Annotated in this window: 61 protein-coding genes and 3 pseudogenes (1 of these 64 only partly in view); 51 read left to right on the forward strand and 13 right to left on the reverse strand. The window is 60.1% G+C overall.

What is annotated here, in order from left to right:
- The 9 genes and pseudogenes from istB to P3T16_RS17345 all read left to right on the forward strand — a co-directional run.
- A partial coding sequence (gene istB / locus P3T16_RS17305; RefSeq protein ID WP_429343194.1) for an IS21-like element helper ATPase IstB occupies positions 1-789 on the forward strand: 789 nt, incomplete at its 5' end.
- 99 nt (positions 790-888) lie between these two features.
- A pseudogene (locus tag P3T16_RS17310) lies at positions 889-1,125 on the forward strand (nuclear transport factor 2 family protein); the annotation flags it as partial.
- Between the two features lie 360 nt (positions 1,126-1,485).
- Complete coding sequence (locus P3T16_RS17315; protein ID WP_429343350.1) at positions 1,486-2,328, forward strand: dioxygenase; 843 nt, start codon at positions 1,486-1,488, stop codon at positions 2,326-2,328.
- Between the two features lie 14 nt (positions 2,329-2,342).
- Positions 2,343-3,092, forward strand: a complete 750-nt coding sequence (locus P3T16_RS17320) for an SDR family NAD(P)-dependent oxidoreductase (protein WP_429256612.1) — start codon at positions 2,343-2,345, stop codon at positions 3,090-3,092.
- Positions 3,093-3,109: 17 nt separating this feature from the next.
- Complete coding sequence (locus tag P3T16_RS17325; protein ID WP_429343195.1) at positions 3,110-3,991, forward strand: 3-keto-5-aminohexanoate cleavage protein; 882 nt, start codon at positions 3,110-3,112, stop codon at positions 3,989-3,991.
- Positions 3,988-4,527 carry a gamma carbonic anhydrase family protein gene (locus P3T16_RS17330; RefSeq protein WP_429343196.1) on the forward strand — a complete coding sequence of 180 codons (540 nt, stop codon included), beginning with the start codon at positions 3,988-3,990 and terminating at the stop codon, positions 4,525-4,527. The genes P3T16_RS17325 and P3T16_RS17330 overlap by 4 nt, the downstream gene beginning before the upstream one ends.
- A 10-nt stretch (positions 4,528-4,537) precedes the next feature.
- Positions 4,538-5,515 carry a quinone oxidoreductase family protein gene (locus P3T16_RS17335; protein WP_429256609.1) on the forward strand — a complete coding sequence of 326 codons (978 nt, stop codon included), beginning with the start codon at positions 4,538-4,540 and terminating at the stop codon, positions 5,513-5,515.
- The gene (locus tag P3T16_RS17340) at positions 5,512-5,865 is read left to right on the forward strand and encodes a cupin domain-containing protein (RefSeq protein ID WP_429256608.1); all 354 of its coding nucleotides are present in this window, start codon (positions 5,512-5,514) and stop codon (positions 5,863-5,865) included. The genes P3T16_RS17335 and P3T16_RS17340 overlap by 4 nt, the downstream gene beginning before the upstream one ends.
- Before the next feature lie 537 nt (positions 5,866-6,402).
- A complete protein-coding gene (locus P3T16_RS17345; protein ID WP_429343351.1) occupies positions 6,403-6,690 on the forward strand; it encodes a helix-turn-helix domain-containing protein in 288 nt (95 codons plus the stop codon).
- Positions 6,691-6,708: 18 nt separating this feature from the next.
- Here P3T16_RS17345 and P3T16_RS17350 read toward each other — a convergent pair whose 3' ends face one another.
- A complete protein-coding gene (locus tag P3T16_RS17350; protein WP_429343197.1) occupies positions 6,709-7,995 on the reverse strand; it encodes a LacI family DNA-binding transcriptional regulator in 1,287 nt (428 codons plus the stop codon).
- A gap of 125 nt (positions 7,996-8,120) precedes the next feature.
- Here P3T16_RS17350 and P3T16_RS17355 point away from each other — a divergent pair, with 125 nt between their 5' ends.
- The 11 genes from P3T16_RS17355 (at position 8,121) to P3T16_RS17405 (ending at position 20,533) form a co-directional block, all read left to right on the forward strand.
- The gene (locus tag P3T16_RS17355) at positions 8,121-9,119 is read left to right on the forward strand and encodes a sugar ABC transporter substrate-binding protein (protein ID WP_429343198.1); all 999 of its coding nucleotides are present in this window, start codon (positions 8,121-8,123) and stop codon (positions 9,117-9,119) included.
- 95 nt (positions 9,120-9,214) lie between these two features.
- A complete protein-coding gene (locus P3T16_RS17360; RefSeq protein WP_429343199.1) occupies positions 9,215-10,726 on the forward strand; it encodes a sugar ABC transporter ATP-binding protein in 1,512 nt (503 codons plus the stop codon).
- 96 nt (positions 10,727-10,822) lie between these two features.
- Positions 10,823-11,701 carry an ABC transporter permease gene (locus P3T16_RS17365; RefSeq protein ID WP_429343352.1) on the forward strand — a complete coding sequence of 293 codons (879 nt, stop codon included), beginning with the start codon at positions 10,823-10,825 and terminating at the stop codon, positions 11,699-11,701.
- The gene (locus tag P3T16_RS17370) at positions 11,698-12,705 is read left to right on the forward strand and encodes an ABC transporter permease (RefSeq protein ID WP_429343200.1); all 1,008 of its coding nucleotides are present in this window, start codon (positions 11,698-11,700) and stop codon (positions 12,703-12,705) included. The genes P3T16_RS17365 and P3T16_RS17370 overlap by 4 nt, the downstream gene beginning before the upstream one ends.
- Before the next feature lie 510 nt (positions 12,706-13,215).
- Positions 13,216-14,334 (forward strand): porin, encoded by a 1,119-nt coding sequence (locus P3T16_RS17375; RefSeq protein WP_429343201.1) that lies wholly within the window; start codon positions 13,216-13,218, stop codon positions 14,332-14,334.
- Between the two features lie 111 nt (positions 14,335-14,445).
- On the forward strand, positions 14,446-15,576 hold the full coding sequence (locus P3T16_RS17380) for a YncE family protein (RefSeq protein WP_429343202.1): 1,131 nt from the start codon (positions 14,446-14,448) through the stop codon (positions 15,574-15,576).
- A 140-nt stretch (positions 15,577-15,716) separates the two neighbouring features.
- On the forward strand, positions 15,717-16,046 hold the full coding sequence (locus P3T16_RS17385) for a hypothetical protein (protein WP_429343203.1): 330 nt from the start codon (positions 15,717-15,719) through the stop codon (positions 16,044-16,046).
- Between the two features lie 173 nt (positions 16,047-16,219).
- Positions 16,220-16,783 (forward strand): GlcG/HbpS family heme-binding protein, encoded by a 564-nt coding sequence (locus P3T16_RS17390; protein WP_429343204.1) that lies wholly within the window; start codon positions 16,220-16,222, stop codon positions 16,781-16,783.
- A 39-nt stretch (positions 16,784-16,822) separates the two neighbouring features.
- Positions 16,823-18,025 carry an acetamidase/formamidase family protein gene (locus tag P3T16_RS17395; protein WP_429343205.1) on the forward strand — a complete coding sequence of 401 codons (1,203 nt, stop codon included), beginning with the start codon at positions 16,823-16,825 and terminating at the stop codon, positions 18,023-18,025.
- 107 nt (positions 18,026-18,132) lie between these two features.
- Positions 18,133-19,422 (forward strand): MFS transporter, encoded by a 1,290-nt coding sequence (locus P3T16_RS17400; RefSeq protein WP_429343206.1) that lies wholly within the window; start codon positions 18,133-18,135, stop codon positions 19,420-19,422.
- 151 nt (positions 19,423-19,573) lie between these two features.
- Positions 19,574-20,533 carry a fumarylacetoacetate hydrolase family protein gene (locus tag P3T16_RS17405; RefSeq protein ID WP_429343207.1) on the forward strand — a complete coding sequence of 320 codons (960 nt, stop codon included), beginning with the start codon at positions 19,574-19,576 and terminating at the stop codon, positions 20,531-20,533.
- Between the two features lie 64 nt (positions 20,534-20,597).
- On the opposite strand, the gene P3T16_RS17410 is transcribed toward P3T16_RS17405, so the two are convergent.
- Positions 20,598-21,473, reverse strand: a complete 876-nt coding sequence (locus P3T16_RS17410) for a helix-turn-helix domain-containing protein (RefSeq protein ID WP_429343208.1) — start codon at positions 21,471-21,473, stop codon at positions 20,598-20,600.
- 242 nt (positions 21,474-21,715) lie between these two features.
- On the opposite strand from P3T16_RS17410, the gene P3T16_RS17415 reads away from it, so the two are divergent.
- Positions 21,716-22,666: an alpha/beta fold hydrolase gene (locus P3T16_RS17415; RefSeq protein WP_429343209.1), complete on the forward strand. Its 951-nt coding sequence runs from the start codon at positions 21,716-21,718 to the stop codon at positions 22,664-22,666.
- 23 nt (positions 22,667-22,689) lie between these two features.
- Here the strand turns inward: P3T16_RS17415 and P3T16_RS17420 are convergent, their stop codons facing one another.
- Positions 22,690-22,878 (reverse strand): hypothetical protein, encoded by a 189-nt coding sequence (locus tag P3T16_RS17420; protein ID WP_429343210.1) that lies wholly within the window; start codon positions 22,876-22,878, stop codon positions 22,690-22,692.
- Between the two features lie 709 nt (positions 22,879-23,587).
- On the opposite strand from P3T16_RS17420, the gene P3T16_RS17425 reads away from it, so the two are divergent.
- The 3 genes from P3T16_RS17425 (at position 23,588) to P3T16_RS17435 (ending at position 24,501) form a co-directional block, all read left to right on the forward strand.
- A complete protein-coding gene (locus P3T16_RS17425) occupies positions 23,588-23,782 on the forward strand; it encodes a hypothetical protein (RefSeq protein ID WP_429256592.1) in 195 nt (64 codons plus the stop codon).
- Positions 23,783-23,871: 89 nt separating this feature from the next.
- On the forward strand, positions 23,872-24,150 hold the full coding sequence (locus P3T16_RS17430) for a YciI family protein (protein WP_429256591.1): 279 nt from the start codon (positions 23,872-23,874) through the stop codon (positions 24,148-24,150).
- A gap of 126 nt (positions 24,151-24,276) precedes the next feature.
- Positions 24,277-24,501, forward strand: a complete 225-nt coding sequence (locus P3T16_RS17435; protein WP_429343353.1) for a superinfection immunity protein — start codon at positions 24,277-24,279, stop codon at positions 24,499-24,501.
- A gap of 185 nt (positions 24,502-24,686) precedes the next feature.
- Here P3T16_RS17435 and P3T16_RS17440 read toward each other — a convergent pair whose 3' ends face one another.
- On the reverse strand, positions 24,687-25,589 hold the full coding sequence (locus tag P3T16_RS17440; RefSeq protein ID WP_429256637.1) for a LysR family transcriptional regulator: 903 nt from the start codon (positions 25,587-25,589) through the stop codon (positions 24,687-24,689).
- Positions 25,590-25,788: 199 nt separating this feature from the next.
- On the opposite strand from P3T16_RS17440, the gene P3T16_RS17445 reads away from it, so the two are divergent.
- The gene (locus P3T16_RS17445; RefSeq protein ID WP_429256588.1) at positions 25,789-26,325 is read left to right on the forward strand and encodes a carboxymuconolactone decarboxylase family protein; all 537 of its coding nucleotides are present in this window, start codon (positions 25,789-25,791) and stop codon (positions 26,323-26,325) included.
- Between the two features lie 60 nt (positions 26,326-26,385).
- Here the strand turns inward: P3T16_RS17445 and P3T16_RS17450 are convergent, their stop codons facing one another.
- Complete coding sequence (locus P3T16_RS17450) at positions 26,386-28,152, reverse strand: FAD-dependent oxidoreductase (protein ID WP_429343211.1); 1,767 nt, start codon at positions 28,150-28,152, stop codon at positions 26,386-26,388.
- Positions 28,153-28,198: 46 nt separating this feature from the next.
- Positions 28,199-28,579, reverse strand: coding sequence for an NAD(P)-dependent oxidoreductase (locus P3T16_RS17455; protein ID WP_429343212.1), 381 nt, complete (start codon positions 28,577-28,579; stop codon positions 28,199-28,201).
- A gap of 297 nt (positions 28,580-28,876) precedes the next feature.
- Here P3T16_RS17455 and P3T16_RS17460 point away from each other — a divergent pair, with 297 nt between their 5' ends.
- Complete coding sequence (locus tag P3T16_RS17460) at positions 28,877-29,647, forward strand: TauD/TfdA dioxygenase family protein (RefSeq protein WP_429256584.1); 771 nt, start codon at positions 28,877-28,879, stop codon at positions 29,645-29,647.
- On the opposite strand, the gene P3T16_RS17465 is transcribed toward P3T16_RS17460, so the two are convergent.
- From P3T16_RS17465 to P3T16_RS17480, 4 genes and pseudogenes are all read right to left on the reverse strand, one after another.
- Positions 29,638-29,925 (reverse strand): hypothetical protein, encoded by a 288-nt coding sequence (locus tag P3T16_RS17465; RefSeq protein ID WP_429343213.1) that lies wholly within the window; start codon positions 29,923-29,925, stop codon positions 29,638-29,640. The genes P3T16_RS17460 and P3T16_RS17465 overlap by 10 nt on opposite strands.
- A 164-nt stretch (positions 29,926-30,089) precedes the next feature.
- Complete coding sequence (locus P3T16_RS17470) at positions 30,090-31,292, reverse strand: MFS transporter (RefSeq protein ID WP_429343214.1); 1,203 nt, start codon at positions 31,290-31,292, stop codon at positions 30,090-30,092.
- A 266-nt stretch (positions 31,293-31,558) separates the two neighbouring features.
- A complete protein-coding gene (locus P3T16_RS17475; RefSeq protein WP_429343354.1) occupies positions 31,559-31,918 on the reverse strand; it encodes an AEC family transporter in 360 nt (119 codons plus the stop codon).
- Between the two features lie 10 nt (positions 31,919-31,928).
- A pseudogene (locus tag P3T16_RS17480) lies at positions 31,929-32,066 on the reverse strand (helix-turn-helix domain-containing protein); the annotation flags it as partial.
- 230 nt (positions 32,067-32,296) lie between these two features.
- Between P3T16_RS17480 and P3T16_RS17485 the strand changes: the two are divergent.
- From P3T16_RS17485 to P3T16_RS17495, 3 genes are all read left to right on the forward strand, one after another.
- Positions 32,297-32,863, forward strand: coding sequence for a carboxymuconolactone decarboxylase family protein (locus tag P3T16_RS17485; RefSeq protein ID WP_429343215.1), 567 nt, complete (start codon positions 32,297-32,299; stop codon positions 32,861-32,863).
- Between the two features lie 43 nt (positions 32,864-32,906).
- On the forward strand, positions 32,907-33,449 hold the full coding sequence (locus P3T16_RS17490) for a 2,4'-dihydroxyacetophenone dioxygenase family protein (RefSeq protein ID WP_429343216.1): 543 nt from the start codon (positions 32,907-32,909) through the stop codon (positions 33,447-33,449).
- A gap of 123 nt (positions 33,450-33,572) precedes the next feature.
- Entirely contained in the window at positions 33,573-34,388 is an 816-nt protein-coding gene (locus tag P3T16_RS17495; RefSeq protein WP_429343217.1) for an alpha/beta fold hydrolase, read from the forward strand.
- A 723-nt stretch (positions 34,389-35,111) separates the two neighbouring features.
- On the opposite strand, the gene P3T16_RS17500 is transcribed toward P3T16_RS17495, so the two are convergent.
- Positions 35,112-35,561, reverse strand: coding sequence for an ester cyclase (locus P3T16_RS17500; protein ID WP_154563947.1), 450 nt, complete (start codon positions 35,559-35,561; stop codon positions 35,112-35,114).
- Positions 35,562-36,717: 1,156 nt separating this feature from the next.
- Here P3T16_RS17500 and P3T16_RS17505 point away from each other — a divergent pair.
- Complete coding sequence (locus tag P3T16_RS17505; protein WP_429343218.1) at positions 36,718-37,539, forward strand: type IV toxin-antitoxin system AbiEi family antitoxin domain-containing protein; 822 nt, start codon at positions 36,718-36,720, stop codon at positions 37,537-37,539.
- Positions 37,523-38,098: pseudogene (locus P3T16_RS17510) on the forward strand (nucleotidyl transferase AbiEii/AbiGii toxin family protein); the annotation flags it as partial. The gene P3T16_RS17505 and the pseudogene P3T16_RS17510, both read left to right, overlap by 17 nt.
- On the opposite strand, the gene P3T16_RS17515 reads toward P3T16_RS17510, so the two are convergent.
- Positions 38,098-38,997 (reverse strand): LysR family transcriptional regulator, encoded by a 900-nt coding sequence (locus P3T16_RS17515; RefSeq protein WP_429343355.1) that lies wholly within the window; start codon positions 38,995-38,997, stop codon positions 38,098-38,100. The pseudogene P3T16_RS17510 and the gene P3T16_RS17515 sit on opposite strands and share 1 nt — an antisense overlap.
- Positions 38,998-39,152: 155 nt before the next feature.
- Here P3T16_RS17515 and P3T16_RS17520 point away from each other — a divergent pair, with 155 nt between their 5' ends.
- The 14 genes from P3T16_RS17520 to P3T16_RS17585 all read left to right on the forward strand — a co-directional run bounded on the left by P3T16_RS17520 (position 39,153) and on the right by P3T16_RS17585 (position 51,494).
- Positions 39,153-39,899, forward strand: coding sequence for an SDR family NAD(P)-dependent oxidoreductase (locus tag P3T16_RS17520; protein WP_429343219.1), 747 nt, complete (start codon positions 39,153-39,155; stop codon positions 39,897-39,899).
- 36 nt (positions 39,900-39,935) lie between these two features.
- Complete coding sequence (locus tag P3T16_RS17525) at positions 39,936-40,682, forward strand: SDR family NAD(P)-dependent oxidoreductase (RefSeq protein ID WP_429343220.1); 747 nt, start codon at positions 39,936-39,938, stop codon at positions 40,680-40,682.
- A gap of 32 nt (positions 40,683-40,714) precedes the next feature.
- Positions 40,715-41,062: a glutathione S-transferase N-terminal domain-containing protein gene (locus P3T16_RS17530; protein WP_429343221.1), complete on the forward strand. Its 348-nt coding sequence runs from the start codon at positions 40,715-40,717 to the stop codon at positions 41,060-41,062.
- 163 nt (positions 41,063-41,225) lie between these two features.
- Complete coding sequence (locus P3T16_RS17535; protein WP_429343222.1) at positions 41,226-41,963, forward strand: GntR family transcriptional regulator; 738 nt, start codon at positions 41,226-41,228, stop codon at positions 41,961-41,963.
- 181 nt (positions 41,964-42,144) lie between these two features.
- Complete coding sequence (locus tag P3T16_RS17540) at positions 42,145-43,128, forward strand: ABC transporter substrate-binding protein (RefSeq protein ID WP_429343223.1); 984 nt, start codon at positions 42,145-42,147, stop codon at positions 43,126-43,128.
- 38 nt (positions 43,129-43,166) lie between these two features.
- The gene (locus P3T16_RS17545) at positions 43,167-44,165 is read left to right on the forward strand and encodes a tripartite tricarboxylate transporter substrate binding protein (RefSeq protein ID WP_429343224.1); all 999 of its coding nucleotides are present in this window, start codon (positions 43,167-43,169) and stop codon (positions 44,163-44,165) included.
- Between the two features lie 45 nt (positions 44,166-44,210).
- Positions 44,211-44,591: a VOC family protein gene (locus tag P3T16_RS17550; RefSeq protein ID WP_429343225.1), complete on the forward strand. Its 381-nt coding sequence runs from the start codon at positions 44,211-44,213 to the stop codon at positions 44,589-44,591.
- Positions 44,592-44,735: 144 nt separating this feature from the next.
- The gene (locus P3T16_RS17555) at positions 44,736-45,269 is read left to right on the forward strand and encodes a tripartite tricarboxylate transporter TctB family protein (protein ID WP_429343226.1); all 534 of its coding nucleotides are present in this window, start codon (positions 44,736-44,738) and stop codon (positions 45,267-45,269) included.
- A 12-nt stretch (positions 45,270-45,281) separates the two neighbouring features.
- Entirely contained in the window at positions 45,282-46,826 is a 1,545-nt protein-coding gene (locus P3T16_RS17560; RefSeq protein ID WP_429343227.1) for a tripartite tricarboxylate transporter permease, read from the forward strand.
- Positions 46,827-46,879: 53 nt separating this feature from the next.
- Entirely contained in the window at positions 46,880-47,440 is a 561-nt protein-coding gene (locus P3T16_RS17565) for a chromate transporter (RefSeq protein WP_429343228.1), read from the forward strand.
- Position 47,441: 1 nt separating this feature from the next.
- Positions 47,442-47,978 (forward strand): chromate transporter, encoded by a 537-nt coding sequence (locus tag P3T16_RS17570; RefSeq protein ID WP_429343229.1) that lies wholly within the window; start codon positions 47,442-47,444, stop codon positions 47,976-47,978.
- 7 nt (positions 47,979-47,985) lie between these two features.
- Positions 47,986-48,633, forward strand: coding sequence for a glutathione S-transferase family protein (locus P3T16_RS17575; RefSeq protein WP_429343230.1), 648 nt, complete (start codon positions 47,986-47,988; stop codon positions 48,631-48,633).
- Positions 48,634-49,224: 591 nt separating this feature from the next.
- The gene (locus tag P3T16_RS17580; protein WP_429343231.1) at positions 49,225-50,211 is read left to right on the forward strand and encodes a YncE family protein; all 987 of its coding nucleotides are present in this window, start codon (positions 49,225-49,227) and stop codon (positions 50,209-50,211) included.
- A gap of 137 nt (positions 50,212-50,348) precedes the next feature.
- The gene (locus tag P3T16_RS17585) at positions 50,349-51,494 is read left to right on the forward strand and encodes a porin (protein WP_429343232.1); all 1,146 of its coding nucleotides are present in this window, start codon (positions 50,349-50,351) and stop codon (positions 51,492-51,494) included.
- A gap of 750 nt (positions 51,495-52,244) precedes the next feature.
- On the opposite strand, the gene P3T16_RS17590 is transcribed toward P3T16_RS17585, so the two are convergent.
- Positions 52,245-52,403 (reverse strand): hypothetical protein, encoded by a 159-nt coding sequence (locus P3T16_RS17590; protein ID WP_429259457.1) that lies wholly within the window; start codon positions 52,401-52,403, stop codon positions 52,245-52,247.
- 272 nt (positions 52,404-52,675) lie between these two features.
- Here P3T16_RS17590 and P3T16_RS17595 point away from each other — a divergent pair, with 272 nt between their 5' ends.
- The 6 genes from P3T16_RS17595 to ldcA all read left to right on the forward strand — a co-directional run.
- A complete protein-coding gene (locus tag P3T16_RS17595) occupies positions 52,676-52,870 on the forward strand; it encodes a hypothetical protein (protein ID WP_429343233.1) in 195 nt (64 codons plus the stop codon).
- A 137-nt stretch (positions 52,871-53,007) separates the two neighbouring features.
- Positions 53,008-53,697, forward strand: a complete 690-nt coding sequence (locus tag P3T16_RS17600; RefSeq protein WP_429343234.1) for a 2'-5' RNA ligase family protein — start codon at positions 53,008-53,010, stop codon at positions 53,695-53,697.
- Positions 53,698-53,805: 108 nt separating this feature from the next.
- Positions 53,806-54,174 (forward strand): lysozyme inhibitor LprI family protein, encoded by a 369-nt coding sequence (locus P3T16_RS17605; protein WP_429343235.1) that lies wholly within the window; start codon positions 53,806-53,808, stop codon positions 54,172-54,174.
- Positions 54,175-54,348: 174 nt separating this feature from the next.
- Positions 54,349-54,750, forward strand: a complete 402-nt coding sequence (locus tag P3T16_RS17610; protein ID WP_429343356.1) for a DnaJ family domain-containing protein — start codon at positions 54,349-54,351, stop codon at positions 54,748-54,750.
- The gene (gene tadA, locus P3T16_RS17615) at positions 54,747-55,307 is read left to right on the forward strand and encodes a tRNA adenosine(34) deaminase TadA (RefSeq protein WP_429343236.1); all 561 of its coding nucleotides are present in this window, start codon (positions 54,747-54,749) and stop codon (positions 55,305-55,307) included. The genes P3T16_RS17610 and tadA overlap by 4 nt, the downstream gene beginning before the upstream one ends.
- 39 nt (positions 55,308-55,346) lie before the next feature.
- On the forward strand, positions 55,347-55,692 hold the start of the coding sequence (gene ldcA / locus P3T16_RS17620; protein WP_429343237.1) for a muramoyltetrapeptide carboxypeptidase. Its footprint extends 581 nt past the window's final position; only the first 346 of its 927 coding nucleotides appear in the window; its start codon is at positions 55,347-55,349; its stop codon lies off the right edge, out of view.

Consider the following 55,692-nt stretch of genomic DNA (forward strand, 5'->3'; position numbering starts at 1 on the left):
ATCGCACTTATGCTCAACGAACTGCGCCTGCCAACGATCGGCCGGTTGTGGCCGGACTTCGCTGAACGCTCGGACAAGGAAAGCTGGCAGGCGTCGCGACTACTCGGTGCATTGCTCGAACATGAACTTGCCGAGCGCGCCAAACGAAGAATCGAACGTCATCGTGCCGAGTCACATCTGGATCCGACCAAGACGCTCACCACCTTCGACTTCGGTGTTGTGCCTATGGTCTCAAAGGCGCATGTGATGGCGCTGGCCACCGGCGATTCGTGGCTTGAGAAAGGCGCCACGATTCTCCTGTTCGGGCCGCCTGGAGGCGGGAAAAGTCATCTTGGAAGCGCAATCGGACATGCCCTGATCGATGCCGGCTATCGTGTGTTGTTCACCCGAACCGGCGAAATCGTGCAGAAGCTCCAGGTCGCACGTCAAAGTTTGCAACTGCCTTCGGCGCTCGCCAAACTCGACCGGTTCGACCTGATCATCCTGGACGATCTGTCGTATGTGAGGAAGGACCAGGCCGAAACCAGCGTGCTGTTCGAGCTGATCGCCGAAAGATACGAGCGGAAAAGTCTTCTGATAACCGCCAACCAGCCATTCTCCGGCTGGAATGACGTCTTCCCGGACCCCGGCATGACGGTGGCCGCCATCGACCGGCTCGTCCATCACTCGACGATCTTCGAGCTGAATGTCGAAAGCTATCGGCGCCGCACAGCCAGCGACAAACAGAAAGAGCGCCGCCGTCAATTACCCACTGACAACCCGAACGGAGCGACAACCATGACCCCCTGACGCAGCGACAATCACCTCGGCCGACCGGCCAAGATGTTTGTCGGTAAACCGGACTTCCTGCTTGACGCTATCCACACCGTGCGTTCACAAGAATTCAAACACGATCTTGCCTACCTGAACGTGATCCAGCAAGGGGACACCGTGGTGGTCGAAGGTACCAGTCACGGAACGAGCAAAGGCGGCGCCGATTGGCGCGCGGGCGTCACGCACGCAGGCCGCTGGAGTGACGTGTTCGAAATTCGCGATTTCAAAATCCAGCGCTGCTTTATCTGCCTCGACCCGGCTTACGAAGACGCCGGTACGGGACGGTATCCCTGGCTCGCGGACGGGCGATAGACGCAAACTTGCCGTGGCGCAGCCGCAGCCATCCTCCTGACGGGGCGCCGCGCCCATACCCGCACCACGGCTACCTGCATTGCGGCGCGGCGCACATGTCGCATAGAGGCGGTCGGAGCCGTCAAGGTGCAATCGGTTGCGCGACTCGTGTCTTTTGGCGTCGTCCGGCACACCAGAGGCAGGGTTAACTGGCGCACCAGAGGCAGGGTTAACTATGAGATCTTTAGGTTTTGACATCGGCGTTTTTGCAAATTAATATGCAAACGATTGCATTGATGGAGAAGACCTGTGGAAGATTCAAACCATCTGAAGAACATCGTCGACGACGCCGCTTCGATAACCGCGGTTGTCAAAGCAGCCATGAGCCAGACCGACAATCCTCGGCTCAAGGAACTGCTCGACGCGCTAGTGGAGCATGGCCACGCATTCCTTAAGCAGGTGAAGCTGACTGACGAGGAATTCGAGAAGGGCCTTGATTTCGTGAGGGCCGTCGGCCTCGCTTGCAACGACAGGCACAACGAGGTCGTTCTGCTCGCCGACGTGCTGGGTCTATCGACCCTGGTTACGTTGCTGAACAACTCGGACGCAAGCGGTCGCACGCCGGGCGCCCTGTTGGGGCCGTTCTACCGGGGTGACTCGCCGCAATATGCGAATGGCGAATGCATCGCATGTGAGAACTCACCCGGCTCCCCGCTCTTCGTGAACGGACGCGTGCTCAACACCAAAGGCGAGCCTGTTGCCAACGCCAAAATCGACGTCTGGCAGGCCTCGCCAGTCGGCTTGTACGAGAACCAGGACTCGAGCCAGCCCGACAAGAACCTGCGCGGTCACTTTTACACCGACAGCGAGGGGCGGTTTACCTGCAAGAGCGTGCGCCCTGCCGGCTACCCTGTGCCCACTGACGGACCGGTAGGCGTGCTGCTTGAAAAGCAGAATCGCCACCCGTTCCGGCCAGCGCATCTGCACTTCGTCATCATCGCGGAAGGCTACGCGACCCTGGTCTCGCAAGTGTTCGCCGATGACTCGGAGCACCTGAATTCCGATGTCGTGTTCGGTGTCAACCGCCGTCTCGTCGGCACGTTCCAGCGCCACGATGCCGGCACGGGGCCGAAGCGAGACGTAGACAGGCTCTACTACACGCTCGACTACGACTTCGTTCTCGCCGAAGGAGCGCCGACCTATCCGACACCCCCCATCAAGTAAAGAAGAGGTCTCACGTGTCCAACACACTTTCAGGGAAGGTCGCGGTCATCCTGGGCGGAACCGGAGGGATCGGCGCTGCTGCCGCCCGCCGTCTTGGGCAAGCAGGCGCCCGTGTCGTCGTCGTCGGTCAGCATGACCTGGCCCGGGCGCAGCGCGTGGCCGACGACCTGCCAGGCGAGGGCCACAGCGCGGCGCTTGCATCCATTACGGCGAGCGAGAGTCTGAACGCGCTGGCGGGGCTGGCGCGCGACCGGTATGGCCGCGCGGACATTCTCGTGAACACGGCGGGCTTCACCCAGCCCGTCAAGCATTCCGACCTGAATGCACTCACCGACGAATTGATCGATGAGATTCTGAAGGTCAACTGGCGCGGGCAATTCGCGGCCATCCGCGCTTTCCGCGAATTGCTCGATGCGTCGGGGGACGGCCTCGTCGTCAACGTTTCATCGATTTCGGGCACGACGGGCGTTGGCAGCAACATCGCCTACTGCGCGGCCAAAGCCGGGCTTGACGTGATGGCGGCGTCGCTCGGCCGCGCACTTGCACCTCGCATTCGTGTCCTGAACGTGTCTCCGGGCGTGGTCGACACGTCGTTCGTTCCCGGTCGTGGCGAGGACTTCAACGATAAGGTCGCAGCCACCACGCCGCTAGGCCGCATCGGGACGCCCGACGATATCGCGGCGGCCATCGAGGCCTGCGCCACTCATCTGACATTCAGCACTGGGGTGACCATCGTCGTCGACGGTGGCCGTCGCCTGAACTAGTTGCAGCGAGGCCTGACATGCATTTCCGCAAGACCATTATCACCTGCGCTGTAACAGGCAATATCACCAGACCTGAGCAACATCCGGGGCTGCCGATCACACCCGAGCAGATCGCGACCGCTTCACTTGAGGCCGCACGCGCCGGCGCGGCCGCCGTTCACATCCATGTGCGTGATCCCGAGACGGGGCGACCCTCGATGGATGTGGCGCTTTACCGCGAAGTCATCGAACGCATCCGCGCGGTGAACGTCGATCTCATCATCAATCTGACCACCGGCCCGGGCGGCCGCTTTATTCCGGGCGACGACGACCCCAGAGTCGCGGCGCCAGGCACGACCTTGCTGCCGCCGGAAAGGCGCGTCGAGCACATTCTCGAACTCAAGCCGGACATCTGCAGTCTCGACCTGAACACGATGAACTCCGGCGGCGACGTTGTCATCAATACACCTAAGAATGTCACGCGCATGGCTAACGTCATCCGCGAGGCGGGTGTCAAGCCAGAACTTGAGATTTTCGACTCAGGTGACTTGCACCTTGCGTTGGACCTGATAAAGGAGGGCGTTCTTGATGGGCCGGGGTTTTGGACCCTGGTGATGGGCGTCAAATACGGCTTCTCGGCCAGTCCGGAAACGCTTCTCTACGCGCGTAACCTGCTACCCCGTCAGGCCGTCTGGTCGGCCTTCGGTGTCGGCCGTTTCGAGTTCCCGATCGTCGCGCAGTCATGGTTGGCGGGCGGCCATGTCCGGGTCGGACTTGAAGACAACATTTACATCGCCAGGGGCGTGCTTGCCAACAGCAACGCGGAGCTGGTCACGCGTGCGCGCGACATCGTGCACTCGCTGGGCGGTGAACTGGCGACTAGCCAGGAGGCTCGCGAGCTTCTGGGGCTGAACCGATGAGCGCGGATCAGGACGCGTCGGTATTCAGTGCGCCAAAGGTGGATCCAGGCGTCTACATCGCCCATGGCACGACGCTTGTCGGCGACGTGACAATAGGTCGTCAGTCGTCCGTCTGGTTCAACTGCGTGCTGCGTGGCGACGTCCGGGAAATTGTGATTGGCATGCGCACGAACATCCAGGACGGCACGGTCATCCACGGCACGACCAACGGCCTGCCCGTGATCATCGGGGATGACGTGACCGTTGGCCATGGCGCGATTTTGCACGCCTGCACCGTAGAAGACGCGGGGTTTGTCGGGTTCGGTGCGCGCGTACTCGATGGGGCTGTCGTCAGGTCAGGCGGCATGCTGGCTGCAGGGGCGGTCCTCACACCGCGCAAGGTGGTGGGTGCCGGGGAGTTGTGGGCCGGAAACCCGGCGCGTCTGTTGCGCATGCTGAATGACGAAGAATTCGAGGGCATGGCAGCGTCAGCTGTCCGCTACGTGGCACTTGCCGTGCGTTACAGAACCGCTCCACCTGGCATCTTGACCTTTTAGGAAATAAAAAATGAAAACAGTTCGTGTCATGGAAAAGAGCGCCGATATCGACTCGCTCGATCTGCACATCGGCGCGCAAGATGCGCCGGACGTCGACTTTGCCGAGTGTCTCGTGCGCGTGGTGAGCGCTGCAGTGAATCCGAGCGACGTGAAGGCTGTGCTGGGCTTCATGCCGCATGCGGTGTGGCCGCGCACGCCGGGTCGGGATTACGCCGGCATCGTTGTCGAGGGGCCGCAGGAGATGCTAGGCAAGGAAGTGTGGGGCAGCGGCGGCGAGCTGGGTATCCGGCGCGATGGCACGCATGCCGGCTATCTCGCCGTGCCCGTGGGCAGTGTGCGCGCCAAGCCTGGAAATCTGACCATGGAGGAGGCGGGCGCAATCGGCGTCCCCTTCGTTACCGCCTTCGAAGGACTGCAACGGGCCGGGGGCGTGGAAGAAGGCGACGTCGTCCTCGTGCTGGGGGCAAACGGGAAGGTGGGGCAGGCAGCGATACAGCTTGCGACCCAGGTTGGGGCAAAGGTGTTGGGTGTCGAACGCACGAATGAACCGTACATCGGCCATGCGAACGCCGACGTCACCATGATCGACGCCTCGTCGCAAAACCTCGACGAGATGGTTCGCCAATTGACAGATGGCCATGGCGCGGACATCGTGTACAACACGGTCGGCAGTCCATACTTCGAAAAGGCCAACAAGGCCATGGCGGTGCGAGGGACGCAGATTTTTATCTCTACCATCGAACGTCCGGTGCCATTTGACATCTTTACGTTCTATCGGGGGCAGCACACCTATGTTGGCATCGATACGCTCGCACTCGACAGCACGGAAGGCGCGCGCATTCTCGACGCGTTGCTGCCGGCTTTCGAACGTGGCACGTTAAAGCCGTTTCCTGTCGTTGAGGATTTTGTCTTCGATCTCTCCGACGCGGCGCTCGCGTATCAAGCCGTTTTCCGCGGCGCGGCGAACCGGGTTCTGCTCAAGCCATGAACATAACCCGTTTCGAAGAGGCGCCGGAATATTTTCCGCCCAACCACTTTTCGATGCGCTGCGTCCGGCTTCAAGGCCATGAAGCCGGACCGGCAGAGTCGCTGTGGCTAGGCGTTTCGGCGATCGAGCCGGGCGGCTACACCACCTCGGATGCGTCGCCCGTTGAAAAACATTATGTGGTGCTGGAAGGTGAAGTCGTCGTCATGACCGATGCAGGCGAGGCTATTCTCGCGGCCTTCGATTCGTGCCGTATCGCGCCGGGAGAACGGCGCGCATTGCACAACCGTTCCCGCAGCCCGGCGAAGATTCTGCTGGCGATGCCGTTTGTGCGGCCTGAGCATTGCGGATGAGGCGACGGCAGTGGTAACCGCCCGCGTGCTTTCCATGGCGACCCGCAAAAGTTGCGCATGATGCATTCCGCCTGTGTTGTGACGGATACGCGGCTTGGCGCGGGTGAACGGCGGCATGCCCAATCCGCCGCGGTCGGCTGCTTTCTCTATGTTCGGCAAGGTGGCGTGTGGATAACGGCGGGGCGGCGCGCGTACTGTGTGACACAAGGCAATGGCATCTGGCTTCCGCCGGCCGTCGCACATAGCGTCTCTGCGGTGTACGAAGCTGATATCTGCGCGCTTCGAATCGATACCGGCCTGAGCGCCGATTTCGTACCGGCGGCGCGCGTTCTACATTGCTCCGACGTATTGATCGCGATCTTCTCGGCCACGCAACGATCGACGATCGAACGCTCATGTGCAGCGGTTGTGGCTCTGTTGTCCGACGAACTACTTGCGGCGCCCGAAATCGCCGGGAATTTTGCTGTCCGCATGCCGTCATCGGGAAGCCGTGTCGCGGCGCTATGCGAGGCGATGCTTATGCATCCAACCAGGGATATGGCGCTCGGGGACGCAGCAAGCCAGGCGGGAGTCAGCTGCCGTACGTTGAGCCGGATTTTTACCAGGGAACTGGGCGCCAGCGTTGGCCGATGGCGCCGGGAGGTGCAGGTGGGGGCGGCGATGTGCGCACTTGTTCACGGGATTTCCGTGGCAGAGACGGCCCGTGTTCTTGGGTTCACGTCGAGCGCGTTTTCGACGCTCTTTAAATCGCGGATCGGTAACGCACCGCGCGAATGGCTCGCGCGTCAACGCATCAGGCCGCCTGAACGAAGCGCTTCAGGTTGAACCTTAGCGCTTCTGTGCTCACTCGGCAGAAGCAGGCGCGGTTTTCGGTGCTCTCGCTCGCAGCGGCGTGTTGCGTGGCGTTGCGGTCGAGCCGCGCACCATCAGTTCGGGCGGGAGCGTAATGCGGTGTGGAGCCGCGCCCGGTGTCGCGATCATCCCGAGAAGCAGTCTTGCGGCCTGCCGGCCCATTTCCCGGTGCTGGATGCGCAGCGTGGTTAATGGCGGATGGAGCATGTCGAGAAGCGGCATGTCGTTGTGACCGATGAGCGAAATATCTTTCGGGCACACCAGACGCTGTTCCGCGAAAACGTCATAGCACCCCAGCGCGATCAGGTCATTCGCGGCGATGATCGCGGTCACGCTTTTGTGCTCTTTCAACAGCTGGTCGCAGGCCACCCGGCCCGCTTCACGCGTGAATTCGGCGGCCTCGAGGATAACCGTTCCGGCCAGGCGATGCTGCTGCGTGGCCATCTGGAAGCCCTGGATTCGCGAGAGCCCGGTTGCGAGGCGCTCAGGGCCGGCGAGGTGCGCAATCCGCTTGTGCCCCAGCTCCACCAGGTGATCGACCGCAAGCTTCATGGAGAGGAAGTCGTCGTTGATCACTTCCGGCACCTGTCCGCCTTCCTCCGCGCGATTCACCAGCACGACGGGTATGCCATCGAGAATGCAGCGTCGTACTAACGGGTCGTGACGGGCGGCGGTTGCGAGAACCAGACCGTCGACCTGGCGCTCGAGCATCTGCTCAAGCATGCGTTCCTGGTCTTTCAACGTGCCAACGGTGTTGGCGATCAGGACGCCATAGCCCTCGGCCGCGAGTTCTTCCTCGATGCCACAGACAATCGGCGGAAATACCGGGTTCTCGATATCGGGCAAGCACACCCCGATCACCCTTGACTGCCCTCCGCGAAGCGCGGACGCGAGCTTGTTCTGACGGTAACCGAGCGATTTCGCGGACGCCAACACTCTGCGGACAACTTCGTCCCCAATCAGGTGACGGGTTGCAGGATTGAGGGCGCGCGAGACCGTCGACGCGTTGACAGACGCATGCAGCGCGACTTCGCGAATGGTGACGCGGCTCGTTGCCCGGGATTCTGATGTTTTGGCCATGGAAGTCATTGTATAGGTGCAAAGGGTTGCTCTCAATGTTGCAAGTAAAAACCCTATGCTCCGAGCGTCATAAATGAATTGACAAAGGTATCTGTCGGGATAGTATGTGCATACGTTTGCATAAAGATTGTTTCCTGAAAAACAGGAATGGCAGGCGCGATGCAGTAAAGACTTAATAATTGATTTGCCTTTAAGCAAACGATTGCATGGATTGTGCGCAAGATTGGAGGTGCTTCCCGCGATGCATTCCCGCAACCGGGCTGGCGTACCGGATTCAGGCACTCGCTTGAGGCCCGCAAAAAAACAGTTAAACGGAGACGACCTTGAAACTGACGACGGAACTGACGAGCCGACTGGCGAAAAAACGCATTCTCATCACCTGTGCGTTCGCACTGGGCATTGCCGCAGCGCCAAACGCATTTGCGACTGGCGAGAGCGTTGCGGCCTTCTACAAGAATCAGGTCGACCCGCATTTCGCGCTCGTCCACGCCGGCGTCGACGCGGCAGCAAACGATCTCGGCGTTTCAGTGACCCATTACGCACCGACGCGGCCCAATGATCTTGGCGAGCAGCTCAGCGAGCTCGAGGACGTCAGTGTCAAGAAACCCAGCGTTGTGCTGTTCATGGGCGTCAACCCTCATGGCGTCGTTCCGGAGATCGAGAAGGTCAACGCGATCGGTATCCCGATCATCAACTACAACGACCGGGTTGCAGGCGGCAAATTCGCCTCCGTCGTCGTTGCCGATGACTTCAATCTTGGGCTGGACGTCGGCCGCTATCTGCTGAAGAGCATGGGCGGGAAAGGCAATGTCGTCATTCTTGAAGGGGTGAAGGGTTCCACCACGAGTGACGAGCGGGTACGCGGTTTCCACAAGGCGCTGGAGGAGTTCCCGAACGTCAGGCTTCTCGCCTCCCAGCCTGCGAACTATCAGCGTTTGCAGGCACTTCAGGTGATGGAAAACCTGATTCAGTCGAATCCAAAGATCGACGGTGTTCTCGCGGCAGCAGACGTGATGGCGATGGGGGCCATTGAGGCATTGGAGGCGGCCGGGCAGAAGCAGGTCAAGGTGGTGGGTATCGGGGGCGTGCCGGAGTCGGTCAAAGCCATCAAGGACGGTCGACTGCTGGCGACCGCCGAATTCAACGGCTACAAGATGGGCTGCATTGCCACGATGGCGGCCGTGAAAACGGTGCGTAAGGAGTCCGTTCCGCCGACCATTCTGATCAAGGGCATCGTCATCGACAAGACGAACTATGCGCCATTCGAAGTGCCGGGCGACAAACGGCAGTGTCCGAAATGGGGCGACGTCGTGAGTAACTAACGAGCCAGGAGTTCGCGTTGTCGCGATGCCGGATATCGCTCAAACGATACGCCGGCACCGCCAGTGACTGCTCAAGCCACAAAATGAAGGCAAACATGGAAAGAACGATTCCGACCGGTGGCGTGCCTCTTCTGGAGTTGCGCAAGATCTGCAAGAGCTTTCCAGGTGTGCGCGCCCTGACTGACGTCGACCTTCAGCTGTATGCCGGTGAAGTGCATATGCTTCTCGGGGAGAACGGCGCGGGGAAGTCGTCCTTGATGAAAGTCCTGTTCGGCGCGTACAGAGCCGACTCCGGCGAGTTCTTCAGCGACGGCCGCCCGATAACAATCGAGTCGCCTGCTGACGCCAAACGCCTCGGCATTGCGGTGATCTTCCAGGAGTTCTCCCTCGTACCGCATTTGAACATCGCGCAGAACATCTACCTTGGGCGCGAACCGCGCAATCGCTTTGGCCTGATCGATCATCGCAAGATGCATCTCGACGCCAGGGCCGCTCTCGAAGAACTTGGCCTTGCCTACGATACCCATGCTTATGCAGCCGACCTTGGTGTCGCGCAGCAGCAGATGGTGGAGATCGCGAAGGCGCTCTCGCACAATGCCCGCGTGGTGGTCATGGATGAGCCGACGGCAGCGATTTCCGATCGTGAGGCCGAGGCGCTGTTCAGTGTCGTCAGGAAGCTGCGCGAGTCCGGTGCCGCGATTGTCTATATCTCCCATCGCATGAAGGAGGTGTTCGACCTCGGCGATCGCGTCACGGTATTGCGTGACGGCCGTCTGGTGCAATCGATGCTGGCCACCGCGGCGACACCCGACGAACTGATCGCATTGATGGTTGGCCGGTCAGTCGGGACGGTGTACAAGCGCCAATATTTCGGCGAGCCGGGCAAGGTCGCGCTCGACGTGCGCCAGCTGACCACCGCAACCGGCGTTCGAGGTGTGGATCTGCAGGTTCGGTGCGGCGAGATCGTCGGACTCTCGGGACTTGTCGGCGCCGGGCGCACGGAGGTCGTGCGGGCGGTCTTCGGCGCAGACCCGATTGAAACCGGCCAGGTCACCGTCTTTGGGGAGGCTGTGACCGGAGGTCCTCACAAAGTCGCGGCGATGGGCGTGGGTCTGATTCCTGAGAACCGGAAGCAGGAAGGGCTGGCGCTAAAGCGCTCCGTGCACGAAAACCTGCTCACTGCCAGCCTGTGGAAACTGTTTCCGAGAGGGTGGTATCAAGCGGAGAAAGCAAGGAGTGCGACTAAAGCGCTCATCGATTCCTTGCGGATCGCGCCTGGTGACCCCGGTAAGAGCGCCCGTGTCCTCAGCGGCGGCAATCAGCAGAAGATCGTGATCGGCAAATGGCTCAGTGCCGGCTGCCGGCTGTTCATATTTGATGAACCGACGCGGGGCATTGATATAGGCGCAAAGACGGAAATTTTCAATCTGATCGAGAAACTGATCAAAGACGGTGCCGCCGTTCTGCTCATCAGTTCTGAATTGTCGGAGATTGTTCACGTTTGCGATCGCGCATACGTCATGCGCGAAGGCGTGGTCTCGGGTGAATTGCCCAGAGAAAGCTTGAGCGAAAAGAACATTCTTCGCATGGCGATGCACGGGAGTTAAATCGTGGAAGCAAGCGTTGAAAGAATCAGTGTGATACGAAAGCGACGGCCTGTGCCGTCGATTGTCGCTGCGAGCGGCGTCCTTGCAGTGGTGGCGATGCTCGGTGTGCCCGGGTTTGCATCGAGCGGCAACATCACCAACATCGGACTGCAGGTCTCGATCCTGCTCATGATTGCCATGCCGATGACACTAGTCATCCTGAGCGAGGGGCTCGACCTCTCCGTGGGCGCGCTCCTCAGTCTCTGCGCGGTCGTTTTCGCTCAGACGCTCGGGTTGGGGTGGGGCATCGCGCCGGCGTTATGTGCTTCAGTGGCGCTGGGGATGCTGACGGGTCTCTTCAACGGCGCACTCATCGCGAAGCTGGGGCTTCCTCCCTTTGTTGTCACACTCGGTACGCTCGGCATTGCCCACGGTATTGCGCTAGTGCTGACGGACGGCAACGCGGTTGTCGTCGGGAACCCCAGCGTGGCCCAGCTCTACGCGTGGACCCTTTTCGGCATTCCGTTTCCGGTGATCTTTGCGCTCCTCGCGTATGCGCTTACCCATCTCCTGTTGTATCACACCCGGTTTGGCACCTATGTGTTCGCCATCGGCGGTAATGGGGATGCGCTGCTTCTCGCCGGTATCAAGGTCAAAGCCTTTCACATTGCGATCTATGTCTTCGGTGGGTTGATGGTCGGCCTGGCGGCGTTGGTGCTGGTCGGTCGAATGAATTCTGCAGAGCCCAACTCGGCAATCGGCATGGAGTTCGATGCCATTGCGGCCGTGGTTCTCGGTGGTACGTCTTTCGAGCGTGGCGAAGGATGGTTGTTCGGCACGGTGATGGGCGTCGTGACGATCGGCGTTTTGCGCAATGCCTTGAATCTCCTCGGCATTGAGTCGTCTCTTCAGGTTGTTTCCGTCGGGATGCTGGTGCTCTTCGTCGTTGTTATCGATAGTGTGCGCAAGTCCAGAGTCAATGGAGCGAAAGCATGAGTATTCTGAACAACTCCCGCTTCGTATGGTCCCGCGTCAGCCAGCTGGATGTGCGTCATCATGTCCGCGAGGAAACGGTCGCGCTGATCTATCGCGCCGTACTCATCGTTTTGATTGCGATGGCGCTGGCTTTCACGACATCGGCGTTCTCTACAGCCCCCAATCTGCTCAACGTTCTGCGTCAGGCGAGCCTGATGTTCCTGCTCGCCTCCGGGCTCACGCTGGTGATCCTGTCCGGCGGCTTTGATCTCTCGATCGCGGCCAATCTTACGCTGTCGGCCTGTCTGGCGGCGGGTGTCATGAAGACAGGCGGGTCGCCGATTCTGGGGGCCGCCACCGCGCTTTCATGCAGCACGCTGATCGGCCTGCTCAATGGTCTCGCTGTAACGTTGTTGCGGCTTCCACCGTTTCTCGCCACCTATGGGATGCTTTGGGTCGTTCAGGGGCTCGCGTTCCATTACATGGGCGGTAACGAAATCTACGGCTTTCCGACGGGGTTCAGAACACTGGGCACAGGATTCCTCGGCGGCATACCGTTGCCCGTCTACATGATGGTATTCGTGCTGATTGGCGCGACGATCGTCACGGGAGGACTCAACTTAGGTCGGGAGATCTACGCGATCGGTGCCAATAGCGAGGTTGCGAGGCTCTCAGGCATACCGGTGCGTCGGCGCAAAATTGCCGTTTATACAATAAGCGGCTTGATGTCCGGGATTGCCGCGCTTATCTATCTCGCGCGGGTCAATGCAGCAGATTCAGCCATGGGCGAGCCGCTTCTGCTTCCCGTTATCGCGGCCATATTGATCGGTGGCACCTCCCTGTTCGGTGGCGCAGGGAGCTTGCTCGGCACGTTGTCCGGGTGCCTCATTCTTGCGCTCGTGATCGACGGGATGAACCTCCTGAACCTCAACTCAAACTGGCAGCCATTGATCGTTGGCGCCGTTCTGCTCATTGCGGTGCTCGCGGACGTGCTCGGAAGGGGCAGAAAGGAGCGGATCGGCTGACTCTGCCAGGCGATACATGACCTCAGGGTTGTTTGTCGCTCATTGTGTTGTTAGTCCTGCATGCCCTTTGCCGTCGTTGTCGCTATTTCCGGCTAACGTTAGTCACGAAAACGGACGCTTTGATAAGCGGCGAGACTTCGAGGTCAAGGACTTTAACCCGATGTTCCGTACTATCCGGATAACGATCCGGCCGACAAAAACGTTGTCGGTAGCGAGATCGGTCGAGCACGCACCGGAAGAATAGGGCGGTCAACGGATTTTCAGTGTTGATCATGGGGCAGTCGATTGCACCAGTATTGCAGAAGTAGAGCTTAAGGAAGGATTTGGCGTGGGTCGGAAGGTCGGCCAAGGCGACGACCGAGGCAATCTGGCTGTCTTGCAGGTGCGTCGTGTGTTTCTTTTAGCTTGTCTTTTCTTCCCAAATGATTCGTACAACGAACATATAAATGCGAGCTGTGAAGTCGGAAGCGGCTGGCAGTGAGTCCATTACCAAGAGCGAGTGAGGAAGACATGAAACGAAGGCTGATTGCCGCGGTCATTGGTGCGGGGCTGTGCAGCGCTGGTTTGAGCTGTGCGAGCTTTGCGCAGAGCAGCATCACGATGGCGGGCAAACTGGACGACGGTATCACGTTCGTCGACAACGAAGGCGGTCACCACAATTACAAGGCCGATAGCGGCGTGCTCTTTCCAAATCTATGGATATTGACGGGCACCGAGGATATGGGCGGCGGCATCAAGACCGTGTTCAAGTTGTCGTCGCTGTTTAACCTGAACAACGGTCAGCTCAATCAGCCGAACACCTTATTTGGCCAGCAGGCATGGGTGGGTCTGCAGACCGACTACGGCACGCTGACAATGGGCAGGCAGTTCGACTTCAGCGCGGATTTCTTTGGGCAGTTCAACGTGGGCGCCTCCGGCAGTGGTTACGCGATCCATCAGGGCGACTTCGACCACACCAACAATGACCGCTTGAACAACTCCATCAAGTACACGAGTCCCGTATGGGGCGGCTTCACGTTTGGCGCGATGTACGGCTTTAGCAATACGCCGGGAAGTTTTCATGACGGAAGCGGTTGGAGTGCCGGTGTGCAATACACCAATGGACCTCTGATTGTGGGGGCAGCGTACACGTACGAGGCCAAGCCCACGCTGGACCCTTATGCGCAAATTGGTGTCCACACGTTCTTCAATGTGCCTGTCGCCTCTGTGTCGGGCAATACCGCGACCGATCTGATGCCCGAGTTCCAGATCAGCTCTCTGGGAACGTTCGGGATCGGCGCATCGTACGCGATTGGAGACTTCACGCTCTACGGCGACTTCAGCGACACCGCCCTGAAGTACCAGGCCCAGACCTCGGTCATGCATGTCTATGAAACCGGGGCGACGTATCAGGTGACGCCGGCCACGCAACTGGTTCTGGGTTATCAGCACACCGGCTTCGAAGGCCACACGTGGAATCAGGTGACTGCAGCGGCGCTTTATTCGCTGTCGAAACGGACTCAGGTTTATATCTCCTCGGATTACCTGAAGGCGTCATCCGGCGTGGACCCCGTCATCGGCGGGAGTTTCGCGCCCTCGCTGGCAGGTCAGCAGGCTGACGTGCGAATCGGCATGTATCACGCTTTCTAAGAACCCTTATTTTTTCGCAGGTTTGTCTGCGCTGCGATAACCGAATTGGGGAAGTGCTCCCCGTCCCAGCTGCGACTGGAAATTTTAACGATTGATTGGAGGAGTCAACACATGAAACGTACATACCTTGGCCTGGCTTTAGCCGGTACTTTCGCGGTCGGCGCTTATACGTGGGCGAGCAACGCGGCGGAGACCGCGCCCAAATGGGTTGCGAATATTCCGGTGACGAGCGCCAAGCCGTTCGGCTTCGACATCAGCGCGTCGGCAGACGGCAAGTACTACCTGGCTGACGGGGCGAACGCCACGCTGGACGTGTTCGACGCAAAAACGGCCACGCTGCTCGACCAGATTTCGGCGAACTTCGCCGGCATCGGACCCAGCCATGACAAATCGGGACCGTCGGGGGTCACGCCGGTGCCGGGCACGTCGCTGGTGTACGTCGGCGACGTCAACTCGGTCAAGGTGATCGACGTCGCAACCAAAAAGCTGGTTAAGACCATTACCGTCAGCGCGTCTGGTATTCGCGCCGACGAGAGCTGCCTGGACCCTGAACATCATGTCGTGATGTTCTCGAGCGGCGCAGAGCAACCGCCTTTTGCCACCTTCATCAATACCGAGCGCCAGGAAGTGATCGGAAAACTCTCGTTGAAGGACTCGACCGGTCTTGAAGCGTGCGCGTATGACCCGAAGGGCAAGAACTTCGTGTTGAACAACGATGGTACGAAAACCAATCCGAAAGGGGAGGTCGATGTAATTCCGGTCGCGTCGGTTCTCGAAGGCAAGCCTGTCGTTGCGACCGTTTTCTCGCTGAAGGGGTGTGAAGGCCCGACCGGCCTCGCGATGGGTCCGGGCAACGATGCACTGATCGGATGCGATCCGGACGAGGGTGGCAAGCAGACTACGGTGATCATCGATCGTACGAACGGCAAAACCGTCGCCGAGTTGCCGTTCGGCGGCGCGGACGAAGTCGTGTACGACCCGGTGTCCAATCGTTACTTCCTCGCCGCCGGTCACCATTCGGCCGACAACGTCTCCCAGGTTGGCAGCAAGACGGCGAAGTTCGACCCGGCACTCGGCATTATCGACGCCGCTACGCGCAGCATCGTCGCGATTGTTCCAACCACGATGGGCGCGCACTCAGTGGCGGTGGACGGTGAGTCTCATCGCGTCTTCGTGCCGCACGGACCGGGTCATTCAGAGCAGTTTGCAGGTGCGGGCGTAGCGGTATTCGCAACCGAGTAAGCGCCCCGGTAGTTGTTTGCCGCGTGTGACTCGCAGTTGGACCGTTGCCATTTCCCCCAGGACTTCGTCGAGTGGTCCTGGGGCGCCTTGCAGCACTGTCCCGCCGCCCTCAGTAATTCAACTTTCAAAGAGACTCAATCATGGTCCAGTTTCGTGCAGTTTCAGCTGCACTCGTCGTATCGCTTGGTTTGGTGCTTATCGAGGCGCCTGTGGCGACGGCTCAACCGGCTAGTGGCGAGCAGGCGTCCTCTTTCATGGGCGCATCAACGCCAAAGCAGGTCGCCAGGGCCCAACGGAAGGCTGCTAGCAAGGCCAGGCGGGAACAGAAGAACGCCGAGTTGAAGGCCCTCGAGAAGAACGGCTATCGCGAGTCAGGCAATCAGGATAACTATCCGCAGAATCTCATGGACGCGGAGCGTAAGGCCGCTGCATCGAAACCCGCTACACCGGCGTCCGCATCGGGCCAATAAGACGTTCAACTTTAAGAGTGGCGCTGGGGGCTACGTTCTCAGCGATAAGGTGGGTCGAAGATTATTGGACTTGTTGGTAAGCGCGCAATCTTTCTGGTTATAGGGACGCGCGCTCTCCGGCATAAGCTTCATCTATCGAGCGGTGCTCGAGGTGTCATGAAGAGGAGACTAGCTTGAGATTCCGTCGTTCAGCTCCGTCAAACAAGGCTGTATTAGCCACATTGCTGGGTTCGGCGTGCTTCGTTCTTCTGAACAACGTTTGCGTCGCCGAGACGACTCAAGCGCAGCAGGCAGCGGCCCCGCTTGCAAGCTATTCGCTGAGTATCAAGCAGGCAATGAAGCTTGTTGAGATCGCATCGGCAACTGCGCAGAGCCGCCATCTCGCGATGAGTTTCGCCGTGCTCGACCCGGGGGGGCACCTCATTATGGCTTTACGCATGGACGGCGCGCCCTTTGCCAGCGTTGATTTCGCCCGTGGCAAAGCCTTTGCCTCCGTTGCGCTCGGCGGCCAGTCCGGCGCAACGCTGGAGCAGCGCTTCAAGGACGATCCTTCGGAGTACAGCAATGTTTCCAGTGCGGGTTATTTCGCTCCGTTCCTGCCGGCGCGGGGTGTGTTTCCCGTCTTTATCGATGGGCATCTGTTAGGCGCCGTTGGCGCGAGCGGTGCACCCTCGGAGATCGACGATCAGGTCGTCAAGGGTGCAATTGAAGCAATCGGTGCAACGACTGTGCGATGACACGTCGTGTCCTATTGAAACGATATCAGGAAGATTTTCATGAAACACGAAACAGAACAACGCGATGCAGTGGGTGTAACAGGCGCCACGGACGACAGGTATGCCGCGACATGTGACGCCACGGACGCTTGCCGCCGATCGATTTTGAAGCTTGGATTCGGTGCGTTTGCGGCGGGCGCTTTAGGTTTGTCCGGCGCGGTTCGCGCGCAGAGCAGCACGTCGCAAGGGGCGGCCGTCGCGGCAGCCTCGCGCGAAGGTCAGACCATCAAACTGGTGCCGTCGCTGGACACGGTTAAGGTCGGGCAGATCGAGCCCAGCGCGCCGACGGCGGTCACGATCAAGTCGGGCGATACCGTATGGTATGACGGCACGTGGACCAATTGGGGCAATGAGGCAAAGTATGGGCTGACCTTCAAGGAGCGCGAGCCGATCCGCAAGAAGTACCCCAACGGTCCCTTCTCGCTGATTGGGCCCGTTTCGATCATCGGTGCCGAAGCGGGCGATCTGATCGAATGCCGTATGTTGAAGATGCGGCCGATCGACTGGGGCTGGAATTCCGCGCCTCCCGGCGTCGGCGCATTGCCACACGATTTCAAGCCTTACCTGCGCTATCTGAAATTCGACAAGGACAGGACCGCCGCCGCGTATGTGCCCGGCGTCAATATTCCGCTGAAGCCATTTCAGGCGTATATCGCTGCGCAGCCGGCCGACGAGAAGCCCATTAGCGCGAATCTGGCCGGCAATTATGGCGGCAATCTCGACTGTGCCGTGCTGGGTGTGGATACGTCGATCTTCCTGCCTGTACAGGTGAGCGGTGCGCGGGTGTGGACGGGCGGCTCCATGGGGGCCTCGGGTGAAGGCAACGTCGATCAGACCTCGATTGAGACGGCCTTCGAAGAGATGCGTATCCAGTACATCCTGCACAAGGGTGCTGCACTGAATGTGCCGATGGCGGAAACGCCTGACCACTGGATCGGCTTCGGGTTTTCCGACTCCCTCGAGAATTCGCTGGTGGCCTGCCTGCGCCAGATGATCAGCTGGCTGTCTGCCGCCAGCGGCATTGCACCGGAAGATTGCTACGGGATCTATAGCGTGGCCGGTAGCTTCCGTGTGACGCAATACGCCAATCAGACCGGAACGGTCTACTCGACTATCCCGCCAAAGGGTATTCACTGCATGCTTCCCAAGCGCATTTTTTCCCCTGCGCTACAAGAGCGCATTGCAACGTCTATCCGGGCCTAAACCCGTGATGGTGCGTCAGTTCAACAGGCGTGTGCTAACGCCTGGTTACAGCATTGCGAGCGGGCCGTGTGCCCGCGCATATGCCAGCGTTGTAAGGAGATGATTCGATGAATGCGAAAGACCCGAAACCGTCGATAGAAGGCGGCTTGGCCAAAACGCGCCGCGCAGGACCGATACTGGCCCTGTTGGTGTGCTTCCTGGTGATCGTCCTGGACGGATTCAACACTACGTCGATCTCCTTTGTCGTGCCAAAGCTCGCTCATGAATGGCACCTGGCGCCCGCGGTTTTCACCACCGTTTTTGTGGCGACGAACATTGGCGCGGCGATCGGTTTCATGGTTTCCGGTCCTCTCGCTCAACGTTTCGGACACCGTTCCATTGGCGTCGCCAGCGTTGTGCTGTTCGCCGGGAGCACGCTGCTGACCTCGTATGCGAGCAGTATCGCCAGCTTGTCCGCCATGCGCCTCGCGGCGGCCATCGGTTTAGGTGCGGCGTTGCCGATCGCCATTACGGCGGCGGCCGGCATCATGGGCGCGAAGCACAAGGTGGCGGCGTCCCTGCTCATTACGACCGGCATGTCCGTGGGCGCGGTCACGGGCGGCGTGGCCGGGGGCCCTCTGATGAGTCACTTCGGCTGGCAATCTATCTTTGTGACCGGCGGCGTCCTTCCTTTTCTGCTCGTTCCCGCGTTCTTTCGCATCCTCCCGGCGCGCAGCCCGGCAATAGCCGATGCCGCCGCCGTGCGGGTGTCGAACCCGCTCAAGGCGCTGTTTGAAAATGGTCTGGGCGCCTACACGTGCCTGCTGTGGCTGTTTTCATTCCTGATCTTCATGGACGTCTATGCACTGCTGTTCTGGGTGCCGACGCTGCTGGTGGATTTCGGCTTCTCAGCGGACCATGCGTCAGTTGGCATGGCGGCCTTCAGTATCGGTGGTCTGAGCGGCAACATCCTGATGACCGGGGCTGTCGCGATCATGACGCTTGCCGGCCGGCTCAGAGTGAAGTCGGCGCTGGTTCTGGGATTGTTGCTGGTGATTATCAGCATTGCCGGACTTAGTCAGGTGGCGGTGACGCCGGGCATCGTGCTGCTGCTCATCGGCGTGATCGGCGCCGGTCTGGTCAACGGCATCATGGGTCAGACCGCGCTCGCAGTCGCTTTCTATCCGCCGGAGATACGCGCGACCGGAGTCGGCTGGGGGCATGCAATCGGGCGGGTCGGTTCCTTCGTTGGGCCGGCGATTGGAGGCGGCTTGCTGTCGCTCGGCTGGCCGGTACGCGATATCGTCCTCACCTCCGTTGCGCCCGCCGGCGCTGCGATCCTCGCGCTCGCTGCCTTGTCGTTGATCGGTCGTAGAGCGGTTCAAAAGGTTCCCGATAGCGCGGTGGTGGAGAACTGAGACTCGCCACGTCATGCTCCGTTCACTGACAAGGCGTCGACTGGACTCGCAACCGCCAACGCGCTGCCGGCGCCATCGACGCATGGGGCACTGCGCCGCCATTCAGACTGCAAACCCTGCTATTTAACCCAACGCAAAGACACGCTCGATCATGAAGATTATTGCTTACTCCGACGGTAGCCGCATCGCACTTGGAATCGTCACCAGCCCGACCCATTTCGTTGCTGTCTCCGACATCGCCCCGGACCTTCCAGCCAGCCTCGTTTCAATCCTGGAGCAGGAGGATGGGCTAACGCCGCTGCGGCTGGCGGCAGAAGGACGGCAGGGCGATCGGGCGCTCGCCGACGTCACACTCAAGCCCTTCCTGGACCGTCCGAACGCGATGTGGGCACTGGCGTTGAACTTCAAGAGCCATATCGCGGAAACGGGACTTCAAACGTCGATGGAATTTCCCCACCTTTTCATGCGCACGGCTGCGTCCTATGTCGGCGCCGGCGAGCCGATTCTGGCGCCGCCGGAATCCGTTGCACGCGCGTTCGACTACGAGGGCGAACTCGGTGTCGTCATCGGCACGCCTGGTCGTTATATTCCGGTGGAGCGAGCGCTGGAACATGTGGCGGGTTACACCTGCCTCAACGAAGGATCGGTTCGCGAGTTCCAGATGCACAATCGTCAATTCGGCCTCGGCAAGAATTTCGAAGCATCCGGGTCCTATGGGCCGTGGTTGATGACCCGTGACGAGTTTGGCGATCCTGCCACGCACACTATCAAGACCCGCATCAACGGTGTCGTTCGTCAGAGCGCACCGCTCGACGATATGTTGCTGGGCGTTGCGCAAGTGATCAGCTATCTCAGTCAGGGCTATCGTTTGCGGCCCGGCGACCTGATTGCAATGGGAACGCCCGGCGCGTTGAAACCTCAGCCGGATGATGTCGAGGGCCACGATCTCTCGCGTCAGTACGGTCCCTTTCCGACACCGGGACTGGTGCATATGCGGCCGGGAGACTGGGTCGAGGTCGAGATCGATGGACTAGGCGTTCTCGGCAATCCGGTAGTCGCCGACACGTCCAACAGTGAAAGTAGTTACGTAGTAGAGAAGTCCGCAGCCTGATTCCGGTGACAACAATCGTCGCTTTCGGAGGGTGTGGGGATCGTTCGGGGCCCCACACCCCCGTTCAGCCGTGCTGATTGTCCAGCGTCACCGAATGCCTGCGAAACTCACTGGGTGGCACGCCCATGTGTTGTGCAAAGAAACGGGTGAAGTGGCTGTGTTCTTCGAACCCTAACTCTTCGGCTACATCGGAAAGCGGTTTATCGCTAGCGCCAAGCAACTGGATCGCATGCGACATGCGGACCCAATCGATATAGTGCTGCGGTGAAATGCCCATGCACAGTCGGAATTGCTGGAAGAATCTCGACCTGGACAGGCCAACTTGAGCCGCCACCTGGGCAACGGTGGGATTCGTCACTGACGCGTGCTTGATGAAATCCACCGCTTTGCGGATGCGAAAATCGATCGGCCTGCCTGACGGGATGATGCCGGCCGTCAACGCGGGTTCGGCAAAATCCCGACCGAGTGCGGTCACCAGATCAGCAAGAATGGGCATGCAACTGTCGTCGTGGGCGACCAGGTGGTTGGTGATCGCCGCAGCGATACGATCCACGTGATGCCGCACGTCCGGCGTGACGACGACCTCGGCTTTCGGGAAAATGCTCGCGGTACCGTTTTCAGCGAGTTTCAATTGCTGGCGCAGCCAGGGTGCTTCGATCACGAGCGAAAGGATCAGGGAAGGCTCGCCGTCGCTGCTGCTTTTCGAGTGCTCGACCCAGGGATTCAGACAGATGGCCCGCTCCGCGGTAAGCGCGCATTCGTCTGCGCCGATGCGGAAATTGCAATTGCTTCCGCCAAGCTTGAAAAGGAACTGGTATTGGGAGTGAGCGTGAGCGACAAGCGGACGGCTAATGAAGTTCACCGTTGCTCGCCCGAAACTTCCTTGCAGAATCCAGACGGGCTTGTCTCCATCAATTGGTACTGTCGTCATACCCAACATTTCTCCACGTGGAACGAGGCAGTGCATTACGCTTTGCCGGATTCCATGAATAAAAAAAGACGCTTTGGTCAGCGGCAAGATCTTGCGGCAAGCCAGTCGATTGAAAACTCTCGTAGACGTCACTTAATCAAAAGTAAGGAGTGCGGTCAATGGGTAGAAACGTGTGTTCTGACATGCGATGTATCCGATCGCCTTGACGCATGGGGCCGTGATGAGATGCGTATGAACTGGCTGTTGCGTGTGTGCCCGTTCAACGCGGAGGTCTCGGTCGTCTATGCCTGAATAGCCTGATCTGCGCGAAGAATTCAGGACGATTTGACAAGCAATCGGCTCTTACGGTCAGGTGTTCCAGCGGAGGTCAGCTTATATTGAATCCACCGTGTTATTCGAAAGTAGGGATCGGTATGCCGTTTTTTGAACGAGAAGGGATACGCTTCGCATACGATGAGTTCGGCCTTTCCGGGGCGCCTGTCGTTGTCTTCAGTCATGGCTTCCTCATGGACGGTGACATGTTCCAGCCGAACATTGCGGAACTAACGAATGAATTCCGTTGCGTCGTTTGGGACCAGCGAGGTTTCGGTGCAACCGGAGCCGCGACCCAGGCGTTCAGCTACTGGGACTCCGCGAGGGATCTCATTGCCTTGCTCGATCACCTGGAGGTTGCCTCGGCATCGCTTGTCGGCATGTCTCAAGGCGGATTTATATCGATGCGTGCAGCGTTGCTGGAGCCGGATCGATTTCGGGCAATCGCCCTGATATCGACAAGAAGCGATGTCGACTCCGAAGCGGTTCGGCAGTCTTTTGAAGAGCTGAAAGCGGAGTGGGTACGTAACGGCGCGAAAAATGTCGCGCAGAATCTGTCAGCGTTTCTGTTCGGTCCCGGGTACGCGGCATCGGCATGGATCCGGAAATGGATGAACGCTAGCGCGGATCACTTCGAACATCCGGTTAATGCCCTTGTCTCCAGGGACGACATCACGTCGCGCCTTGCGGAGATTACGCATACGTCGATCGTGTTCCATGGACGCGACGACGCCGCCATCAGCCCTGACTGCGCAGAGGCGCTCGCCGCCCGGTTGCCGAACTGCAAAGATCTTGTTCTGGTCGACCGAGCGGGACATACACCGAATTTGACGCATGCCGATATTGTGAATCCGCCGTTACGCGATTTCCTGCTTCGCTATGCGCGCTAAGACGAGGCACGCGTTCCTCGAGCTTACTTGCTGTTCGGAACGGTCTGATTGTTGTCCCGTGGTGCCTGAGCCGATGTATTTTGATCCGCGCTGGGCGGTTGATAGCGGGTGTGTTCGTGATCGTGATTCACATGCATATGCTCACTGGCAAAGGCCGGCGTAAAAAGGGAAATGCTCAAAACCACGACCGCGAAAAACGCAGTGACATTCATGATGATCCTCTCCGCTTGATCTGAATCGCGTCGGTTTAACGCCGTTTACATTCTATGCACGACGAGGGTCGGCGGAAACCCGTGAGTGGCTCGATCTAAACGATCGCATTTAATTCATTCGTTTTATGGACAACAAGTTGGTCGTGTCATCGATATAGGCGATGATTTCGTACTCGATTGGATTGGCCGAAGCCCTCGCGGCGAGTTGCGCTGAGGTTTTACGTTTGATCCAGTGAGTCATGCCATTGGACGCGCTGTGCGGCAAGCCGTTCATCGAATACGACAACCCCTACGACGTTGGCATAACCGGGTTGATCGGCTCTAGCTCCGGTTGTCACGCGATGATGTCGTGCGATCCGCTCCTCCTGCTAGGCTGCGATTTCCCGTATCGCCCGTTCTCTCCGCTGCCAGATCTCGTCGTTTTTCAGCGGCATCGAGCGGGCCCCAGCAAAATCGGATCATTCGGTAAGCCATAGGACATGCAGCGCATCCAGTTACGTCGCAAGAGATTGATACTGCATGAGTTTTCCGGGCGTGGAGGTCGTTCTGTGTCCACGTTATTCGAGAGATCTGGCCATGGTTCAGTTCGGCATTGCGTCCCGGAAGGTCATCGCAACCCTCTGCCTCAGTTTTGCGCTGCTTAACGCGGCCGCTGCTTTCGCGCAGGGCGTCCGATGCGCTCATCGCGTCGGCCTCCAACGCGTCTGGTGTGTCCACGCAGAGGCAGATTCGCAAGGCACAGCGAAAGGCCGCCCGTGCCAGGAAGAAGGCTGAGCTCAAAACGCTCGAGAAGAATGGCTATCAGTCGGGCGGCGACCTGACCGGCTATCCACAGAATGTGCAGAACGCAGAGCGCAATGCGGCGCCCAAGCCGGCCAGCACATTGCCCGCTTCAGCACACTGAAGCGATTAACCAATTAACCGGACGGGATTCTTTGTGCTGCTCAGCAGGTGCATATCAATCCCGTCCGACTTTGATAGGAACTCAAAATCATGCATTGGATTGTTTTCTGTACCGATAAGCCTGGTGCCTTGGCCCTTCGCGAAGCCAACACCCCGAAGCATCGCGCCTATCTGGAGAGCGGGCCGATCACGCTTGTCACATCCGGGCCATTGGTAGACGACGCTGGCGAAAACAAGATCGGTAGCTTCTTTCTTGTGGAAGCGCAAACACGCGGCGAAGTCGAGGCATTCAATCGTAATGACCCGCTCTTCGCCGCTGGGATCTGGGACGAAGTCAGAATTCATCGTGTTCATCGCAGGGTGGGCTGACGCAGTAAGATTGGCGCATTCAGTCCTCGAGTAACGGAAAGAAAATGACCGCGTGACCGTGGAGTCCTTCGCCACTCGCTCCGATGCCCGAGGCCAGATAAATCGTCCCGTCTAGACGCGCTGACCATCTTCCTGATCAATCTCGCTCTGGGCTGGACCGTGGTCGGCTGGTTTGCCGCTCTCGTGCTCGCGCGCCGCCGCGTCGGCGAAATGCGCCTGTCGCGTATCGCCAGGCGCAGCCGTCAAAAGGCAGCGCGTTCGACTATCGACAGAATTATGATTCACGCCCATGATTGCCCGATTTTCGAGCATGGTGCGGCGAAAGCCCGTTGCGTGATGTTGGGTTCCTGAGCCTCACAGGAGGCCGTTGCCCATGCCCGAGTGCGGGCGGCATGGCCGTGTCACCGCATGAGCATGAGGCAAACGCGGTGCCCGGCTACGCGATAGCAGCGCACCTCGCGCACGAAACGCTCGGCGGCGCCAATCGCAATTCCATCCAGACCGTTCTGGATCCACTCGCGCCCGAGCGTTCTAGTCTAGTTCAGAGGACCAGCGCCGAAGCCCAAGGTATCTACGAGAAAGTTGAGGAACGCGCGTGTTTTGGCGTTGACCATTCGGCCCGCGGAGAATACGGCCCAAAGCTCAACGGGGGGCAGACGCCAGTCGTTCAGCACTGAGCAGACCTCACCGCTCTTCAGTTCGGGAGAAAACATCCATTCGGATACGACGGCCAGGCCGAGATTGGCGAGAACCGCCGCGCGCAGGCCTTCAGCCGCCGTGATGGCCACGCGCCCCGATACCACGACGGCCAATTCCGAACTGCCGCGCCGAAACGTCCACGTGGTGCCGCCACCGCGCTGGCTATAGACAATTGCCTGATGCGAAGGGAGGTCCGCTGGAGAAGCGGGAATTCCCGCGTGTTCGAAGTATGCCCGCGTGCCGACAACCAGACGCGGGGCCTCGCCGATCTTGCGTGCCGTCATGCTCGAGTCCTCAAGTTGACCGATGCGCAACGCGATGTCGATGCCTTCTTCGCGCAGATCGACGTTGCGATCGTCGAGCACCAGGTCAATGTTGAGCTCTGGATGGGCTTCGAGGAACCGTCCGATGGCCGGCACGATATGCAGCCTGGCAAACGTAACAGGGGCGCATACGCGCAGGCGTCCCGTGAGGTTGCTTCCGGCTCCGCGGGCGGCGAGCTCTGCTTCCTCTGCCTCCTCGATCGCGCGCTTTGCGCGACCGTAGAACGCCTGGCCCGCCTCGGTCGGCGTCAGCCCGCGCGTGGAGCGCAGCAACAGGCGCACCGAGAGACGTTCTTCGAGTAGTGCGATGGCCTTCGAAACGGCAGGCTGCCCTACATTCAGTAGGCGCGCGGCACCTGAAAAGCTACCGGACTCCACCACGCAGACAAACGTTTCCATCGCTGTTAGCCGATCCACGGCAGTCTCCTCACTGGGTGAATAGTAGGAGCACCCGCGTTCCTGCATCAGTCCAATCGGGCACGACAAGCGCTCCAGGCAGAAGCGCCCCCGGGTGATACTAACGAGCATTTTATTGATCCGGATGGGGCTGATCAAGATCACGCTGCAGGCTTAAAGTGCGGCTCCTTACCAACCTGAGAAAGAAAGGAGTTTCACCATGAGCCGTATCACTGTTCCCGCTATCGAGTCGGCGACCGGCGCAACTGCCGAAGTGTATGCCGAAGTCAAGAAGCTTGCTGGTGGTGTGCCGAACCTGTTTGCCGCGCTGGGCGCACTGTCCCCGCAGGTGCTCAAGGCAGTACTGAATGCGGAAAGCGTGCTGGGCGCCGGCACCCTGAGCAAGCAGGAACTGGAGACGATCAAGTTGCTCGTGAGCGAGCTCACCGGTTGCGACTACTGCGTCGCCGCGCACACGGTGATTGGCAAGATGACGGGGCTGTCGGCGGAGTCGCTGCGTCAGATCCGTGCCGGCGAGCCGACGGGGGATGCCCGCCGCGACGCGCTGGCGCGCTTTGTGCGGCAAGTGCAGACGACGAGCGGCACGATCAACACTCAGCAATACGAAGCGATCCGTGCGGCGGGCTACAGCGAGACGCAACTTGTGGAGATCACCCTGGCGATCGCACTGACGGTGTTCACAAATACGTTCAACCGTATCAACGACACGGACCTGGATTTCCCACCGGTCCGCTAACGCCACGAGGTCCGGACGCCTTAACCCGGCGTCCGGACTCCGGTAAAAAGCGGGTATCCATCAGGTGTGCGTTGCGTTCGCTTTCGAAAATTGCCGTTGCGCGCTGAGAAACTGGTGGATCTGTGCGATTACGGCGGCTCCTTCGCCAACAGCAGCGGCGACCCGTTTGGTCGAGCCGGCGCGAGCATCACCGATGGCAAATACGCCGTCGACACTGGTTTGCAGCGGAAGCTGCCGGATCACGCCATCATCGATATCGGCTCCCGTCAGGACGAATCCCTTGCGGTCCAGCGAAACCCCGCATGAGCGAAGCCATCCGGTATTGGGTTCCGCACCCATAAATATAAAAAGGTTGCGGCACTGGATCGACGCTTCAGTTTCCGAAATACGGCAGCGGTAACGAATCTGTTCGAGCCGTTCGCCGCCCTCGAGCGCGGTGATTTCCACGCGCGGATGCAGTGTCACGTTAGGCAATGACATGACGCGTTCATTCAGATACCGCGACATGCTCAGGTCGAGGCTCGCGGCGCGGATGAACAGATGAACGTGCGCGGCAAAAGAAGCCAGGAAGACGACGGCTTGCCCGGCGGAATTGCCACCGCCTACGACCAGTACCGGTTCGTTGCGGCAAAGCTTTGCTTCGATCGGCGTCGCCCAATAATAGACGCCGTGACCCTCGAATTGCGCGAGTCCGTCGAAAAACGGGCGGCGGTATTCTGCGCCGCTTGCGATGACAACGGAACGTGTCATGATGTGCCGGCCGTCGGCGAGCTCGACGGCAAGGGGGCGCTTGCTGCAATGGAGCGCTTTGACTTCGCACGGAATCCCGATATGCGCCCCGAACTTCTGGGCTTGATGGAAGGCCCGGCCGGCCAGCGCCTGGCCAGAGATACCAGTGGGGAACCCCAGATAGTTTTCTATGCGCGCGCTGGTGCCGGCCTGGCCGCCCGGCGCCCTGCAATCGAACGCGGCTGCAGAAAGACCTTCCGATGCCGCATAGACGGCCGCTGCGAGCCCTGAAGGCCCCGCGCCGACGATCACGACGTCGTAGACGTGTGCGGGATCGAACTCGGGCATCAATCCCAGGCATGAGGCGAGTTGCAGTTCGTCGGGATTGCGCAGCAACGCGCCGTTTGGACAGATCACGAGCGGGAAATCATCGAGCCCGGGGGCGAGTCGCTCGACGAAGGCGACCGCTTCCGGATCATGCTGGGCATCGAGCGCAACATGCGGATGCCCATTTCGCCGCAGGAAATTGCACAGTGACACCATGCGGGGATTGTCGCTTGCGCCGACGAGAACCGGTCCATCGCCTCGTTCGATCGCGGCCACGCGTCTGAGAATGAGGGCGCGCGTGAGCCGTTCGCCGAGTTCGGCCTCGGCCACCATCAACGCGCGCAATCCTTCCGCGGGGAGCACGAGCGCTTCGAGATCTTCGAGCACGCGTGCATCCACGAGGGCAGTCTTGCCGGACAGCTGGCCTATGTCGGAGCTGAATTCTCCGCGCTGCATTCTCGCGCGCACGACCCGCTCACGTCCCAGACCGTCTCGACCGATGACGCGTACCGCGCCGGAGAGGAACACGAACATGCCGGGACTCACGCTTCCCGCGCGGTACAAATAGTCACCCGCAGGACAGCGACGCATCGTTCCGAAGCGCCGCATCCTGTCGATGTCCGCATCGGTCAGCGTGGGATAGAGTTGATAGTAGCGAGGGTTTCCCCGCACGCTGGGATCCTCGCTGCTCAATTCGTTCGGGGCTCCGTTCGAACTGAATTCGTCATCGCGAGGGGATGCACCGCTGTCCGGGTGGGAGTCGCTATTCATTGTGATCCTCCTGGCGGCGGGTTCCGCTCAATCGGAGATAGCCATGTTACGCCTCGTGACAGCGTTGCGCTTTATGGCCGCGAACGATGTTTTTGACCGTATCGCCGTCGAACGTCCGGTACAGCTTCTTCGACACATAGCCGATATGTGGCGTGGCGAGCACATTGGGCAGCTCGCGCAACGGATGGGGATTTTCAAGGGACTCGACGTCGTAGACGTCCAGCGCCGCGCCGGCGATCCGATCCGTCCTGAGCGCGTCGAGCAACGCGGTACCGTCGACTATGGGGCCGCGAGAGGTATTGATCAGGCGGCTCGTCGGTTTCATCTTCGCCAGTTCGGCGGCGCCAACGAGGTGATGCGTGCGTGCACTGAGGCGCACGTGAATGGAGAGGAAATCGGAGATCCATTGCCGGCCATCGATCCACATCTTCTCGCCGTTCCGTGCGGCGCCGGGTGGAAGCCGCCGTGCATCGGTGTTTGCCCACCGCTCCCTGGCGATTGCCGCCTTGTACGGTGCTCATCCCTGGAGGATTCAGATGGCCACGATGAAAGCAACCGAATTCGTGAAACCTGGTCCCGCAGCGCGGCATTGCCCCCAGGAATGAATCATATGCCGCGCCCGGCACTACTCGGCTGACCTCCCCCTCGCTAGCATGTCCTGCATCGACTCGCGGTCGCATTCCAACGGCAGAGGCCTGGAACGGCTGGCACAATCGGAGGGGCGATGAAGATCACGGCGATGAATATGGGCTTTGGAGCGCACGTCGAGGAGGCCGACCTGACCGCGTTGACGCAAGACGATGTGGACGGGTTGCGTACGGCGCTTCTCGAGCATGGCTTGCTGGTCATCCGGAATCAGAAGCTTCCGCCTGCTGGGCAGGTCAGGATGTCAGAGGTCTTTGGCACGCTCGAGACGTTTTCGCCGGGCGAAGGACAGTTGGCCGAATATCCGCAAATCTTTCGCGTGGCCAGCCGCCCCGCGGAAGGTCATACGAACGTTGGCCGCTACTGGCATTCCGACGGTTCGTTCCGTGCGGAGGTCACGCCTATCTCGATCTGGTATCTGGTCGCGCAACCGGCCAATGGTGGCGAGACGCTTTTTGCCGATCTTCGGGAGGCGTACAGGGCGTTGCCGGATGAGAGGAAGCACACAATCGACGGCCTCGTCACGCTGCATCGAAACGGGATAAAACATCCGCTCGTCATGCGGCATCCTGCGACACGCGAGCCGTCGCTCTACTTCAACGTCGGCCTTACCGGCAGCGTCGTCGGCTACACGCCCGAACAGTTCATGGCGTTGCGGACCGATCTGAACGATCACCTCTCCCGCGCAGGTGCCGCTTACGTCCATCACTGGCGCGAAGGCGATGTCGTCATTGCCGACAACTTCCGGGTTGCCCACCGCGCTACGCCGATCTCGGTGGATCAGCATCGCATTCTGGATCGAACGACGATACGGGCGGATGGCGTGTACTGGGGCAAGGCTCAGATCTGAGGGACCTTGGCCCGTGGACATGCCGGCCCGCGCAAAATCTCCATCTTGCCGACGACGCGCCGCGCGCTCTGCGGAAACGCGGCAACGTCGTCGTTGAACGCGCCGAACGGCGCGCCATCGCCCGAGAAGGCCAGAAGCTTGCCATATCCGTTTCCGTTGGATCCGGATGCGCTCGCCACCACTATCTTCATGTCGCCATTCCTGTCGCGGATTGATCGCCCCGGGATCGCCTTCATCATCGCGGCAAGCGGCGGGCTACAACAGGCCGTCATGGGCATAACCGGCTTTCATCGCAGGCATGGATTGCCGGATGCCGTTCTCTTCTGCGACCCGCGGCGCCTCGGGCATAGCCTGCATCGTTGCGGCGCAGCCTGCTACGAGGACCGCTACCGGGCAGGCGCGCGGCCTCGCACCTTGCGTAGCGCTCGAGCGAGGTCGTTATTTATTGAGCGGGCTTTTCGGCAAACAGAAATCGGCTGAGTGCGAGCAGCGGGAACAGCATGCCGACGACCGTGACCCAAGTCCAGCCGCCGTGCTTGTACAGCGTGCTCGCGATTGCGGAGCCGACGGCGCCGCCGACGAACACGCTCGTCATGTAGATCGAGTTCAGACGGTTGCGGCTCTTTGGATCGAGCTGGTAAATTTCGCGCTGGCCCAGGACCAGGTTCATCTGCACCGCGAAGTCGAGCAGCAGGCCGGTGCCGACCAGCCCGAACACGCCGAGGCCCGGAACCAGCATGGCAGGCAGGTAGCTGATCGCCGCCAGCGCGAGCGCGAACGCCGTTGCGCGATGCGCGTGGCCGGCGTCGGCGAGGCGCCCTGCGATGGGCGCGGACGTCGCGCCCATCGCGCCGACCAGCGAGAACACGGCGACCGCCGTCTGCGACAGGTGGTAGTGGTTCATCAGCTCGATCGGCACCGCGGTCCAGAACAGACTGAATGAGCCGAACATCAGTCCCTGGTACAGCGAGCGCTGGCGCAGCACCGGCAGCGTCGCGACGAGGCGCTCAAGCGAACGGATCAGTTGCAGATAGCTTGCCGAATGGTTGGGACGCCGGCCCGGTAGCGTCAATGCCAGCAGCACCGTGACGAGCGTCATCACGACTGCGCCGAAGCCGAATACCGCGCGCCACCCGAACTGCCCGGCGATGAAGCTCGAGATCGGACGCGAGAGCAGAATGCCGAGCAGCAGCCCGCTCATGATCGTGCCGACCACGCGGCCGCGCGTCTCGGCCGCCGCGAAATGCGCGGCGAGCGGAACCAGCAGTTGCACCGTAACCGACGTGAAGCCGATCAACAGCGAGATCCCGAGAAAGAGACCCGGCTCGTCCAGCGTAGCGGCAGCAGCGAGACTTGCAATCGATAGCACGGCGCTGATGATCATCAGCCGCTTGTTTTCGACCAGGTCGCCGAGCGGCACGAGGAAGAACAGCCCGGCGGCGTAGCCGATCTGCGTGAGCGAGACGATCAGGCTCGCGGTGCCTTCGGACATGTGCAGGTCGGGCGCAATCAGCGAAATGATGGGTTGCGCGTAGTACAGGTTCGCGGCGATCACGCCGCAACTGAATGCGAACAGCAGGATCAGGCTGCGCGCCATCGTCGGCGCGGTGCCGGAGCGGGCCGGGAAAGCGAGGTTCGTGCTCATGGGGCTCTGTCTCGTATCGGGTTGACGGGCAATGTGTGACGAGCGCCTGCCGCTACTTGCGATAACGACAGGCTGCGAATCAAGTGCAGGGGATGGCGGAATTTTCGATGCATTTGCGGCAGGGCAGAAGACAGGCTCGGGCAATAGACTTCATTCCCGGGCGGAATATCGACGCGTTCGCCGAAGGGCGATTTTTCATGGGGAGCGTCATCGTTCGCGTGATCGCGTCACACAGACCTGCTTTCAAGCACGACGACTGCGGCGCGCTACAGGTGCCCCAGCAAGACGATGGTGCCGCTCAGCGTCACGGCGGATAGCAGGCTCGAAGCGACAAGCGTCGTTCCCGCAGACGCGTCGCTGACACCGTACGGCAAGCCAAAGAGAATGCCGAAAGACCCGCAGGGGATCGCCGCGAGCAGGATCGCCTGTCCAGCGATAGCTTTCGGCACGGCTAGCAGGCTGACGAGCGCCAGTGCAATCAGCGGTTGCACGACGTTACTCAACAAAACGCCGAAACCCGCCTGCGCGTCGAGCTTGAACGGCTGCGCCGCAAGCACAAGCCCGGTCGAGAACAACGCCAGACCGGCCGTCGTGCTGCCAATGATGTTGAGCGATTGGGATAGCAAATCCGGCAACCTGCAACTGTTGCTCCAGCGCCGTGACTGCACGCGAAACCTGCGCAGCCGTCACGTTGTTCTCTTTCGCGACGGCGGTGAAGGAACCGGTTTCGACCACGCGGACGAATATTCGCATACTGCTGACGATATCTGACATTCTGTTCCCGCACGGTGAGAGCACCCATTTTTTCCGGAGCGCCGGCTCGGAGCCGACCTTTCTCAATGTGCTGCCGCTTTCTGGCGCAGTCTGACTGACATCAGGCATGGCAGGCGCATTGAACGTCTTATGCCTGCCAGGAATGGATGTTATGTGCCTCGAGGGTCTTCTGCCGGCGTGACGCCGCGCGCATCATCTGGATACCACGAATTTCCCGTTTGGAAAAGATCATGAGCACGTTCCCGTCGTACACGATGGAGACCGCACCGGCCGCTTCGAAACCCGCCCTGGAAGACGCGAAAAAGACCTTTGGCTTTGTGCCGAATCTCCAGTCTCACATGGCCGAATCGCCCGAGCTCCTTGCCGGCTACTCCGCCCTCTGGGACCTCTTTGCCAGGAGCACGCTTACCCCGCATGAGCAGCAGGTCGTCTACCTGACCTCGAACTTCGAAAACAATTGCCATTACTGTATGGCCGGCCATTCGGCACTTGCCCGGATGATCAAGATGGATCCCGCTGTCATCTCCGCGCTGCGCGATGGAGAGCCTCTGCCTGATCCGAAGCTTGAAGCCCTGCATCGCTTCACGACGATTGTCGTACGCGAACGCGGCTTTGCTTCTGACGCAGATTTCGAGGTATTTCTCGCCGCCGGCTTCACGCGCCAGAACGTGCTTGAAGTGATACTCGGAGTTGCCACGAAGGTCATGAGCAACTATACAAACCACATCGTACATACGCAGTACGATCCGTTCATGAAGGGCAACGAGTGGACGATGCCGGTAAAGTCCGCCGCCTGACCCGTGCGCACGGTGCGCCGATATCTTATGGAGGTCCCATAGCATGACCAGCACAACTGCAAGAAAGCCTGATGAGCGTGCTATCCCTTATCAGCTGCCTCAACCTCCTGACATGTCACCCGACATCGTGCATTTGGGCGTACTCGACAAATGGCTGGAGGACGATAACCTTTGGGTGCCGATGACGCCGACTGTTTCGTTCAAGCCGCTGCTTCTCAGCGCCAGCCAGGGCTACTACGTCAATCTGCTTAGAGTGCGCCAGTCCGGCGTGCTCTCGCGCCACCGCCATACCGGGCCTGTGCACGCGATCGTTCTGAAAGGCAGATGGTATTACCTCGAGCACGACTGGGTTGCGGAGCAGGGTGGCTACGCACACGAGCCGGCAGGCGAGACGCACACCTTGTACGTGCCCGAGGACGTAAAAGAGATGATCACGTGGTTCCACGTCACGGGCGGGTACACCTACGTCGATCCCCAAGGCACGGCAGTGGGATACGAAGATGTGTTCACGAAAATCGAAGCGGCTCGCAGGCATTACGAAGAGATCGGCCTCGGCGCCGACTACGTAAAGCAGTTCATTCGCTAAGCGTATTCGTTATGTGCGAATTTTCGGATGCCGCGAAAGCACGAACGAAGATGTGCCTATGCGCGGCGGCGGCCGGGCACCTCGATCGCCCGACACCACGGGCTGCAACGGAGGATTTTCACCATGGAACGAAGAACTGTTGACGTGGCTGGCGTACCGGTCAGCTACCTGAGCGCTGGCGACCCGGCAGGATCCGTCTTGTTGTTGCTGCACGGCACCTATTGGAGCCGGGTATGGCAGCCGGTGCTAGACGACCTGGCCGCCGCCGGATTACGCCCCATCGCGGTAGATTTCCCTGGCTCCGGCCGCTCGGGTGGCGAGCTGACGATTGCGGATGCCTCGATTCCCGCTTTGGCGGCCTGGCTGCCGCGCTTCCTGGATGCGCTCGGTGTCGTGGGACCGGTGGGCGTCGCAGGGCACGACATTGGCGGGGGCATTGCGCAGCAGGTGCTGGTCGATGGGAAGATAGAGGTCAGCAAACTCGCACTCGTCAATGCAGTGATGTTCGATTCGTGGCCGGTGCCCGGCGTTGCCCGGTTCCGCGATCCGGCGGTGGCCGCTGCGACGACGACGGAGGATATCCTTGCTGCCCGTCGCAAGTCAGTCCTCACGGCACTGGCCAGGCCAACAACGGAAAGCGAGGTGACCGAGTATCTCGAACCCTGGACGGACCCGCGCGTTGCACGGTCGTGGCTTGCCTTTGCCGGTGCCGCGGACAATCGTTACACGATGGAGTTGTTGCCGCGCCTTCGCGCGTCGCAGACGCCAAAGCTGCTCGTCTGGGGCGAAGACGACAGCTTCCAGCTCGTCGAGCAAGCGGAGCGCTTCGCCAAAGAGATCCCGAACACGCAGCTTGTCCGGATTCCCAAGGCGGGCCACATTCCCATGGAAAATGACGCTGTCGCAGTGGCTCGTGCGTTGGCTGGGTTCTTCATGTGACGCAGCGCAGCAGGCACGAGCGGTTGTCGCTTGCCGGTCCTTACCCAGCTCGCGGATGGGGCTCATGCAGGGTTCGGCGAGGTACTGCCAGCTCGGCGTCCGGTCAATTGCGTGCGTGTTTCGAAAGCGAGTCTGCGAGCCCCCGTGTTACTCCGAGGGGCTTAGTGAGAAGCGCTTCCATAGTAATCCCACGGGTAGCCGGCAAGGCGCTGACGAATGCGCACAACGCAGGGTTCTCGCGCGTGGAGGTCGGTATCGAGGCGCCAGGCCGGACCGTCACACAGGTGCGCGGCGTTCGTTAGGATCCCAACTAGTTCACCGACAACACGGGCGTCACCGGCGTTCGCGTATGGTGCGACCTCGGCATGTTTGAGCCGACGACGTATCAACTCAACGGGTCGCACGAAAGTAGATTCTGCGAAAGCTCATCGGGCGAGGGTTTCCGCGAAGCGAATGAAAACATGCCAACTGGCTCGAACGAGAAGCGCCCCCGCTGACATTAGGTCTAGCGCAAAGCGCAGATCAACTTGCGCCATGTCCGCAGGGCGACGGGCGGCCAGGAAGCGACGGCCGACGCTGTCGCTTCGAATGACTGTTCTTGGCACCAGGGCTGACCTTCGCGGTTGGCGTCACGGGCTACAACGGGCCGTGGTGTACCCGGCCCGTTGTAGCGTTAGAGGCACATGGCGTTGCCCAAACATATCGGACGCATCGTGCCGTCGATCACGCTGTTTTGATGAGTCCGAGTTGCTGCAGAGCGGTCACGCCGTCGTCCAGGCCGATTTCTTCAACGATCCTGCCGTCTTTTAGCTGGAGCACAGTCGTGCCAGTGAAGCGCATTTTTCGTCCGGTCGCAGCCGGCAACGATCCAATGAGAAAATCGCTGAATGCCGGACCGGTATGCGTGCCGCCACCTTCCCAACGACCGACTACATAGTCCCCCTCGGCGATGAGATCAGCGGCGCCCCAGAAGTTGAGATCCGGGAATGCTTCGCGGAAATCGGTCATGAATGCCTTGATGTCCTCGCGGCCACGGCGCGGCTCGTGCAGCGAGTAGCGCAGAAGCATGTCAGGAGCGGCAAGCTCGTCGACGATTTCGAGGTTGCAGGTCTTGCCCCAGAAATCGGTGAACCAGCGGCCCACGATGGCCTTGTTGTCATCTTCCTTGGAGATGGTGAATTCCTCATTGACTGTGGTTGAAAGAGAGATGCACGATCGCCCCTCTCTGCGTGAACAATATTGGCGCGAGCAGTCAGCGGCCCCCGTTTCTTGCTGCAATACTCGAAGAACCGCCATGCGGCTTGTGGTGACTATGGAGACTATGGTGTGCCGTTCTTAGGCAACCGCGCCAGCGGTCAAAGGCGACAAAACCGCATAACTGTGTGCGTTAAGCGTGGCTCTACGTTCATCGCAATTGAACAGCAAGAAACGGAGTGCCTGTACCGATCTGCTGCGCTAGCTTGAGCATTCGATCCCGCACTAGCCGAGGTCGTCGGACGACGCGCGGCGCGTCCGAACCACACCTATCTCGCAGGCGCCCGACGTGCTAATTCTTTCATCCTCATCGTGCTCGCCTGTCTTTCATCGACTGGAGTTCGACCATGTTGCCATTTCTCTCGCTTCACGCTCTTGCAGCACAACGCGGCGACGGACTGCGCCCTGAACTTCTCGCCTTGTTCGAACGCCATGTCAGATTGGAGACTGGTCTGGCTGCCATCATCGAACCTGTCGAAACAGAACTCCCTTGCCAGGCGGTAGACGTTGTTCCCAAAGTCCCTGTGGCGCCGTGCGGGGCCGATGAGTCTTCGGCGGAGGTCTCATGCCGCTGCGAAAGCTGACAGCGGGAAGCGAGTTCTGGGTGACCCAAACGGGTCCCTTCTCGGACGCCATATCATGGGGCTGACGTAGTCGAGTATGGGCCGGCGAGCATTCTAAAAGCGGACCCGTTGACAACCTCTTTCATCCCAGCGCGCCTGGTAGCCAAGTGGCGGCCTTGCAAGCGGGTCAACTTCGGAGAAGCGCATTCAAAAATGTTGATTCTTGGCACTTACGGCGCGGCGTTGCGGGACAAAGAAAATGGCCAGTGTCAGCGGTTATCGACGCCTGAGTAAAGTTTTGCAAGGAAAAACCAGCAGGAACCGTTGCGTCGCATGCGTGGCCGTTTCTGTTGCGCAGAATTCGGCTGGAAGCCTTGAACTACTGTCGCCGGTTGCCCGAAAAACGCAACAGTCCCAAACATATCGTAATAAGATCACTGTGATCTTTTTACCTTTTAGTTAAACCGTCTCAGCTTGGCAAAAAAGTTTATAAAAACTGTATTTTGAGCACCATGAGTGATCAAAATACAGGAAAACTGAACCTTCTGCTGGCCGAACTGGGCGACACGCGCCTGATATCGAGTCGCTGGCTGCGGGCACACGGCTACTCCAACAGCCTCGTCGCGCGCTATGTGAGCAGCGGCTGGCTGGTGTCGTCTGTACGCGGCGTCTACATGCGCAAGGGCGGCCGCCTGCAATGGGAGGGCGTGGTTCGCAGCTTGCAGGTTGGGGAGGGGATGCCGCTGCATGTCGGCGGCCGCTTCGCACTGAGCCTGCAGGGGCACGAGCACTACCTGCGTCTGGGCGATGCCGGAACAATCACCCTGTATGGGCCGGAGCGGCCACCGGGTTGGCTCGGCAAGCTGCCGTTGGAGCAGCGTTTCGAGTTCCTGAGCAGGGGGCCGTTCGATCTGCCTCCCTTGTCGTTCACGGCGGAGGTATCCGGGAAGACGCTGTCCGAGCAAGGGCTGGCCTGGCACCGGGCCGCGCCTGGCACCGATGCCCTGGTCTGCTCCACGCCCGAACGAGCCATGCTGGAGCTGTGCGATAGCGTCTCGGATGCAGCGCTGGTCTACGAGGCCGATGCGCTGATGCAGGCCTTGACCACGCTGCGGCCGCAGCGGGTCGGCCTGTTGCTGTGTCACTGCCGCAGCATCAAGGCCAAACGGCTGTTCCTGGCGCTGGCCGAGCGCCATCGGCATGCGTGGCTGTCGCACGTGCCACTGCATGGAGTCGATCTGGGCCGGGGAAAGCGCGCACTGGTGCCTGGCGGGCGCCTGCATCCGACCTACCAGATCACCCTGCCGGGAGACCTTGATGAACACCTGGCTTGACCATTGGGACCGGCGCTACACCGACCGCGTGCGGCTGCTGGTCGAGATCCTGCCGGTGCTGGCACAGGAGCCGCGCTTCGCGCTCAAGGGCGGCACGGCCATCAACCTGTTCGAGCACGATCTGCCGCGGCTGTCGGTAGACATCGATCTGGCCTGGCTGCCGGTGCATGACTATGCCGAGGATGCAAGGCTGATTGCGGAAGCGCTCGGGCGACTGGCCGATGTGCTGCGCGCCCGCCCTCTGCAGTTGCAGTTGTCGGCAGGCGAGGGCGCAGGCGTCACGCGACTGGTGGCCAGTCGCGGCCGTGCGCGTGTGCAGATCGAGACGACGCCGGTTATGCGCGGCACGGTGCATCCGGCGCGGAACATGGTGGTGCGCCCGAGGGTCGAGGAGGCTTTTGGCTTCGCCTCGCTGCAGGTGCTGAACTTTGCCGACCTCTATGCCGGCAAGCTGGCCGCGGCATTGTCGAGGCAGCATCCGCGCGATCTTTTCGATGTCGGCTTGTTGCTGGAAGACGAACGGGCGGATCAGGGGTTTGCGCGCGTAATTCTCATCCACTAAACAGATGGCTTGTTGATGCGAGCGACCAATCCGTCCACGCGTGACAAGAACTGTTCGAGGATCGGCGAAGTATTGCTGGCGCTGTAACCAATCACCAGGTCGATGGTGGGGACGTCGCCAGCGAGTGGTCGGCTGATCACGGACCATGGCATCAGATCCTGTACATAGGCCGGAATCAGGGTGACGCCACGCATCGAGGCGATCAGCGACATCACCATTGCCGGATTGTCCACGCTTTGGGCGATTTCGACTTCGACACCCGACCGATGCAGATAGGCGTCAATGACCTGGCGCAATACTTTCGCCTTGTCGGCCATCGCGATGAACTTCTCGTGCCGCAGTTCTTCGGGGGAAATTTCTACTTTCGCCGTCAACCGATGATCGCTGGGCAGCAGCACGACGAGCGGCTCTTTGCGAACCACCTTGTATTCGAGGTCGTAACCGGGCTCGGCGCGCATGAAGGCCAGGTCCAGTTTTCCATGCGCGACTGCGGTTGCCAGCTCCGTGGAGTAGTCGCTGGATACCGCCACTTCGATGTTGGGCAATTCCTGGCGCAGCAGTTGCATGGCATCCGGTAGCCACGTCATTTCTTGCCCGGTCAGGAAGCCCAACGCAAAACGCGGCTTTGAAGGCTGCGCAGCGCGTCGTGCCGCTTCCATAGCCGCGTCCACTTGGGCCAGCGCCAGCCGCGCATGGTCGATGAACGCTTTTCCCGCCTCGGTCAGTTCAACGCCACGCGCGTTGCGATTGAGCAGATCCACGCCCACCTGATCTTCCAGGTCGCGTATCTGCCGGCTCAACGATGGCTGCGAAGTATAGAGCCGCTTCTCGGCGGCCTCGGTGAGGCTACCGGCTTCAGCCACCGCAACGAAATACCGCAGATGGCGCAATTCCATTGAGTTTTCTCCCATGCCTGACAGGCATGCCGGCCTGCAAACAAAGTCTTTTTCGTCGAGGCGGTTGGCCCGTAGATTTGCATCCGTGGTCACCGCATATCCTCATCCATCGATGCAATCCATGCGTTTCAACGATACCTTACAGGAGTTTTTCCATGAGCCGTCCCGTTGTTCTCATCACCGGCGCGCTGACCGGGATTGGCCGCGCTACCGCTCTCGCTTTTGCCCATTCCGGGGCGAGTCTGGTCGTCTCCGGGCGTCGCAACGCCGAAGGCGTGGCGCTTGAAGCCGAACTTCAGAAGCTGGGCGCCGAGGCCGTGTTCGTGCAGGCCGACGTTCGCCACGACGATGAAGTCCGCAACCTCGTCGACCAGGCCGTCACCCGTTTCGGTCGTCTTGATGTGGCTGTCAACAATGCCGGCACCGAAGGTACGCCCGGTCCCATCACCGAGGTGACGGCCGAGAAATATGCCGCCACGTTCGACACCAACACGTTGGGCGTGCTGCTGAGCTTGAAGCACGAGCTGCGGGTGATGACCGCCCAAGGCATGGGAAGCGTCATCAATATCTCCTCGACCTACGGCCACGAAGGCGCGGCCTACGCGACGCTGTATTCGGGCAGCAAGCACGCGGTGGAGGGCGTCACCAGGTCGGCCGCGCTCGAAGTGGCGGGCAACGGCGTGCGAGTGAATGCCGTGGCGCCGGGACCGACCGACACCGGCATGCTGGACCGCTTTACGGGTACGCCGGAGAACAAGGCCGCATTGGCTGGCAAGGTGCCGCTGGCGCGCGTAGGCCAGCCCGACGACATCGCCGCGGCCGTGCTGTACCTGGCTTCCGAAGGCGCTGCGTTCATCACCGGCCAGGTCCTCACCGTTGATGGCGGAAAGACGGCGGGTTGATCCCGTCGTTGCTTCCCGAGACTCAGGAGCATTCCCATGAACAATCTCTCCGGCAAGACCGCCTTGGTCACAGGCGCTTCGCGTGGTATCGGCCGTGCCAGTGCATTGGCCCTGGCGAAACAAGGCGCGCAGGTGTTGGTCCATTACAGCAGCGGTGCCAGGGAAGCCGATGCGGTTGTCGCAGAAATCCGCCAGGCCGGCGGCAAGGCTGAAAAGATCGCCGCCGACCTGCGCCTGGCCGATGGGCCACATCAACTCGCCCAATACACGCGCGACATCATTGGAGGTCGCCTCGACATCCTGGTGGCCAACGCGGGCATCTCGCGTGCGGCGTCGATCGAGGACACCACGGTGGCCGATTTCGACGATCTGTTTGCGGTGAACGTGCGTGCGCCATTCTTCCTCGTCCAGCAACTGCTGCCGGTGATGTGCAAGGGCAGCAGCGTGGTGCTGTTGTCTTCGTTGGCCGCGCAATCGGCTATTGGCACGCTGGCGGCGTATTCGGCGACCAAGGGCGCTATCGACACCCTGGTCAAGCACTTCGCCGCGGCCTTGGGCGAACGCGGCATCCGGGTCAGTGCGGTGGCGCCGGGCATCGTGCCTACAGACATGTCGAACTTCACCAGGACCGAGGCCGGGCGGAATTTCGCCCTCGGTATCCAGGCGCTCAAGCGCATGGCCGAACCGGACGACGTCGCCGCCGCCGTGGCGTTCCTGGCTTCCGACGAGGCGCGCTGGATCACCGGCGACACCCTGCACGTCGACGGCGGATCGAAGCTCTGATCTGCTCTTCTCTCAAACACAAAGGAAACACGATGAAGCTCTATCACTCCAGCGGTTCGCCCAATGCGCGCCGCGTTCGTATCCTGGCGGCGGAAAAAGGCCTGGATATCGAACTGGTTTCCGTCGATCTCGGATCGAAGGAGCCGTTCTCGGAACGCTACCGCGCCATCAATCCGCGCGCTGTCGTGCCGACGCTCGTGCTCGATGACGGCACGGCCATCGGCGAGGCGCCGGTGATCATGCGTTACCTCGATGATGCTTTTCCGCAAGCGAGCCTGTTCGGCACGACCCCGGAAGAAAAGGCCGTTGTGGCCATTCGTATACCCGCCTTCGAACAGTTCACCGAAGAGTTGAAAACCCTTGCGGTCTGCCGCAGGTAGCACTCTTGATATGCGTTCGCCAGTAGTGCGCACCCGTTTGGACAATGAAGCAACAGAGACGCGCCGAACCTCGCCTTCCAGACTGGTATGCGAGTCTTGGCGGTAGTGGATTGAAAAAAGTAAAGTGTTGACATTTTGGGTGTGGCACCCTAGACTCCATTTCATGGAAACCGATCACAACCCTGCTACCGTCTCTCTGGCCGACTTTCGGGCGAATACCTTGACCGGTGTCGTACAGCACGAGATCGAGCGAATGATCCTGAGCGGTGAGCTCAAGCCGGGGCAGCGGCTGAATGAAAAGGCTGTTGCCGACAAGCTTTCCGTGAGCCGCGGTCCCGTGCGGGAAGCGTGCCGTTCGCTGGCCGAACTCGGGCTCGTATATCTGATCCCGCAAAGGGGCGTATTCATCCAGCGCGTGACGCGCGATGACGCCATCGAAGTCTACGATCTGCGTGCGGGGCTTACCGCGTTGGCCGCATCACTGCTCGCGCCAATCCTGACGCAAGAAATGGCGAATCAACTCGATGCGTACGTCGATCAGATGCAGGAAGCCGCGGAGAAAGGCGACTTCTCGCGCTTCGATCCGTTGAATCTCGAGTTCCATGATTACATGGTGCGGTCGACCGGCAATTCGCGGCTGACCAAGCTCTATCGCGGCTTCGTCAAGGAATTTCATCTGTTCCGCGTGCACGGACTGGTTCAGCGCGGCGCGCTGCTACAGTCGAACGAAGAGCATCGCGAGATCGTCAGTGCCCTGAAGTCGGGGAATGCGACCCTTAGCTACGAAACGAGCTTCAGTCACGTGTCGAAGGGCAAGGAACGTATGCTCATGGCGCTGGACGGGATGGCGAAGGCAGGTGCGGATGAGGATCGTCAGGAGGCCGGTAACAGGATCGCCTGACGAAGTGGAGCGGCGCAAGCCGTTGGCGATTCTCAACATCTGATAGATCAATCTAGATGAGTGCTTAACCAGTAGTTGGGCATAGTCGAATTATTTTGTACTACGTATTAGTAGTAGTGCGAAAAATAAACTTTTGACTGCTGTGCTCAGGTTTTCACATCAACCTACGGCAATTTTTCCTATGCTTGAACTATCACTGGCTTGCCAGATTACCGATCGAACCCGCGCGCTGCTTGACGGAAAGGTCGCGATCGAAGGTTGCAAGATCAATTTTGTGAGGGGTCCCGCCGAAGAGCTTTTTCAGCGCGCGTTTCGTCACGCCGAATTCGACATCTCGGAGTTATCGCTGGGCACACATCTGCTGACTACGGCGCGTGACACGAGCAGCTATATCGGCGTGCCAGTGTTTTTGTCGAGATCGTTCCGGCATTCCGCGATCTACGTGCGCACTGATCGCGGTATCGATTCTCCGCAAGCCCTCAAGGGCTGTCGCATCGGTGTACCCGATTTTCAGCAAACTGCGGGAATCTGGGTGCGCGGCATGCTCGGTGACGAGTACGGTGTCGGGAGTCGCGACGTGAGTTGGGTCGTCGGTGGGCTCGAGCAGGCGGGGCGTGAGGCACGGGTGCCGTACAGCCTGCCGGACGATATCCGCATCGAGCCGATCGGCGCGGACCAGACGCTCTCGAGATTGCTTGACGCTGGAGATATCGATGCCGTAATCGCGCCGAAGTCGCCGTCGTGCTTCGGTCGCAACGAGCGCGTTCGGCGGCTCTTTCCAGACTTCAGGAGCGACGAGGAAGCGTGGTTTGGCAAGACGGGCCTGTTTCCACCCATGCACATGCTCGGCATCCGCCGTACGCTTGTTGAGCAGCATCCTTGGCTGCCGGTCAACGTATACGCAGCATTCAGGAAATCACGGGACCTGGCGTTGGCTGAACTTGCGGTCACCGACACGTTGCGCGTCATGCATCCGTGGATCACTTCCGAATTCGAGCGTGTGAAATCGGTGATGGGTAACGACTACTGGCGCTACGGCGTGAAGGAGAATCGCGCCGATCTCGATACGTTGCAGCGTTACGCAAGAAGCGACGGCCTGATTCATGAGGAGGTGCCGATGGAGCGGCTTTTCGCTACCAGTACGTTCGACGGATTCAATTTCTAAACGACTAAAGAGCGCCAAAAAAACCAGGAGACGATGTGATGAGAAGGAGACTTGGAACAGCTGGCGTCATGTGGGGGATCTGCGCTGCGCTGATCTCTACATATGCCGCACACGCCCACGCAGCCGACGCGTGGCAGCCGCATCGACCGATTGAGATTGTCGTGCCGAGCGCGCCAGGCGGCGGACTCGATCTCGTGGCCCGCACGCTTCAGAGCGTCATTCAGCAGGAAAAGCTGTCGAGCAAACCGGTCACGGTAATGAACCGACCGGGCGGCGGCGGCACGGTCAGCATCGCGTACATCAATTCGCACGAAGGTGACGGCCATTACGTCACCGTCCAGGCGCTGCCCTTGATTACGAACCGCATCACCGGACTCAGCACCGTGGGCATCGACGATGTGACACCGCTGGCCGTGTTGGTCACGGAGCAAGTGGTGTTCTCTGCGCCCGGCGATTCGCCGATCAAGTCAGGCGCGGATCTGATCCAGATGCTGAAGAAGGATCCCTCGTCCGTCACGATGGGTGTGTCGAGTTCGCCGGGTGGCCAGAGCCACGATGCAGCGGCGCTTGTCGTCAAGAGCGTGGGTCAGGACCCGAAGAAGATGAAAGTGGTGTTCTTCGACTCGGGTGGCGAGGCAATGACCGCGCTGATGGGCGGGCACGTCACCATCTCCGCGACACCGGCCGGCGTCGTGCTCGGGCCGAGCCAGGCGGGCCGTGTGCGCCTGATTGCAATTTCCGGCGACAAACGTGAAGACGGCGCGCTGGCGACGGTGCCGACCTGGAAGGAGCAGGGCGCGAACGTCGACTTCACGACGTGGCGCGTACTCGTTGGCCCGAAGAACATGACGCCCGCGGAGATCGCCTGGTGGGACAACGTACTGCAGAAAGCGACTGCGTCGCCGCTATGGGCGGTAGCCGTCAAGCGCAATCTATGGACCGCCGACTATCAGAACAGCACGCAGACACGTGCTTTTCTTCACGGCGAGCGTGATCGCCTCAGCCCGTTGCTGACCGATCTCGGTCTCGCTAAATAACGCGCTTTTCTTTAACCCGTAGCACCTACCGACATGGAGAACCATATGTCACGCATCGTTCACCTCGCAGTCAAGGTCGATGATCTCGAGGCGGCCACACGTTTCTACTCGGAAGTGTTCGGCTTCACGGAAGTGAAGACCGGGCGTAACCGCGAACACATCTCGCGCCACATGACGGATGGCCACATCGATTTCACGTTGATGAAGTACGACAGCGAAGATTCACATGAAGCGCAGCTGGCCGGGGCCGGTCCGCGCCTGCATCACTGGGGCGTCACGGTCGACGACCAGGAAGCTGCTGCTGAGCGGATCAAGAAGTACGGCGGCGAGATCCTGTCCGCGAAGGGCGAGGGCGCGCTCAAGTTCCGCGCGCCGGATGGCACGATTGCCGAAGTCGTGAAGCCCGGCCGCTACAACGAAAAGTGAAGCGCCGGACATAAGGCGCGAGTGGTATCGGCAGCACGCAGCAGAGGACGGGTAATCCGCAGCGGTTTGCGCGACCTCGCTTGCTATACGGACCGGCGGCGACTGCCTTTCTGGCGGTCGTGCCGGGGTCGAACTGGAGGAGACATGAAAAGCATCAAGGGCGATGCGTGGCTCGCATTTTGCGTGATCGCGCTGGCCGCCGTCTATCTATACATGGACATGCGATTGCCGGAAGTCAGACTGAGCGACCCGCTCGGCCCGAAGGCGTTTCCGGCACTCGTCGGTGTGGGGCTGATCGCGTCGGCATTGGTGTTACTGCTTGAAGGACGCAGCAGGAACCGCTCGCACGCGCATACCGATACGCCTGAAAAACCGGCCGCAAAACGGGCCGCAGGACCGGCCGCCGAAGTGGCTCATGCAGATAAGGCGCATGAATCGAAAAACCATCCGCTCATCCTGACCGGAATGGTGGCATGGACAGCGCTCTACTACCTGGTTTTCGAGCGTGCCGGATATCTGCTTGCTACTTCGGTCTTCCTGTTCGGTCTGCTCATCTATTTCAATCGCAACCGCTTCAAGACGAATCTCGCGATCGCGCTGGGTGTCACGGTGTTTTTCGATCTGCTGTTCTCCCAGCTTCTCGGTGTTCCGATGCCGACGGGCTTCCTCCCCTTCTGAGGCGCTCGCATCATGGACAGTTTGCACGGCATTCTGCACGGACTCGCGGTCGCCGCGACGCCTATGCATCTTCTCTACACGCTTATTGGCGTGTTCATCGGCACGATGATCAGCCACCTGCCGGGCATCGGTCCGTCGGCCGGCATCGCGTTGCTGATTCCGGTTACCTTCGGCATGGACCCGACCTCCGCGCTGATGATGCTCACTGGCATCTACTACGGCTGCATGTATGGCGGCGCGGTGACGGCCATTCTGTTAAACACGCCCGGCGACGCGGCAGCGGTGATGACCGTGCTCGACGGCTACCCTCTCGCGAGAAAGGGCCGTGCGGCAGCAACGCTGGCGATTGCGGCGGTCAGCTCGTTCATCGCCGGGATGATGGGTGTAACCGCGCTCTCGTTCGTCGCAGCGCCACTCGCGGCCGTCGCGTTGCATTTCGGCCCTGCAGAATATTTCGCCTTAATCTGTTTTGCGCTCTCGACCGTCGGCGCGCTGACCGGCGATTCGTTAGCCAGGGGCATGATGGCCGTGTTCATGGGACTCGGTCTCGCGACGGTCGGCATCGACCTGCAAAGCGGCGTCCCGCGCTTCACGCTCGGTTTGACACAGTTGCAGGACCGCGTGAACTTCCTGGTCGTGGTGGTGGGCCTCTTTGCGATCTCGGAGGTGAGCCGGATGGTTGAGGGTACGCTTGGCGGCACGATGCATACGGTGCGGGTAGAAGGCAAGCTGTGGTTCACCCGCAATGAGTGGCACCGCGCTCGTCCGGCGATCTTCCGCGGCTCGATTGTCGGTTTCATCTGCGGTGCGGCGCCCGGCCTCGGCGGCACGCTTGCGGCGATGCTCTCGTATGTGCTGGAGAAGAAAATCTCGAAGCATCCTGAGGAGTTTGGTCACGGCGCGATCGAAGGCGTCGCGGCGCCGGAGGCGGCGACCAATGCGGATACGTGCGGGGCGTTCGTGCATTTGCTGGCGCTTGGCGTTCCCGGCTCCGGTGCGACAGCCGTGATCATGGGTGCGTTCATCATGTACGGCATCCAGCCGGGTCCGATGTTGTTCCATACGCAGCCGGATCTCGTGTGGGGGCTGATCGCGAGCATGTATATCGGCAACATCATGCTGCTGGTGCTCAACTTGCCACTGGTCGGGATCTTGTCGCGCATTCTGTATGTGCCTCCCGGCGTGCTTTTGTGTGTGATTCTCGTGATCGCGTCGGCAGGGGTTTATTCGTTCAATACTGACGTTTTCGATCTGTTCCTCGCGCTCTTTTTCGGCATCTTCGGTTACGCGTTCCGCAAGTTCGACATTCCGAAGGCGCCGTTACTGTTCGGCCTGATCCTGGGTCATACGCTCGAGCAGTCGTTCCGTCAGGCACTGACGATTTCGGGTGGCGATTCGAGCACGTTCGTACGCAGTCCCATCGCGGCCGGCCTGCTCGCGTGCGCGGCAATCAGCGTGATCGCATCGGTCTGGAGCCGCCGTAAACGGTCGGCAAAGCTGCTGCACGAAGCTGAGGAGCAGATTGCGGAGCATCGGCTCGCCAACGAGCGGCATTGAACGGGGCGCCGCCCGGCGAGCGTCCAGATCTCGGACAACAAAGGTAGACCGACATGCAAACGGTGGTGAAGCGTGAAGCAACCGATGTCTCGTTGCTGCAGATTCTGCTGCTGTTTGCGCGGGTCGGCTTGACCAGCTTCGGGGGCGGGCTGTCCGCGTGGATCTATCGCGAGGTCGTCACACGGCGTGGCTGGCTGACAGATGCCGAGTTTCTCGGCGCACTCACGCTCGGGCAGATCCTGCCCGGTTCCAACGTGGTCAATCTGTCGATCTACGTGGGCTACCGGATGAAAGGCGCAATCGGCAGCGTAGTAGCGGTCACCTCGCTGCTCGTGCCGCCGATGGTTGCAATCGTGCTGCTCGCGACGATATTTCACGAGTTTGCCCAGCTTGCGTGGCTACATCGATTTCTCGAAGGGGTCGCCGCTGCTGCGGTCGGCATGACCGCGTCGGTAGGCTTTCGCACGGCGCGTACGCTGCTTGCTGACGAGTGCTGGCCGCTGCTGCTGATCCTGGCCGTGTTCCTCGCGGTCGGTGTCCTGCGCTGGCCGCTCGTGCCGGTCGCGATCGTCGCGGGTGCGGTCGGCCTGGTCGTTGCTTCGAGGGGCGGTTAGCATGCGCGACAATCTGTATTTGCAACTGATTGTCGTGTTTGTGCCGCTTTCGCTGCTGTCGCTTGGCGGCGGCCAGAGTATCGTCGCCGACATCAACCAGCAAGCCGTGGCGATTCACGGCTGGGTGACGCAGGCCGAGTTTGTCGATCTGTTTGCCATATCGCGGGCTGCACCCGGGCCTGGCGCGCTGCTGACTACGCTGATCGGCTGGAAAGCGGCTGGCTGGCCTGGCGCAGTCGTTGCGTCGTTAGCGCTGTTTGTCCCGTCGTCGGTCCTTGCGTACGGCGCGACGCTTGCGTGGACGCGGCACCATCAGCACCCGTGGCATCGAACGGCCGAGCGCGGACTTGCGCCTGTGGCGACCGGGCTGATCCTCGCGAGCGCGTTCTCTGTGCTGCGTTCGTCGTCCACGACGTGGATGATCTGGGGCCTCGCGGCCATCGCGCTGGTGGTGTTCGTGGCGCGGCCCAGGATGAATCCGCTCGTCGTGCTCTTTGCGGCTGGGCTCGTGCATGCCGGTCTCGGCGCGATGTTTTGAGGGGTGGATGTTCATGGAACTCTACGGCAGACGTAGTTCGATTAACGTGCAGAAAGTGCTCTGGTGCCTTGCCGAACTCAGTTTGATTGAAGGACGAGACTTTCAACGCATTGACGCGGGCCTGCAGTTCGGCGTGGTGAATACGCCCGAGTTCCTGGCGCTGAATCCGAACGGCCTCGTGCCTACGCTCGTCGACGGTGACGTTGTGTTGTGGGAGTCGAACACCATTGTTCGCTATCTTGCGTCATCACGAGGGGCGGGTGCATTGTTGCCGGTCGATCCGGCGGCACGTGCTGAAGTCGAGCGCTGGATGGACTGGCAACTGGGGACGCTTTGGGCGACGTTGCGGGTCGCGTTTCTGGGTCTCACGCGGGTGCCGGAAGCTGAGCGCAATTACGACGCGATCAAGACCTCGCATCGGGAAGCCGCTCGTCTGCTTCGAATTGCGGACGACGCGCTGTGCCACCGGCTCTTTCTCGCGCAGCGGCGTTTTACGGTCGCGGATATAGGCGTCGCGCTGGCTGCGGTGCGCTGGTTCGACCTGGCGGAGCAGTTCGCCGATGTTTTCGGGACCTACGCTGAACTGCCGTTCCTGAGGGACTGGCTGGGAAGAATGACCGATCGTCCGGCATATCGCGTGGCCGTGCGGCAATGACGACGGAGTGATGCGGTGCCGACGCGGCACACGTGTCGACCATTCGAACCGTTGTCGGCGCCGGCGGCGATGAGCTCGAAATGGCAGAGATGTAGAAAAGTAAAGTGTTGACATTACGCATTCGACAATCTAGACTCGATTTCATGGACCTTGATTAAAAGCCGGGCGTGTGTTTTTCAACTCTGAGTGGCGAACGCTTGGGCTTCCTGATGAACGAAAGGCCCAACGCCACTTGAGGCGCATGTCAATGCAGTGCAAGGAGCCGCAGAAAAGGACAACACCTCGTGCTTCGAACGGTTCAAGTCTTGAGGTCCGCAATGGCCTCGTGCGCTCGATAGCCAATTCGCGGCCAGGCGAGCTGCAAAGCAGGATGGTCAAAGCGGTTTGTCTGCAGGCACCCGTGCGGCGAGGCGCGCACGCGGCGGATAGCCAGACGCGGCATCGGCAGTAACTCAGCGATGCCGTTTCATCAGGCAAGTAGTAAAGGCTAATCAATAAAAATAGGCATCCTAATCATAAGAAGATTCCGGATCCGGGAGAGCCTGTGCAATCGCTAAGGCTATTTAAGATTGAAAACAATCAGGAGACGTCATGCGTCGTATTTCGAAGCTTGCGGTTCTTGTAGTCGTAGGAGCAGTTGCGCTGACCAGTGCTTCCTGGGCTAGTGCTCAGTCCCGTTACAAGCTTGTCAAGACAATCGATCTGCCAGGAAATGGAGGGCATGGCGATTGGGTGGCTTTCGATCCCCAGACTCATACCGCCTGGATCGTGCAGTCGCCCGACCACAATATCGTGGTCATTGATGCAGACAAGCTTGCCGTCAAGGCTGTGATCGGGGGCATCGAGGATGGTAACGGTATCGCCGTCGGCGACAAGTATGCGTTCGTTGCCGATGCCACCGCCAATAAACTGGTTGTCATCGACAAGAACATCTTGAAGCAGGTAGCGAGTGTCGACACTGGTGGCAAAAAATCCGATGGCGTGACGATAGACACGCAAAACGGCAAGGTTTTTGTTGCCAATGACGATAGCAATACCGAAACAGTATTCGAGGGTGATGCGCCATTCACGCGCATCGGCAACATTGAGCTGCGCCCTCAACCCGCCAAAGATGGTCCGGACGTCAACCTCTACGTACCGGGCCTGGATCGTATTTACCAGCCCGTCGACAATGTTGTCGACGTGATTGATCCGAACTCCAGTCAGGTCGTTGCGGTATGGGATTTCCATCTCAGGAAAGCGGCCAAGCCCATGGTTTACGACAGTCAGGCAGGGCATCTGATTATCGGTAGCCGCGACAAGAAAATACTGATCGTCGACCCAGACGGCAAGCTGGTCGACAGCATCCCTTTCGAGGGCGGCGATATCGATCAAATTGCTGTAGACGTGGCGGCCCGCCGGGTCTTCGTTGGCGACAAGATTGGAAGCGCTGAGGTAGTCGATCTCGACGCGAAGCAGGTGGTCGATCATCTGAAGACCGAAAAGAACGCGCACACATTGGCCGTCGATCCGGCCACCCACCGCATCTTTGTATATCTCGACACCAGCAACAAGGTTGCCGTGTACGAACCTGTTTGACCGGATTTTTGTTGGACGGAGGCGACCAGATAATTCACGAGGGAAGCGCCGCCGACGTCATGAATGATTAGCAATCCGTTATTGTTCGAATATTTCTGAAATGTAATTAGTATAACTATATAAAATGGAGATTATTGATGAAAAAAATAGCCATTTCTAGCGTCGCCTTGGGGATGCTGGTTGTTGCGTCTGCTGCTCAGGCGCAAAGTAGCATCACGCTTTACGGTGAACTCGATAACGCGATTGCTTACTACAACAATACCGGACATGCCTCCCTCGTCGAGCTGCAAGGTGCCGACCTGACGGCCAACCAGTGGGGCATGAAGGGGGTAGAAGATCTGGGTAATCGTTTTCAGGCAATTTTCAACCTCGAAAACGGGTTTAACATTAATTCGGGAAAACTGAGTCAAGGCGGCCGCCTGTTTGGCAAAAATGCATGGGTTGGGGTCAACAGCGATGTCTTCGGGAAAATCACCGTCGGTCGTCAGTTGGACACGACCGTCGATCTGGTTCAACCGCTGACCGCCGACGTTTACGGACCCGCGTTTACCACTCCCGGAGACGCCGACAACAATGACAATACATTTCGCCTGCAAAACGCCATCAAGTACACCAGTCCGACTTATGCTGGTCTACAGTTTGAACTGATGTACGCCCTGGGAGGCGTAGCGGGTAGTGCGTCATCACAGGAATCTTCCTCGGCTGCGCTTGCGTACACTCATGGCGCCTTCAGCGTGGCGGCTGGATTTGTCTTTGCCAGGAATGATGGCCCGGGCGGTGTCGGTACGGCCGACCAGACTCAGAACAGTTCGGTTACGCCGCTATATGGCGATGCCGCGTTTGTGGGTTCGCGCCTGATAACCCACGTCGCGGCCCAGTACGTCTGGAACAAACTGACTGCTAACGTGCGCTATAGCAATGCGCAATGGAAACCCTACGCCATCCACGCTGCGTTTAATCAGAAAGAAACCTTTAACACCGGTGCGGCCTCTCTCGATTATCAGGTGACACCAGCACTCGCGTTAAACATCGGCTACACCTACACGAAGTCAACCGGCGGTTCATCGGCAACCTACAACAACGTGGCCGCTGGAATGGAGTACAGCCTGTCCAGGCGCACTACGCTTTACGCAATCGGTGGCTACTCACACGCTCATGGAACCACCTTCAGCCAGGATGGCAGTCACATCGTATCGGCGGGTGGGACGGTGGGAGATCTGGAGTCGAGTTCGGGTACACCCAATCAGGTTGCGCTCATATTCGGGCTGACAACCAAGTTCTGATGATTCTGTGGAAAGAGGGCGCACCGCCTCAGTGATGAACACTCCTCGTCAAATTGGGGCCAATCCGATGGTTCGGCTTCGCGCATAAGTGACATGACAATAGGAGTTGGCCGGATTTAGTCGGACTCGCAGTTTTCTGGCTAACGTCCAGTCTGTAGATCGATCAGACAATTGGACGAACAGGCATGGAACACGGGACCGCCGGGCGCTGCGGTCCAACGCGCAGCTGGATTGGTCAGCGAAATGTTCCTTGCTAGCGTTGCAGGTTCCAGCGACGCTGTTACGGCCTGCCCATCAGTATCATTCTCGTCGAGCGTCGCCAGATACTCGCGCGCCGCACCGCACTGCTGGGCCCTTCGCCGGGACTCCAGTCGATTGTTTCAGTCCCGGCGATACCTTGGGTGCGATTGGCGTCGGCCTTGATGACACTGGCGTCGATCGCGAAGTCGCTGTGTGTCAGGAAGGTGGTTGTCAATTGAGTGGGAATGAGCGGACGTTTCCGGCGGACAGCGATGCCTGTCGGGTAACGCGATAAAACGAGGCCGCGGGCCCCGTTTTTATCGGGCGCGCGCGTGCAGTTGCGGCAAAGTGGGGAAAGAGGCCGCTCGGGCGGCGAACGCCCTGAGAACGCGTGCGGTGCAGGAGTGTTCAGCGCACTGATAGATGTGCCGTGGCGCTACCCGCCTGAGTGCATCGGCGTTTTGTCGTTTCCGGACGCTGCCGTTTGGGGCGTGCGCTTACCGGTACCGCTTAATCTGTCAGACGAATACCGAACAACGTTGCTTGCGACTGGCGAACGCGTTGCGCTTCGCGATGACGCGCTTCGTACGAGTAATCGGAATCCAGCGGAAGATGATGCGACGCGAAAAGGTCGCTAACCTTTTGAAAGAGTGCGAAAAGATAGCTCATGATGTTTCCCGGTTGAAGGCTGATTCGAGGGTTTTCCCTTGGATGCAATAATAGGGTTTTCCCTGATAAAAAGCGAGCGGAAAATAGTCTTCCCGGTGTGGCCGACCGCCGCATGCCTTAGCCACGCACTCGCGCGCGCAACGCCATTTCAGCAGTCCACCCGTTCACAGATACCGTTTGTGCTCGTCTTCGCCTTATCTATTCTTCGAGGCGAGCCGAAATGAGGCAGATCCGCGAGACGCCAGAGATAAGGCGCGGCCCGACGGTCGGCAATGCAAACAAGACCGAAGGAGCGGGCGGCTTCGACAATCGTCTCTACGGAACAGGCGCAGGAAGCAACAGGTAACCTGTCGCCGGATGCGCTGGCGCGTGAAGAGAATGTCGTCGTCGCTGCAATCTGGCCCGAATGGATTTGCCGCGAACCTATCTGGCAACGTCGAGATTTTTCGGCTTCTGAGGCAGCTTGAACTTGCCTCAAATACTGTATAAATGTACAGTACACGAGGGGTGGGATGGAGCGTGCAAGCGCCATTCCGGATGCAGAAAACAGTCGCTCGGAGCCGCGCAAGGAAGCTTTAGAGTCGTTGCAGTGAGGTATCCGACATTGGCATTCCAGACTTTTCGTACGGCACGGGGGCAACCGGAAATCGTATCAGGTCAGGTTGCGTTGCCAGGAATCGAACCGGTACCGAACTCCACAGATGCGTTATTTTTTGCTATTTACCCGGATTCCAAGACTGCTACACATATCGCGAGGATCGCCGAGGCGTTGCGTGGTAACTACAGGCTGCAAGGTAAACCGCTTTTGACCGGGCGGTTTCACGTAACGTTGTTCTCGCTTGGCGTTTATGCGAATGGCTTGCCGCCGGAACTCGTGGCGGCCGCGCTCCGAGTGGGCGAGGCCATTGCCGCGCCGACTTTTGATGTTGCGTTCGACATGGCAACGGATTTCGGCACCTCGCTGCCTCGTCGGCCCGTGGTCCTGACGGGCAGCGACGGGCCCGGCACATTGACCGCTTTTCGCGAGGTGCTCGGCGCGGGGCTGAACAGGGTAGGCTTGCTGAGCAGAGCGGGTGCCTCCTACCGGCCGCACGTAACACTGCTCTATGACAGTCATGCTGGCGGACGGCCGCGCCTCTGTAAAGTCGTGGAGCCCGTCAGATGGACCGGACGCGAATTTGTGCTGGTACACAGCCTGGTCGGGAAAAAGCGCCACGTGCCGATTGGACGATGGCAATTGCTGCCGGCGTCCGACGAAAGTGCGCCGGAACTGGATGGAGCGCCGTGCCACTAACGTGGCCAGAGCGGACGAATGGCGTTACTCGTTTTAGCTGAGCCGGGTCCCCCGCGCACACGACCTTTTAGGAACACCAGGATGCATCGACATTGCCTTGCCGCCATCGTGCTCCTGTTCACGAGCGCTTCCGCCGTCGCCGCCGACATCGACTGCAAGAACCCGATGAATCAGGCCAGCATGAATATGTGCGCCAGCCGCGACTTCAAGGCGTCCGATAAGAAACTCAACGAGACTTACAGAGCGTTGTCGACGAAAAGCAGCCGGGCCGGCCGCGACAAGCTGCAAAAGGCGCAACGGGCGTGGCTCGCGTGGCGGGATGCGCAATGCGAATTCAACACGCTGGGTAGCGTGGATGGAAGCGTTCATCCGATGGTTCATGCGGCCTGCCTCGACCAGCTCACGCAGGCCCAGACAAAGCTGCTCAGCGAGCAGTTGCACTGCCAGGAGGGAGACATGTCTTGCGGAAACCAGTAGCCATCGGCAATGGCGCACGCCAGTTTTGCACGACATGCCGCTCGGGGGCACCCGCGCATAGCACGCGCGCCCGCCGGATGGCCAATCCGTAACCGAGGAATTCATCGGATCGATGCCGGAACTTCCTTCCAGCACCCTGCTAGAATGCCTGAGCCTCAACGTGCTGGATTGCTGATGAGATTGCTTGATGCATTGGTCGAACAACGCATTGCCGCTGCGGCCGCGCGTGGTGAGTTCGACGATTTACAGGGTGCCGGCCTGCCGCTGGCGCTCGACGATGACGCTCTTGTCCCTGAAGAAGTACGCGTCGCGAACCGGATTCTGAAGAACGCGGGCTTCGTGCCGCCGGCGGTCGAACAGCTGCGGGCGCTGCGCGACCTGCAGAATGAACTGACAGCTGTCAGTGACAGCGCCAGGCGCTGCCGTCTTCAGGCAAAAATGCTCGCGCTCGATATGGCGCTCGAATCCCTGCGCGGCTGCCCGATGGTTGTGCCGCGAGAATATTGCCGGCGCATCGCCGAAAGGCTGTCGGAGCGCGCTCTGACCGACGGTGCCAGCGAGGTAGCCTCGTCGTGAGCGAGCCTGTCCCGGATCCCGCTTCAAATGAACGCGATCGCCATTTCATGTCCCTCGCTCAGGCCGCTGCCGAAGCGGCGCGAGCCGCAGGCGAGGTGCCCGTCGGTGCGGTTCTCGTCCGTGGCGACGAAGTCATCGCGACAGGCTTCAATCATCCAATCAGCGGGCACGATCCTTCGGCGCATGCCGAGATGGCCGCACTGCGCTCTGCGGCGCAGGCGCTCGAAAACTACCGGCTGCCCGGCTGCGAACTTTTTGTCACGCTCGAACCCTGTCTGATGTGTGCTGGCGCGATCATGCATGCGCGTATCGCGCGCGTCGTGTTCGGCGCACGCGATCCGAAAACAGGCGCGTGTGGCAGCGTTGTCGACGCGTTCGCGAATCCACAGTTGAATCACCACACGACGGTAACCGGCGGCGTGCTCGAAGACGAATGCGGCGCGGCGCTCAAAACCTTCTTCGCGGACCGGCGGCGCGCGAGTCGCGAAGCCCGTTCAGCCCGCGCAGAAGCGGCGGCTGTGGCCGGAACCACATCCACGCCGGCCGAACCGCGTTAATCTGGGCCGTCTCCACCAGACCGTTCACCTATTTCGACTATGACCGTGCATCGCACCATCGAACTGATCGCGCCCTCGGGCTATCCGCATGATCCGGTTGTCGTTCATCGCGCGCTTGGCCGGTTGCGCCAGCAAGGGCATCACGTGGTGGGTGTGCACGCGACCGAGCGGCGCTTTCAGCGCTTCGCCGGCACGGACGGTGAACGCGCAGCGGAACTCAACCGGCTCGCCGACAGGTCCCAGAAGCTGCCCGACATCGTGTTGACCGTGCGCGGCGGCTACGGTGCGGTGCGCATCCTGCACGGTCTCGATTACGAAGGTTTGCAGCGACGCCTGTCGGATCAGCCGGTGGCGCTCGTCGGTCATAGCGATTTCACGGCGGTCC

The organism is Paraburkholderia sp. GAS42 (genome assembly GCF_050436565.1).
In the GTDB taxonomy this organism is placed as follows: domain Bacteria; phylum Pseudomonadota; class Gammaproteobacteria; order Burkholderiales; family Burkholderiaceae; genus Paraburkholderia.

Excerpts from the sequence above, each read along its gene's own strand:
- P3T16_RS17530 (WP_429343221.1), top strand. The coding sequence starts at position 40,715 with ATGAAGCTCTATCACTCCAGCGGTTCGCCCAATGCGCGCCGCGTTCGT.
- P3T16_RS17455 (WP_429343212.1), bottom strand. The coding sequence starts at position 28,579 with ATGTGGATCGATGGCCGGCAATGGATCTCCGATTTCCTCTCCATTCAC.
- P3T16_RS17520 (WP_429343219.1), top strand. The coding sequence starts at position 39,153 with ATGAGCCGTCCCGTTGTTCTCATCACCGGCGCGCTGACCGGGATTGGC.
- P3T16_RS17495 (WP_429343217.1), top strand. The coding sequence starts at position 33,573 with ATGGAACGAAGAACTGTTGACGTGGCTGGCGTACCGGTCAGCTACCTG.
- P3T16_RS17340 (WP_429256608.1), top strand. The coding sequence starts at position 5,512 with ATGAACATAACCCGTTTCGAAGAGGCGCCGGAATATTTTCCGCCCAAC.
- P3T16_RS17405 (WP_429343207.1), top strand. The coding sequence starts at position 19,574 with ATGAAGATTATTGCTTACTCCGACGGTAGCCGCATCGCACTTGGAATC.
- P3T16_RS17465 (WP_429343213.1), bottom strand. The coding sequence starts at position 29,925 with ATGCCCATGACGGCCTGTTGTAGCCCGCCGCTTGCCGCGATGATGAAG.
- P3T16_RS17525 (WP_429343220.1), top strand. The coding sequence starts at position 39,936 with ATGAACAATCTCTCCGGCAAGACCGCCTTGGTCACAGGCGCTTCGCGT.
- P3T16_RS17330 (WP_429343196.1), top strand. The coding sequence starts at position 3,988 with ATGAGCGCGGATCAGGACGCGTCGGTATTCAGTGCGCCAAAGGTGGAT.
- P3T16_RS17575 (WP_429343230.1), top strand. The coding sequence starts at position 47,986 with ATGTTCATGGAACTCTACGGCAGACGTAGTTCGATTAACGTGCAGAAA.
- P3T16_RS17325 (WP_429343195.1), top strand. The coding sequence starts at position 3,110 with ATGCATTTCCGCAAGACCATTATCACCTGCGCTGTAACAGGCAATATC.
- P3T16_RS17430 (WP_429256591.1), top strand. The coding sequence starts at position 23,872 with ATGCATTGGATTGTTTTCTGTACCGATAAGCCTGGTGCCTTGGCCCTT.
- P3T16_RS17485 (WP_429343215.1), top strand. The coding sequence starts at position 32,297 with ATGAGCACGTTCCCGTCGTACACGATGGAGACCGCACCGGCCGCTTCG.
- P3T16_RS17335 (WP_429256609.1), top strand. The coding sequence starts at position 4,538 with ATGAAAACAGTTCGTGTCATGGAAAAGAGCGCCGATATCGACTCGCTC.
- P3T16_RS17565 (WP_429343228.1), top strand. The coding sequence starts at position 46,880 with ATGCAAACGGTGGTGAAGCGTGAAGCAACCGATGTCTCGTTGCTGCAG.
- P3T16_RS17460 (WP_429256584.1), top strand. The coding sequence starts at position 28,877 with ATGAAGATCACGGCGATGAATATGGGCTTTGGAGCGCACGTCGAGGAG.
- P3T16_RS17555 (WP_429343226.1), top strand. The coding sequence starts at position 44,736 with ATGAAAAGCATCAAGGGCGATGCGTGGCTCGCATTTTGCGTGATCGCG.
- P3T16_RS17535 (WP_429343222.1), top strand. The coding sequence starts at position 41,226 with ATGGAAACCGATCACAACCCTGCTACCGTCTCTCTGGCCGACTTTCGG.
- P3T16_RS17515 (WP_429343355.1), bottom strand. The coding sequence starts at position 38,997 with ATGGAATTGCGCCATCTGCGGTATTTCGTTGCGGTGGCTGAAGCCGGT.
- P3T16_RS17365 (WP_429343352.1), top strand. The coding sequence starts at position 10,823 with ATGCTCGGTGTGCCCGGGTTTGCATCGAGCGGCAACATCACCAACATC.
- P3T16_RS17505 (WP_429343218.1), top strand. The coding sequence starts at position 36,718 with ATGAGTGATCAAAATACAGGAAAACTGAACCTTCTGCTGGCCGAACTG.
- P3T16_RS17560 (WP_429343227.1), top strand. The coding sequence starts at position 45,282 with ATGGACAGTTTGCACGGCATTCTGCACGGACTCGCGGTCGCCGCGACG.
- P3T16_RS17395 (WP_429343205.1), top strand. The coding sequence starts at position 16,823 with ATGAAACACGAAACAGAACAACGCGATGCAGTGGGTGTAACAGGCGCC.
- P3T16_RS17375 (WP_429343201.1), top strand. The coding sequence starts at position 13,216 with ATGAAACGAAGGCTGATTGCCGCGGTCATTGGTGCGGGGCTGTGCAGC.
- P3T16_RS17380 (WP_429343202.1), top strand. The coding sequence starts at position 14,446 with ATGAAACGTACATACCTTGGCCTGGCTTTAGCCGGTACTTTCGCGGTC.
- P3T16_RS17450 (WP_429343211.1), bottom strand. The coding sequence starts at position 28,152 with ATGAATAGCGACTCCCACCCGGACAGCGGTGCATCCCCTCGCGATGAC.
- P3T16_RS17540 (WP_429343223.1), top strand. The coding sequence starts at position 42,145 with ATGCTTGAACTATCACTGGCTTGCCAGATTACCGATCGAACCCGCGCG.
- P3T16_RS17610 (WP_429343356.1), top strand. The coding sequence starts at position 54,349 with ATGAGATTGCTTGATGCATTGGTCGAACAACGCATTGCCGCTGCGGCC.
- P3T16_RS17585 (WP_429343232.1), top strand. The coding sequence starts at position 50,349 with ATGAAAAAAATAGCCATTTCTAGCGTCGCCTTGGGGATGCTGGTTGTT.
- P3T16_RS17550 (WP_429343225.1), top strand. The coding sequence starts at position 44,211 with ATGTCACGCATCGTTCACCTCGCAGTCAAGGTCGATGATCTCGAGGCG.
- P3T16_RS17595 (WP_429343233.1), top strand. The coding sequence starts at position 52,676 with ATGCAAACAAGACCGAAGGAGCGGGCGGCTTCGACAATCGTCTCTACG.
- P3T16_RS17470 (WP_429343214.1), bottom strand. The coding sequence starts at position 31,292 with ATGAGCACGAACCTCGCTTTCCCGGCCCGCTCCGGCACCGCGCCGACG.
- P3T16_RS17420 (WP_429343210.1), bottom strand. The coding sequence starts at position 22,878 with ATGAATGTCACTGCGTTTTTCGCGGTCGTGGTTTTGAGCATTTCCCTT.
- P3T16_RS17590 (WP_429259457.1), bottom strand. The coding sequence starts at position 52,403 with ATGAGCTATCTTTTCGCACTCTTTCAAAAGGTTAGCGACCTTTTCGCG.
- P3T16_RS17360 (WP_429343199.1), top strand. The coding sequence starts at position 9,215 with ATGGAAAGAACGATTCCGACCGGTGGCGTGCCTCTTCTGGAGTTGCGC.
- P3T16_RS17400 (WP_429343206.1), top strand. The coding sequence starts at position 18,133 with ATGAATGCGAAAGACCCGAAACCGTCGATAGAAGGCGGCTTGGCCAAA.
- P3T16_RS17315 (WP_429343350.1), top strand. The coding sequence starts at position 1,486 with ATGAGCCAGACCGACAATCCTCGGCTCAAGGAACTGCTCGACGCGCTA.
- P3T16_RS17345 (WP_429343351.1), top strand. The coding sequence starts at position 6,403 with ATGGCGCTCGGGGACGCAGCAAGCCAGGCGGGAGTCAGCTGCCGTACG.
- P3T16_RS17570 (WP_429343229.1), top strand. The coding sequence starts at position 47,442 with ATGCGCGACAATCTGTATTTGCAACTGATTGTCGTGTTTGTGCCGCTT.
- P3T16_RS17410 (WP_429343208.1), bottom strand. The coding sequence starts at position 21,473 with ATGTTGGGTATGACGACAGTACCAATTGATGGAGACAAGCCCGTCTGG.
- P3T16_RS17370 (WP_429343200.1), top strand. The coding sequence starts at position 11,698 with ATGAGTATTCTGAACAACTCCCGCTTCGTATGGTCCCGCGTCAGCCAG.
- P3T16_RS17490 (WP_429343216.1), top strand. The coding sequence starts at position 32,907 with ATGACCAGCACAACTGCAAGAAAGCCTGATGAGCGTGCTATCCCTTAT.
- P3T16_RS17580 (WP_429343231.1), top strand. The coding sequence starts at position 49,225 with ATGCGTCGTATTTCGAAGCTTGCGGTTCTTGTAGTCGTAGGAGCAGTT.
- P3T16_RS17545 (WP_429343224.1), top strand. The coding sequence starts at position 43,167 with ATGAGAAGGAGACTTGGAACAGCTGGCGTCATGTGGGGGATCTGCGCT.
- P3T16_RS17445 (WP_429256588.1), top strand. The coding sequence starts at position 25,789 with ATGAGCCGTATCACTGTTCCCGCTATCGAGTCGGCGACCGGCGCAACT.
- P3T16_RS17385 (WP_429343203.1), top strand. The coding sequence starts at position 15,717 with ATGGTCCAGTTTCGTGCAGTTTCAGCTGCACTCGTCGTATCGCTTGGT.